The organism is Cetobacterium somerae, from assembly GCF_022430525.1.
Taxonomy (GTDB): domain Bacteria; phylum Fusobacteriota; class Fusobacteriia; order Fusobacteriales; family Fusobacteriaceae; genus Cetobacterium_A.
Genome location: NZ_CP092519.1, coordinates 1,787,814 through 1,845,484 on the forward strand (window position 1 = coordinate 1,787,814; position 57,671 = coordinate 1,845,484).

Below are 57,671 nucleotides of genomic sequence, written 5' to 3' on the forward strand. Positions count from 1 at the left end.
AAATTTTTTTTCGCTATAATAGCATCTACTACAATATTAGGTTTTAATTCTTCTATCCATTTTCCAGATGAATCTATTGCTATAGGTATCTCTTTATTTAGCCAACACTTTTTAATTTCTTCAAGTGTTTCGATTTTTCTAGCTTTTACACCTTCAACAATCTGTTCTCCATTTAAATTATATATACATTCTGAAAAAGATACTGTTCTCCGAATAGAACTAGGCTTATCTATCTCCAAAACCAACATTTTAAATCCACACTTATACAAACGATGAATAACCCCTGTTGCTAAATCTCCCGCACCCCTAATTATAGCTAACATAATCACTCCTTATTTTTCAAGAAATTTATTTTTATACTCCCAATATGAACTTTCCAATCTTTTTGCTATTTCACCAAAAATTTTACAAGTATTTTCAATAAAATATTCATCTACAGTTATTCTTTTTCCTGTTCTTAAATTAAATATTTTAACTATTTCTTTTTCTATTGATTCAGGTATCTCTGTCATATAATCATGCAAATAATCATTTCTAATTTTTCTAACAATTCCAATAAAATTTCTCTCATTTTCATCTAAAGAAAATCTATTTTTCATTGCTTCTTCTAAAAATAAAATATAACTATTTAAATAAGACATATTTTTATTTTGAATCTCCTCTAAATCTAAGTGCTTATCATACGCAATATCCTTAGTTATATTTTTCAATAAAACTTCAAATATCATAAAAATATTTAACAGGTTACTCATATGATGTATCTCTTTAAAAGCGTTATTATTTATAAAGTAACACTTACTATATTTAGAAAATTCTTTTTCATTATCTCTTGTAGAAGTTAAAGATTCTCTAGAAACTTTTTGATATTCTTTTAAAAAAATGCTATTTATACTATACATTCTGTATATTGTAGTCATTCTTATTTCAAACTCTTCAAAAAACTTTGCACTTTCATCATTTACTACAAAATAGGGATTAGGTTCACATGGAATTGTCTCTATTTGTATGCAAATATTCTTTAAATAATCTCCACTTTTCTCTTCTTTATGTTCACAGCTTTTACATCCACAATTTTCGCTATTACACTGTATTTTTTTTTCATTATTTTCTTCTATTTTTACAACTTCTTGATCCTTTTTTTTTGCAAAAATTCTTTTAAAAAATTCCATGATTCACCTCTGTTTTCTAAAGACTTCTATACCAATTCCAAGCTGTTTCAATTATTTTTTCAACATCTGTATACTCAGGCTTCCATCCTAATACATCTCTTGCTTTTTCGCTAGCTGCTACTACTGATGCTGGATCCCCTTCTCTTTTTTCAACTACCTCTGATTTTATATCAACATTTGTAACCTTTTTAGCTGCATTCAGCATCTCTAAAACTGAAAATCCATTCCCATTTCCTAAGTTATAAATTCCACTGATATTTTTATCTAATGCTGGTAAAGCAGCAATATGTGCTCTTACTAAGTCAACTACATGAATATAATCTCTTATACCAGTCCCATCTTTTGTTGGATAATCATCTCCATAAATACTTAATTTTTCTCTTTCTCCTTTTGCTGCCTGTAAAATTATTGGAATTAAAGCTGTTACACCATCACCTTTTTGTCCTATATGATATTTTTCATGAGCTCCTCCAACATTAAAATATCTAAATATAGAATAATTTATTCCATAAGCTTTTGCTGCATCTATTATAACTCTTTCAGCCATTAATTTACTAGCTCCATATGGGTTTATTGGAGCCGTTGGATAATCTTCATATACTAGCCCATCGCATTTAACTTCACCATAAACTGCAGCAGTTGATGAAAAAATTATATTTTTTACATTATATTTTCTCATAACTTCAACTACATTCATAACTCCATAAGTATTATTAAGATAATATTTATTTGGTTCAAAAACACTTTCACCAACTTTTATATAACCTGCAAAATTCATTACCGCATCTATTTTATTTTCTTCAAAAATATTTTCAAAGGAATTTATATCTCTTATATCTCCTTGATAAAACTTTGCTCTCTTATCAACTAATTCTATATATCCATTTTCTAAATTGTCTAAAACAATAACATTATACCCTGAATCTAATAATTCTACCACTGCGTGACTTCCTATATAACCCGCGCCACCAGTAACTAATATATTTTTCATATAACACCTCTCTACAATTTAATTTTATCTATTAAATTATAGCACAATTTTACAAAAAATAAAAAAAGATTGGCAACTTCCTATCCTCCCAGGGGGCTGCCCCCCAAGTACTTTCAGCGTTTATGGGCTTAACTTCCAGGTTCGAAATGTTACTGGGTGTACCTCCATAGCTATCGTTGCCAATCAATATTTATTTGTGTTCTTGAACACTTGAAACTATATAGTAGTATATTAAGGTTAAAACTTCGATATATTAGTATTGGTCAGCTAAAAGTCTCACAACTCTTACACCCCCAACCTATCAACCTCCTAGTCTCGAAGGTATCTTAAAGAGTACTTATCTTGAAGTCAGTTTCCCGCTTAGATGCTTTCAGCGGTTATCTGTTCCAAACGTGACTACCCAGCTGTGCCACTGGCGTGACAACTGGTACATCAGAGGTTTGTCCATCCCGGTCCTCTCGTACTAAGGACAGATCTTCTCAATACTCTAACGCCTACAGTGGATAGGGACCGAACTGTCTCACGACGTTCTGAACCCAGCTCACGTACCGCTTTAATGGGCGAACAGCCCAACCCTTGGGACCTTCTCCAGCCCCAGGATGCGATGAGCCGACATCGAGGTGCCAAACTCTACCGTCGATATGGACTCTCGGGTAGAATCAGCCTGTTATCCCCAGGGTAGCTTTTATCCGTTGAGCGACGACCCTTCCATTCGGAATCGCCGGATCACTATGTCCTGCTTTCGCACCTGCTCGACCCGTCAGTCTCGCAGTTAAGCTCTCTTATGCCATTGCACTCTGCGGTTGATTTCCATCCAACCTGAGAGAACCTTTGAACGCCTCCGTTACTCTTTCGGAGGCGACCGCCCCAGTCAAACTGCCCACCTAGCACTGTCTTCGAGGGTACAAACCTCAAATTAGAATTCCGACATAGTATGGTTGGTATTCCACCAGTGACTCCGCGTAATCTAGCGACCACGCATCATAGTCTCCCAACTATCCTATACATACGATGCCAAAACCCAATACCAAGCTACAGTAAAGCTCCATGGGGTCTTTCCGTCCTACTGCAGGTAACCGGTATCTTCACCGGTAATACAATTTCACCAGGCCTCCCGTCAAGACAGCTCTCAGATCGTTACACCATTCGTGCAGGTCGGAACTTACCCGACAAGGAATTTCGCTACCTTAGGACCGTTATAGTTACGGCCGCCGTTCACCGGGGCTTCAATTCGGAGCTCTCACTCCTCCTCTTAACCTTCCGGCACTGGGCAGGTGTCAGCCCATATACGTCGCCTTACAGCTTAGCATAGACCTGTGTTTTTGTTAAACAGTCGCCTGAGACTCTTCACTGCGGCCTCTCATAGCTTTGCGTCGCGTGTACGCTCACCATAAAAGGCACCCCTTCTCCCGAAGTTACGGGGCTATTTTGCAGAGTTCCTTAACGAGAGTTAGCCTGTCCGCCTTAGATTTCTCATCCTGACCACCTGTGTCGGTTTGGGGTACGGGCACTAATATCTTTAAAACGCTTAGAAGCTTTTCTCGGCAGTGTGGTATTTGCACCTTCCATCTTACGACTCCTCATCACACCTCACGTTTAGTCTAGCGGATTTTCCTACTAGACCACGCTACATGCTTGAACTGGCACTTCCGTTCGCCAGCGTGCATAACCTCCTGCGTCCCTCCATCACTTGATATCAGTGGCACAGAAATATTAATCTGTTTTCCATTCGCCTACGCAATCTAGCCTCGGCTTAGGACCCGGCTTACCCAGGGGAGACAAACTTTACCCTGGAACCCTTGGTCTTCCGGCGTGGGGGATTCTCGCCCCCATTCTCGCTACTTATTCCTGCATTCTCACTTCTGATACCTCCAGAGTTTCTTGTCGATTCTCCTTCAACGGCCTACAGAACGCTCTCCTACCAGTCGCTTACGCAACTCCACAGCTTCGGTTTATAACTTAGCCCCGTTACATTGTCGGCGCAGAGACTCTCGACCAGTGAGCTATTACGCACTCTTTAAAGGTATGGCTGCTTCTAAGCCAACCTCCTGGTTGTTTGTGAATCTCCACCTCCTTTCCCACTTAGTTATAATTAGGGACCTTAGCTGGTGGTCTGGGTTGTTTCCCTTTTGACCATGGAAGTTAATTCCCATAGTCTCACTCCTGAGCTCTAGAATTATGGTATTCGGAGTTTGATTGACTTCGGTAAGCAGTATGCCCCCTAGGTCATTCAGTGCTCTACCCCCATAATTGAACACTCAAGGCTGCACCTAAATGCATTTCGGAGAGAACGAGCTATCTCCTGGTTCGATTGGCTTTTCACCCCTAAACCTACCTCATCTCCCAACTTTTCAACGGCGGTGAGTTCGGGCCTCCACTGTGTCTTACCACAGCTTCACCCTGGACAGGCTTAGATCACCAGGTTTCGCGTCTACGCCCAGCGACTATGTCGCCCTATTCAGACTCGGTTTCCCTTCGGCTCCGTTAAACTTAACCTTGCCACTGAACGTAACTCGCAGGATCATTCTCCAAAAGGCACGCCATCACCCCAAAGGGCTCTGACCGCTTGTAAGCACACGATTTCAGGTTCTATTTCACTCCCCTCCCGGGGTTCTTTTCACCTTTCCCTCACGGTACTATGCGCTATCGGTAAGTAAGAGTATTTAGCCTTACGAGATATGGTCCTCGCAGATTCACACAGAATTCCTCGTGTTCCGTGCTACTTGGGAGAGATCATACATTTGATACGGTTTACCTGTACGAGGCTTTCACTCTCTACGGCAGGCCTTTCCAGACCTTTCCAGTTCGGCGTATCATAATGTCGAATACCTTGCAGTTCTTCAGACGATCTTCCCGCTACCCCGTAGATGCAACGGCTGCATCCTTGGCACATCTACGGTTTGGGCTCACCCCCGTTCGCTCGCCGCTACTTAGGGGATCGTTTTTACTTTCTTTTCCTCGCGTTACTTAGATGTTTCAGTTCACGCGGTTCCCTCTTTCGTGCTAAGACTCCATCTTAGCAGATTTCTCCATTCGGAAATCTTGGCATCACAGTTCGATTGCAACTCCACCAAGCTTATCGCAGCTTACCACGTCCTTCATCGGCTCTTACTTCCTAGGCATCCTTCGTGTGCCCTTAATATTTTAACCTTGTAATATAATTCATATTATTTAGACAGACTAACTACTCAATTTAAGATTGACTTAAAAATGAATTGTTAGTTAATTTAGAATATTTTCTCAATATCTACTATATAGTTTCCAATGTCCAAGTTTGATAATGTTTTGGTGGAGATAAGCGGAGTCGAACCGCTGACCTACGCAGTGCAAGTGCGTCGCTCTCCCAACTGAGCTATATCCCCATACTTACAAAGAACAGTATCAATCGAATAGAGAAAAAGTTAGTCTCCTTAGAAAGGAGGTGATCCATCCGCACGTTCCCGTACGGATACCTTGTTACGACTTCACCCCAATCGCTAATCACACCTTAGGAACATCCCTCCTTACGGTTAGGCCTGCTACTTCAGGTGCAACCAACTCTCGTGGTGTGACGGGCGGTGTGTACAAGACCCGAGAACGTATTCACCGCAACATGCTGATTTGCGATTACTAGCGATTCCAACTTCATGTACTCGAGTTGCAGAGTACAATCCGAACTAAGAACAGCTTTAAGAGATTAGCTCACCCTCGCGGGTTGGCAACTCTCTGTACTGCCCATTGTAGCACGTGTGTAGCCCAGCGTATAAGGGGCATGATGACTTGACGTCATCCCCACCTTCCTCCTGCTCATCGCAGGCAGTATCGCATGAGTGCTCAACTTAATGGTAGCAACATACAATAGGGGTTGCGCTCGTTGCGGGACTTAACCCAACATCTCACGACACGAGCTGACGACAGCCATGCACCACCTGTCACTAAGTTCCGGCAAGCCGGCACGAATCCATCTCTGGAAACTTCTTAGGATGTCAAACGCTGGTAAGGTTTCTCGCGTTGCGTCGAATTAAACCACATGCTCCACCGCTTGTGCGGGTCCCCGTCAATTCCTTTGAGTTTCACACTTGCGTGCGTACTCCCCAGGCGGATCACTTATCGCGTTAGCTTGGGCGCTGAGGTTCGACCCCCAACACCTAGTGATCATCGTTTACGGCGTGGACTACCAGGGTATCTAATCCTGTTTGCTCCCCACGCTTTCGCGCTTTAGCGTCAGTATCTGTCCAGTGAGCTGACTTCTCCATCGGCATTCCTACAAATATCTACGAATTTCACCTCTACACTTGTAGTTCCGCCCACCTCTCCAGTACTCTAGAAAAACAGTTTCCAACGCAATACGGAGTTGAGCCCCGCATTTTAACATCAGACTTATTTTTCCGCCTAGACGCGCTTTACGCCCAATAAATCCGGATAACGCTTGCGACATACGTATTACCGCGGCTGCTGGCACGTATTTAGCCGTCGCTTCTTCTGTTGGTACCGTCACTTTCTTCTTCCCAACTGAAAGCACTTTACAATCCGAAGACCTTCATCGTGCACACAGAATTGCTGGATCAGGCTTGTGGCCCATTGTCCAATATTCCCCACTGCTGCCTCCCGTAGGAGTAAGGGCCGTGTCTCAGTCCCCTTGTGGCCGTTCACCCTCTCAGGCCGGCTATCCATCGTCGCCTTGGTGGGCCGTTACCCCACCAACTAGCTAATGGAACGCAAGGCTCTCTCTTGGCGCATATAGCTTTCATAAGTTTCCCATGCGAGAATCTCATAATATCCGGTATTAGCTGTCGTTTCCAACAGTTGTCCCAGACCAAGAGGCAAGTTCCTTACGCGTTACTCACCCGTCCGCCATCCTCATTACCCGAAGGTAAATTGAATCGACTTGCATGTGTTAAGCATTCTGTCAGCGTTCATCCTGAGCCAGGATCAAACTCTTCATTCAAATATATTTAAAGTCCTAAGACTTACGTTTACACCATTTATTGGTTTGCCATTTCTGGCATTTTGTTATTTTCATAACTTCTGACTATTTTCTCTATTCGGTTGTTAATGTCCTTTTCTACAATTCTTGTCGGCGGTGTTTCCCGCTGACAAAAATTATAGTATCATAAATTTTAAACTTCGTCAATAACTTTTTTTATTTTTTTAAAAAATTTCCATTATTTTATCCATAAGCTTCTTTTTTTCTACGTCTTTTTTTACAATTAATTTATCTTTAAATACTACCTCACCGTTCACCAATACTTTATAACTTCCAACAACTGTTCCAGCCTTTATGGGAGCTACCAGCTTTTTCTCTCTTTCTGTAACTATTGAAACATCAGCATCTTTTTTTACAATTTTAGAAAAAGAGTTAGTCCCGTAAGTTTTCACTTCTGTAATATATCCACCTGAAATAGGTATTGATACGACCGGTATATCTTTTTTTATAATATCTTTATTTTTATAGTTTTCATGAAATTTTTCATTTAACGCTAATATTTTCCCATCTCTTATTTTAGGTGATTTTCCTCCCATTACAACGGTTACTATATTAGCATTATCTTTATCACTTAAAACCGTTATATTAAATCTTGATTTCGTATGATATCCTGTTTTTAAACCATAAATACCTTCTTTTCCTAAAAGATGAATTGTACTTTTTAACTTATAACTTCCATTTTTTATTTCAGCAGTTTTTTGTCTTGCAATTGCTATATATTCAGGATACTTTAAAGCTTCTATAGATAATCTATATATTCCGTTAGCTGTTCCCATATCTAATTTTTTTCTAGTCATATGATCTGGTAATCCTGCAGGAGTATGAAATTCTAATTCATTTTCTAATCCTAAACTTTTAGCCTTTGCATTCATCATATCTATAAATCTTGGAATACTACCTTTTCCAGAATGTTTAGCTAGAGCATAAGCAGCATTATTAGCAGATTTTATAGCTGCCGATTTAAGCAAATCTAGTACTATTATTTTTTCTCCACTCTCCATAGGAATGGAGCTTCCTCCAGCACTTAAAATTTCCCAATCAACTGTTACTTCATCGTATAAACCAATGTTTCCTTTTCTTATTTCATCTAAAGTCACTAATATAGTCATAACTTTAGTTACAGAAGCTAATGGATATTTATGAGTTGAATTCTCTTGGTAAAATACATTACCTTCATCATCTCCCAATACATAAGCTCTATAATCTGGAATATTATCTTTTACTACTTTACTTTGAGTACTTTTTGAAAAAGATAAAGTTGATGCAATTAATACGAAAACCACAACTAATTTCTTCATAGCTTCTTCCTCCAAATAAAAAAATTTAGGAACTATATTTTTATAGTTCCTAAATATTATACATTATTTTTGTTTTTTAGCCAAGTAGTCTTCTATAGCTTCTTTTAGAGCCTCTTCTGCCAGAACAGAACAGTGCATTTTCGTAGCTGGTAATCCACCTAAAGCCTCTGCAACCACTTTATTTGTTATTGCTAATGCTTCATGAATATCTTTACCTAAAACCATTTCAGTTGAAACTGATGATGTTGCTATTGCTGATGCGCATCCAAAAGTTCTAAATTTAACATCTGTTATTACATCATTTTCTATTTTTAAAAATATCTCCATGATATCTCCGCAAGATGGATTTCCAACTTTACCATATCCATCAGGATTTTCCATAGTTCCTACATTTCTAGGGTTCATAAAATGATCCATTACTTTTTCTGTATATTGCATAATTTTCTCCTTAGTTTTTAATTGTTTTTATTTTCTATATTCGTTCCATAAAGGTGATAACATTCTTAATTTTTCTACAACTTTTACAACTTGCTCTATCGTATAATCTATTTCTTCTTTTGTATTATATTTTCCTAAACTAAATCTTATAGTTCCATGAGCAAATTCTGGCTCAATTCCCATTCCTAATAGAACGTGTGATGCTTGCAATTCATCTGATGAACATGCTGATCCTGAGCTTACAGCTATACCTAAATAGCTTAAAGATAAAAGAATTGATTCTCCCTCTAAATATTTAAAAGTTATACTTGAAGTTCCTGGCAATCTCTCTACTGATTTTCCATTTACTACTACTTCCGGAATTCTTTTAACTATTTCATCTTCAAAATAATCTCTTAACTCTTGTTCTCTTTTTATTTCAATATCCATATCTTGACAGGCAATTTCTAAAGCTTTTGCCATACCTACTACTGCAGGGGTATTTGTCGTTCCCGGTCTCAGTTTTTTCTCTTGTCCACCACCAGTTATTGTTCTAGCAACTCTAACACCTTGTCTTATATAAAGAGCAGCAATCCCTTTAGGACCATGAAATTTATGTCCTGAAAAAGTTAACAAATCCGCTCCTAATTCTTTTGGATAAACAGGAATTTTTCCAACACTTTGAACTGCATCCACATGCAATAAAATTCTATTTTTTTTAGCTATTTCACCAATTGCTTTTATTGGTTCTATAGTACCAACTTCATTATTTGCATGCATCATTGATATTAAAATCGTCTCAGGTGTTATCGCTTCCTCTAAAACTTTAACATCTATTACTCCATTACTATCAACTGGTATAAATGTTACTTTATATCCATCTTGCTCCAAATCTTTAAAGGTATTTTTTATAGCTGGGTGCTCTATTGAGCTTGTTATTATATGATTTCCTCTATTTTTATATGCTTTAGCTACGCCTCTAACTGCAATGTTATCTGATTCAGTTCCAGAAGCAGTAAATATAATTTCTTCTGGCTTAACTTTTAATAAAGTCGCAATCTTTTCTCTTGCTTCTGAAACAGCTATTCCCGTTTCCTTTCCAAAAAGGTGCATACTAAAAGCATTTCCATATTCCTCAGTTAAAAAAGGCATCATTGCTTCTAATACTTTAGGGTCCATTTTTGTAGTTGCATTATTATCCAGATAAACTCTCATAGTTATCGTCTCCTTAAGTTATCATTTATATTCTTACACCAAGATAATAACATTCTTTACCATATATGTCAACAATTAAAAACTTTTTTTTGTATACTTTTTTATACTTTTTCACCATGGTTACAATACATTTTTATTTCGCATTCCAAACATTTTGGTCTTCTAGCAATACACTTATCTCTTCCTTGAAGGATTATATAATGAGAAAAGTCTATCCAATACTCTTTTGGTATTATTTTCATTAATTCTTTTTCTATTTTTATCACATCTTGCTCATTAACTAATCCTATTAAATTAGTTAATCTTTTTACATGGGTGTCAACTGTTATTCCATCGGCCAACCTCCATATTTCACCTCGAACTACATTAGCAGTTTTACGCCCTACTCCAGCTAATCCAACTAACTCATCCATTTCTTGCGGTACTTTCCCATCATATTTTTCAATAAGTTGCTGGCTACATAATTTTATATTTTTAGCTTTATTTCTATAAAAACCAGTACTTTTTATTAATGTTTCAATATCTTCTAATGGCATTGCTGCAAATTGTTCTGGAGTATTCACTATTTTATACATATTCTCTGTAACAATATTTACTCTCACATCTGTACATTGAGCTGATAATATAACTGCTACTAAAAGTTCAAAGGGTGTTGTATAATTTAAAGCACACTTTGGATGCCCGAATTTATTTTGTAAAACCTCTATTACTTTTAAAGCTCTTTCTTTTTTTCTCAAAATGCCCTCCACTATTCAAAAACTCTCATATATAAAAAATAATCGATACCTCCATGTTCTATTTGCCCTTTAAATTTAAACTGAGCCTTTTCAAAACATAAAATTGACCTATCATTTTCTTCTAAAATATACGCTACAACATATTTTAAATTTTGATATTTAAATCTTAATTCATCTATACTTGCATTTACTATTGTTGTGGAATAACCTCTCCCTCTTATACATTCAGCTAAATACAGGGAAATTTCTGCACCTTCAAAATCTTCATCTAGTTGAAATTTTACATTTCCTAAGAAAGTTCCTTTTAAGTCTTCGACAGTAAACATTGCATAATTAGGAGAACTTATTAAGAATTTATACCATCTTTCATGATTCTTTTTTTGTTCTTCCTCATCATTTTTACAATATTTTTTTACATAGTTCAAATTTAAATGATTATATATATTCTCTATGTCATCCGTCGTGGTTTCCCTTATTACTATCACTACTTTATAACAATCCTATTATATTTTTTCTTTCCTTGCTTTATCATCATAGCTCCATCTATAAATAAGTCATTTGTTATCTCCATAGCAAAATCCGTTACTTTTTCATCATTTATAGTTAAACCATTTTGCTGAACTAATCTTCTTCCTTCACTTTTTGTTTTTAATAGTCCTAATTCAACCATTAAGTCTACTACACCTTTTCCTAAAACTTCCTCTGTCACTTCTGCTGTTGGTACATTTGTTAAATCAAGACCACCTTGCCCAAACAATGCTTCTGAGGCTTGCTTTGCCTTTTCAGCTTCTTCTTCTCCATGAACAATTTTTGTTACTTCATAAGCTAATACTTTTTTAGCCTCGTTTATTTCTGCTCCCTCTAATGACGAAAGTCTTCTAACTTCATCCATAGGTAAGAATGTTAACAATGCTAATGGTTGAGCTACATCTGCATCTGGAAGATTTCTCCAATATTGATAAAACTCATATGGAGATGTTTTTTCTGGATCTAACCATAAAGCTCCTTTTGCTGTTTTTCCCATTTTATTACCTTCACTATTAGTTAGTAAAGTACATGTCATCGCATAACCTTGTTTTCTGTCTTTTTTTCTAATTAAATCTACTCCTGCAATCATATTAGACCATTGGTCATCTCCACCTAGCTGCATAGTACATCCAAACTTTCTATTTAAAACTAAGAAGTCATATCCTTGCATTAACATATAGTTAAACTCTAAAAACGATAGTCCTCCATTTTCCATTCTAGACTTAAAGCACTCTGCAGATAGCATTCTATTTACAGAAAACTGAGATCCTATATCTCTTATAAAATCAATATAATTTAATCCTCTTAACCAATCAGCATTATTTACTAATAGAGCTTTATCCTCAGAGAAATCAATAAACTTTTCCATTTGTTTTTTTATAGATGCTACATTATGAGCTATGATTTCATCTGTCATCATTTGTCTCATATCTGTTCTTCCACTCGGATCTCCTATTTGTGCAGTTCCGCCACCTATTAAAGCTATTGGTCTATGTCCATGTTGCTGCATATGTGACATAAACATCATAGCTATAAAATGTCCCACATGTAAGCTATCTGCTGTTGGGTCAAACCCTATATAAAAAGTTACTTTTTCCTTTGCAAGTAACTCTTTTATCTCCTCTTCGTGAGTCATTTGTTTTATGTATCCACGATCCTTTAAAACTTCAAAAACATTTGACATTTTTATTTCCTCCATATTTTAATTTTATTTCTATTGTAACATAAAGGGTCCTATTTTTAAAGGGTTAATAAAAAAGAGAGACCCTCAAGTCCCTCTTTATATAAAATCAATTAATTACTTTGTTGTATTATAGAATACTTCGATTCCGTTGTATTGAGCAACTGATCCTAATTCTTCTTCAATTCTTAATAATTGGTTGTATTTAGCCATTCTATCAGTTCTTGAAGTTGATCCAGTTTTAATTTGTCCTGCGTTTGTTGCAACAGCGATATCAGCTATTGTAGCATCCTCAGTTTCTCCAGATCTATGAGAAATTACAGCAGTCATGTTAGCTCTCTTAGCCATTTCAATTGCATCTAAAGTCTCAGTTAAAGTTCCGATTTGGTTTAATTTAATTAAGATTGAGTTAGCAGCTTTCATTTCAATTCCTCTTGCTAATCTCTCAGTGTTAGTTACGAATAAATCGTCTCCAACGATTTGAACTTTCTTTCCAACTTTTGCAGTTAACATTTGGAACCCAGCCCAGTCATTTTCTCCTAATCCATCTTCGATAGATTTAATTGGATACTTCTCACACAATCCAGCGTACCACTCAATCATTTCTTCAGTAGTTCTTACTACTCCACCTTCTCTTTTGAAGTGGTACTCAAATGATCCATCTTCTTTTTCAACACAGAACTCAGTTGCTGCCGCGTCTAAAGCAAATGTAATATCAGTTCCTAACTCATATCCTGCTGCTTTAACTGCTTGACATATAATATCTAAAGCTCCCTCTGTTCCGTTGATTTTAGCTGGTGCATATCCACCTTCGTTTCCAACGTTTGTTGAATCTCCATTAGCTTTTAAAATTTTTCCTAAGTGGTGGAATATTTCACATCCCATTCTCATAGCTTCAGCAAATGTTTTAGCTCCAACTGGTTGAACCATAAACTCTTGAACGTCTACTGCAGAATCAGCATGACTTCCTCCGTTTAATATATTCATCATAGGTAAAGGTAACTCTTTAGCGTTAACTCCTCCTAAGTATTTGTATAAAGGTTGTCCTAAAGCCTCTGCTGCTGCTTTAGCTACTGCTAGAGAAACACCTAATATAGCGTTTGCTCCTAATCTATCTTTGTTTGGAGTTCCATCTAACTCGATCATAGCTTTATCGATAGCTACTTGGTTAGTTGCATCCATTCCGATTACTAACTCTTTAATTTCAGTGTTTACATAGTTTACTGCCTTTAAAACACCTTTTCCTAAGTATCTAGATTTATCTTCGTCTCTTAATTCTACTGCTTCGTAAGCTCCTGTAGATGCTCCAGATGGAACTGCAGCTCTTCCCATAGCTCCACATTCTAATATTACGTCAACCTCAACTGTTGGGTTTCCTCTTGAATCAAGAATTTCTCTTCCTTTAACTTCAACTATTCTAGTCATTTTCTTTAAATCCTCCTTAGAATTTTATAAAAGTTTATACTTTAAAATTAAGTCTCAAAATTTATGTAATGTTTATTTTACTTTAATAACTTTCATTGAGTTACTTGTTCCTGCTTTGAATACTTCTTCTCCACAAGATGCAACTATTATATCTCCTGATTTAACAAGTCCTAATGCTAAAGCTTTTGCTTCTGCTAAAACATAAAACTCCTCTAAATTTTTCGCTGTTGTATCTAAACAAGGGATTACTCCTCTTGTTAATATCATTTGATTATATGTTTTTTCATTATTTGTTATTGCTAATATAAAAGCCTCTGGGAAATATCTTCTTAATGCAGTTGCTGATCTTCCTGATGCAGTTCCTGATACGATTAATTTAGCTCCTAATGCTTCTGCTACATCTACTGTTCCTCTAGCCATAGCTTCAGTTATATTTACTCCATCTTCATTTTCTATTTCAAAAGCTACTAATGGATCTGTTTTTTCAGCTATCTTTCTCATTACTGTTACAGCCTCAACTGGATATTTTCCTTTTGCTGTTTCTCCAGATAACATTATTGCATCTGTACCATCTAATATTGCATTAGTTACGTCTGTAGCTTCTGCTCTAGTTGGTCTTGGGTTTTTTATCATTGAATCTAGCATTTGTGTAGCTGTTATTACAACTTTCCCTGCTAAGTTACATTTTTCTATCATCATTTTTTGTGCAAACGGAACTTCTTCTACAGGAATTTCTACTCCTAAATCTCCTCTAGCTACCATTATACCGTCAGATAATTCTAAAATCTCATCAAAGTTGTCTAACCCCTCTTGATTTTCTATTTTAGAAATTATTTTTATTTTCTCTCCACCGTTAGCGTCTAATACTTCTCTAACAGCTCTTACATCATCAGCTTTTCTAATAAATGATGCAGCTACGAAATCTACGTTTTGCTCACATCCAAATTTTAAATCTCCAATATCTTTTGGTGATAAAGCTGGTAATTGAACTGAAACATTTGGTAAGTTTACACCTTTGTTTTCTCCTAAGTCTCCGTTATTTTTTACAATACATCTTACTTCGTTTCCAACAACTTCTTCAACTTCCATTTCAATTAATCCATCATCAATTAAAACTATGTTTCCTGCTTTTAAGTCATCAGTTAACCCTTTATATGTTACAGCAACTTTTGTAGAATCTCCAATTACTGTCTCATCAGTAGTTATAGTGAACTTTTGTCCAGCTACTAAAGAAACATCGTTTCCTCCTACTAATTTGATTGTTCTTATTTCTGGACCTTTAGTATCTAATAAAACAGCTCCATTAATTCCTGTGTTTGCAATTGCTTGTTTTAAATTAACTATTCTTTGTCCATGCTCTTCGTGACTTCCGTGAGAAAAGTTCATTCTCATAACATTCATTCCAGCTTCTAATAACTGTGATAATACCTCAACCGATTCTGTTTTTGGCCCTATTGTACATACTATTTTTGTTTTTTTCATAGTTCCCTCCTATAATGAGTTTTTAATCTATATTTTAATCTTTTACATCCCTACATTTTGTATTCAAATTCTATCTAATATACTAGTTAAAGTCAAGAAAGTTAAATATCTATTTTTTACCTTTTTTTGACTCTATTATTCCCACTTTTTTATAAGCTCTTTATTTTTAATTAGTTTTATAAAATATTTCTTATAGTTCTTCTTATTTTTTAAGACTTTTCCTTTTTATTTTCAATAAAAAAGTCCTAGTTTAACTAGGACTTTTTTTTAAACAAATAGTGGTACTAAAACTAGAGAAACTATACTCATTAATTTTATCAATATATTTAAAGATGGCCCTGAGGTATCTTTAAATGGATCTCCTACTGTATCACCAACTACTGCTGCCTTATGTCTTTCAGACCCTTTTCCATCGCCTTTATATCCTGCTTCAATCTGCTTTTTAGCGTTATCCCATGCTCCACCAGCATTAGCCATCATAATAGCCATTAAGATTCCTGTTACTAAAGCTCCTGCTAATAATCCACCTAATGCTTCTGGTGACCATAATCCTATTACTACCGGTGCTAAAACTGCTAATATACCCGGTAATAACATCTCTTTTAATGAAGAGTGTGTCGAAATTTCAACACATCTTTTATAATCTGGCTTTGTCTTTTTTTCCATAATTCCTGGAATCTCTCTAAATTGTCTTCTTACTTCTTCAACCATTTCCATAGCTGCTTTTCCTACCGCAGTCATTGTTAGAGCAGAGAATAGGAATGTTAACATTCCACCAATAAATATCCCAACTATTACATCTGGATTTATTATATCAAGAACGAAATCTTTTCCCGATAATTTTTGAATAGATTCTTTATAAGCAGCAAATAATGATAAAGCTGTTAACGCTGCTGATCCAATAGCAAATCCTTTTCCTACTGCTGCTGTTGAATTTCCTACTGCATCTAGTTTATCTGTACACTCTCTAACTTCATGAGGTAACTCAGCCATCTCCGCTATACCACCCGCATTATCTGCAACCGGTCCATAAGCATCAACTGCAACTACCATTCCAGTTGTTGAAAGCATTCCTACTGCCGCTATTGATATTCCGTATAATCCTGCAAACTTATATGCTACAATGATTGCTATTGATATTATTATCATTGGCGCAACTGTTGATTCCATTCCTACCGCTAATCCCTCAATTATTGTTGTTGCTGGACCTGTTTTTGCCGCATCCGAAATTCTATTTACTGCTTTTTTTCCAGTATCTGTATAAAGTCCTGTAAAATAAGCTATTACTAATCCTGCTACTAATCCTGCTACTATTGCCCAAAATATGCCCATTGGTAATTTTAAATATTTAATAACTCCAAAAGAGGCAATTATTGATAAAACTCCCGCTATTCTAGTTCCATTTTCTAGTTTATGATAAACTTCATCAGGATTTTCAGTTTTAACTGTTAAAGTTGCTAATATTGATGCTATAATCCCAAACGCCGATATCATAACTGGAGCTAATAAATACTCTTTTGTTTCCATTGCCGCACCAATAGCTAATGTTGCTATTATTGATCCAACATATGACTCGAATAAATCTGCTCCCATTCCCGCTACGTCTCCTACATTATCTCCTACATTATCAGCTATCGTTGCTGGATTTCTTGGATCATCCTCTGGTATTCCTGCCTCTACCTTTCCTACTAAATCTGCTCCAACGTCAGCAGCTTTAGTATAGATACCTCCTCCTACTCTTGCAAATAAAGCTATAGAAGAAGCTCCCATTCCAAATCCTGTTATTATACTTACATCCCAATCAAATACTAAAATTAATATTGTAAGACCTAACATTCCTAATCCTACAACTGAAAGTCCCATAACTGCTCCACCAGCAAAAGCTACATCTAAAGCTTTAGACAAGCCCCCTTCTTTTGCTGCAATTGATGTTCTTCCATTAGCTTTTGTTGCTATTCTCATACCGATGTTCCCTGCTAAAGCCGATGTTAATGCTCCTATCACAAAAGTTACTGCTACCATTGGAGATAAAAATACTCCTAGTAAGATTGCCACTGCTGCAACAAACCAAATTAAAATTTTATATTCCGCCGAAAGAAAAGCCATTGCACCTTCTCTAATTGCTTCCGTTATTTCAGCTACTCTCGGAATATTAATCTCATAACTTTGAACTTTCTTGGAGTAGAAAGATGCTGCGAATAGTGCTATAATACCACCGAAAATTCCCAAATAGATCATTCGTTCCACTTTTAAAACCTCCCAGTATGTTTAGTATGATTAAAGTATACGAGAAAGTTCAAGATATTTCAAGAAAAAACAAAGTTCTTTTTTTCTTTATTTTAATCTACTTTTTATTGAATTTTAAGTTTTCCGAAAGATAAATTTTGTCATTTTTATCAACTATTAAAACATCTAAATCAGGCGTACTATTAGCTTTTTCTAAAACTTTTTCAATAGGCATTAAAAAAAATGTTGTTGAATATAAGTCAGCTTCTAAAGAATTTTTATTCACAACTACTACCATTTTCTTATCTTCTACTGGATATTTTGTTTCTTTATCTAAAATATGATGATATCTTTTCCCATTTATTTCTACATAAGTTTGATAATCTCCTGAAACTCCCATACTTTGATTATTTAACTCAACAATTCCAAGAATTTCTGAAGGATTATTAGGATTTTGAATTCCTATTTTCCATGGAGTTCCATCTCCTTTAACACCAATAGCTTCTATACTCGATATAGCCGATATAAATCCACTCTCTACTCCAGCTTCTCTCAGTTTTTCACCAGCTTTTTTCACTGCATATCCTTTCAAAAAAGAACCTGTATCTATTTTTACTCCATCTTTATTTATAACAATCTCATTTCCAATTATCTCAATCTGAGAAAAATCAACATTAGCTGCTGCTTCTTCAAGTTCTTTTTTAGTCGGTACACTATCTCTTGGTGGAACTTCTTCTGAAAATCCCCAAACTGTCATCAAAGGTTCCATCGTTATATCATATTTACCACTTGATAACTCATAAGCTTTATTTACTTCATTTAAAAGAAGTATTCCTTCCGCATCAAAAGTTTCTTTTTTTAAAGTATTTAGATTATCTGTTAAACTTCCTTTTACTTTACTATTATATTTTGAATCGATTCTTTCTATCTCGACAAAAGCACTTTCTATAGACTGCTTAGCTTTTTTTTCATCATTTGAAAAAATAGAAATTTTAAAAAAAGTTCCAAATGCAAATCTTTCGTCATCTACTCTTTTAACTTTTTTTTCACAACCTAAAAGTAACAAAAAAAGCAAAAAGAGTAGAAAAATATTTCTACTCTTACTCATTTATTAAGTCCTCCGCTTGTTCACCGAAAGTTATTTTTCCATCGATAATCTCTCTAAAAGTCTTCTTTACAACAGTATCTTTCTTAGAAACTTTTGTAAGTACAGGTGCTCCTTTACCAATATCTCTTGCTCTTTTTCCAGCAGTTATTGTTAATGTATATTTATTAGGTATCTTCTCTAATAATTCATCATAAGTAATTACTTTTTTCATAAAATCCTCCTAGTTTTTAGAATTTATAATTTTTACTAACTCATCACATGATTTTTCAACAGTATAGTTAATAATTGTTATATCATAATCCTTTTCATATTCTAATTCTTTTATTGAATTTTTTAATCTAAGCTGTATAGTTTCTTCACTATCTGTTTTTCTTCCTCTTAGTCTTCTCTCTAAATCTTCCATTGTTGGTGTTTTGAAGAATATTAGGTGTGCATTTGGATAAGCTGCTTTTACCTGAAGCCCTCCTTGAACATCTATCTCAAGAATTACATTTTCACCTGATGCTAATCTTGATTCTACTTCAGATTTCAAAGTTCCATAGTAGTTAGTATGAACAGTTGCGTATTCTAAAAATTCATTATTTTCTATTTTGTTTTTAAACTCTTCCACTGATAGGAAATAATAATCTCTCCCGTGTAACTCTCCCTCTCTTGGAGCACGAGTTGTAGCTGAAGTTGCTAAATTGATACCTAGCTGTTTTCTAACTATTCTACATATTGTTGATTTTCCAGCACCACTTGGTCCTGATACAATAAATAGTTCACCCTTTTTCATTTCTATTCTCCTTTATTCTATATTTAGAGCTTGTTCTCTAATTTTTTCTATCTCATTTTTACATTCTACAATCAATTTTGAAATGTCATATAAATTACATTTCACACCTGAAGTATTTAACTCCCTAAAAATCTCTTGAAGAATAAAATCAATTTTTTTTCCTACACCTGCATTTGGAGAATCTAATTCTATTTTTAATTGAATAAGGTGACTCTCTAATCTAGAAACTTCCTCTGAAATATCAGATTTATCTGTAAATAAAAGAACTTCTCTCAAAAGAATTTCATCATTAAATTCTATATTACTTATTTTAGATAATCTTTCTAAAAGTTTTTCCTTATAGTTCATAACAATATTTTCTTTTAATTTCTTTATTTCATTTACATTATTTTCTATAATATTAATACATTGTAGAAAATAATCTTTCATTCTAGCGCCTTCTGCCTCTTTCATCTCCACAAAAGAATCTAATAGCAAGTGAAGATTTTTCACTATAAAATTTTCGTATTCTTTTTCATCTATCTCTAAATCATTTCTTCTAATGACATTTAAATTCTTAACTAATAAATCAAGTTTATTACTAAACTTTTCTTCATATTCATTTTCTATAGTATTTAAAACTTTCAAATAAGATGCTGTCATATTTTTATCATATTCAAATAAATTATCAACTTCTCTTTTATCTTGAAATTCAATTTTTAAATCTATACTTCCTCTCGTAACTCTAGAAGCAACCTCTGTTCTGATTTTATTTTCCAAAAAATTTAGCATATGAGGTGATTTTATTTTTAAATTTAAGTTTTTATTATTCACACTTTTTATCTCTAAGGATATAGCATACTTCTCATTTTCAAAATATTCTTTTGAATATCCTGTCATACTTCTCATAACATCAACCCCTCATAAATAAAATGCTAAAATAGGCGACAAAGTCGCCTATTTTATTAGTCCTCTATCTCAACTGGAACTATGTTTTTATAAGCTTTATATCCAGTTCCTGCTGGAATTTTCTTACCTATAATTACATTCTCTTTAAGTCCCTCTAAGTAGTCCTCTTTACCTTCTATTGCTGCATTTGAAAGTACTTTTGTAGTTTCTTGGAATGATGCCGCTGATATGAAACTTCCTGTATTAACAGCTGCTTTTGTAATACCTTGAATAACAGGTTCATATTTGATCTCTGCTTTTCCTTCAGCTCTTAATCTATTGTTTTCTAATTCAACAACTCTCTTCTCTACAACTTCATCTTCTAAGAATAATGAAGCTCCAGATTCTACTATTCTTACTTTCTTAAACATCTGTTTAACGATAATTTCTATATGTTTATCGTTTACAGTAACTCCTTGGTCTCTATATACTTGTTGTACAGATTCTAGTATAAACTGCTCTGCTGCAACTAGCCCTTTAATGTTAAGAACGTCAAATGGCGATATAGCTCCATCTGTTATTTTATCTCCAGCTTTAATTAACATTCCATCTGTTACAACTAAATGTTCTCCAACTGGTGCTAAGTATTCTTTAAAGTTTTCAGTATCAGAAGTAGATCTTATGATTATTACTCTCATACCTTTCTTCTTTCTTCCTGTTACTTCAACTTTTCCATCTATTTCTGATAGAATAGCTTTTCCTTTAGGGTTTCTAGCTTCAAATAGCTCTTGAATTCTTGGAAGACCTCCAGTGATGTCCTTCGTTCCTTCTCCCTCTTTTATAATTTTTGCTATAATTTGTCCTGTTCTTACTGACTCACCCTCTCTAACCATTAAGTATGCTCCAAATGGTATTGAGTAACTTTCTTTTGCAGTTCCATCCTCATCGAATATAACTACTCTTGGGTTTGAATCTCCAGATTCTACAGTCTTTATAGCCATATATTCTGTAACGTTATACTTTTCATCAAAGTTTTCTTTTACATATAACTCTCTATATTCAATTCTTCCATCTTGGTTTGCAATAATAGGGATATGGTATGGATCAAATGTTACTAAAACATCTCCTGGTTTTACTTCTTGACCTTCTTCAACTATTAAGATAGATCCTGAAGCAATCTCATAATCATAGTTTCCTATTAAAATTTTAGCTGATTGAGAAACTACAATTTTCTCTTGAGTCTCTTGATTTTCTAGAAGTTTTATATCCTTGAATACAACCTTTCCAGTATTTTCAGCTTTAATACTTGTTGCAGCAGCAGTAGCTGTCGCAACTCCTCCAGTATGGAATGTTCTCATTGTAAGCTGTGTACCAGGTTCTCCAATTGATTGAGCTGCTATAACTCCAACCGCTTCTCCTAGTAATATCTCTTTATGGTTAGCTAAATCCATTCCATAACATTTTTGACAAACTCCTTTTTCAAGGTCACATGTTAATGGAGATCTTATTTTTATTTTCTTGATTTCAAGTTCTGTAATTCTAGCGATTTGCTCTTTTGTAAACATCTCGTTTCTTCTAGCAATTACTTCTCCTTCATATACTACATCTTCAGCAGGTACTCTACCTATTAATCTTTCAGATAATTTTTCAATTACTTGTCCATCTGAAACTAGTTCTGCTACTTCAATTCCTTCGTGAGTTCCACAATCAATTGAATTTACAATAACTTCGTGTGATATATCAACTAATCTTCTTGTTAAATATCCTGAATCGGCAGTTCTTAACGCCGTATCAGCTAGACCTTTTCTAGCTCCGTGTGATGACATGAAAAACTCTAATACTGTTAGTCCTTCTCTAAAGTTCGCTTTAATTGGAACCTCGATGATTCTACCTTGTGTATCGGCCATGTTTCCTCTCATTGCCGCAAGCTGTCTCATCTGTGCAATCGATCCTCTGGCTCCAGAGTTCGCCATCATATAAACTGGGTTAAACTGATCTAGTCCACTCATCATTGCATCAGTTACTTTAGCTGTTGTTTCTGACCAAAGAGCTACAGTTTTTCTATATCTCTCTTCGTTTATGATTTTTCCAGCTTTATAATCTGCTTCAATTTCTGCAACTTTTTGATCCGCTTCTTCTAAGATTGATTTTTTAGTTTCTGGAATCTCTAAGTCCTCAATACCTACTGAAACTCCTGCAAATGTTGCGTAGTGATATCCAAAGTTTTTAATATCGTTTATTAACTCTGCAGTTTTTGTAAATCCGTGCATCTCATATAATTTACCAATAAGTTTTTTTAATTGAGATTTTCCGAATGTTACATCATATTGTTTATTTACTTCTGGTAACATCTCATTAAACATGATTCTACCAGCTGTAGTTTTAACCATTTCACCATTTATTCTAACATTTACGATAGCATGAGTATCTAGGATATCTCTATCATAAGCTGTTAAAACTTGCTCTTTATTAGAGAAAGATTTTCCTTCTCCTTTTGCTCCTGGTCTATCTTTTGTCATGTAGAAACATCCCATAACCATATCCTGAGATGGTACAGCTATTGGTTCTCCATTTGATGGAGATATTATGTTATTTGGAGCTAACATAAGAAGTTTTGCTTCCATTATAGCTTCTGGTGATAACATTAAGTGAACGGCCATTTGGTCTCCATCGAAGTCAGCGTTAAATGCTGAACATACTAACGGATGTAATCTTATTGCCTTTCCTTCTATTAATACTGGCTCGAAAGCTTGTATTGATAATCTATGTAGTGTTGGAGCTCTGTTTAATAAAACAGGGTGGTCTTGAATAACATCCTCAATTACATCCCAAACTTTATCATCAGCATCTTCAACTAATTTTTTTGCTGTTTTTATATTAGAAGCTAACTCTCTTTTTACTAATTCTCTCATTATGAAAGGTTTGTATAACTCAAGAGCCATCTTTTTAGGAATTCCACACTGGTGCATTTTTAAAGAAGGTCCTACAACGATAACCGATCTTGCAGAGTAATCTACTCTTTTTCCAAGTAGGTTTTGTCTAAATCTACCTTGCTTTCCTTTTAACATATCAGAAAGTGATTTTAACTCTCTGTTATTTTGAGCAACAACTGGCTTTCCTCTTCTTCCGTTATCAATTAGAGCGTCAACTGCTTCTTGAAGCATTCTTTTCTCATTTTTTACAACAATTTCTGGAGCTTTTATTTCTAAAAGTCTCTTCAATCTGTTGTTTCTGTTGATAACTCTTCTATATAAATCATTTAAGTCAGAAGTAGCAAATCTTCCACCATCTAATTGAACCATTGGTCTTAAATCAGCTGGAATTACTGGAACATTCTTTAAAATCATCCATTGAGGTAAGTTACCAGATGCTATAAAGTCTCTAGTTATCTTTAATCTTTTAACTAACTTCTTTCTCTTTTGTGCAGAATTTACATCTTCAAGTTCTTTTTCTAACTCTACTCTTAACTCTTCTAAATCTATCATCTCTAATAGTTTTAAAATAGCTTCTGCTCCCATTTTTGCTTCAAATTGCTTTCCGTACATTTGCTTATATAGCTTGTACTCTTTTTCAGTTATGATTTTACCAATTTTTAAAGTTGGCTCTTCACTAGCTGTTACTATGTATCTAGCAAAATATAAAACTGACTCTAACTCTTTTGGAGAAATTCCTAAAATAAGAGACATCTTATTTGGTGTTCCTTTAGAATACCAAATATGAGCTACTGGGGCAGCTAATGCTATATGCCCCATTCTTTCTCTTCTTACTTTAGACTTAGTTACTTCAACTCCACACTTCTCACAAACTAGTCCTTTGTATCTCATTCTTTTATATTTTCCACAAGAACATTCCCAATCTTTCGATGGTCCAAATATTCTTTCACAGAACAATCCATCCATCTCTGGATTTAATGTTCTATAGTTTATTGTTTCTGGTTTCGTAACTTCTCCGTACGACCACTCTTCTATCTTCTCTGGAGAAGCTAGTTTAATTCTAATCTTCTCAAAACTTTTAATTCCCATATTAAATACAAAGCCTCCTTAAATGAGATAAAGCTTTCATCTATCATCATATTCAATTTTACTTAAATTTAGTTTATTTGGTCAGATAAAGAAAACTCAACGATTGTTTCGTCTTTTCCTAACTCTTCGTTAACGTTAATTAACTCATTGTCAGAATCAAAAAGTTCTACATCTAATGCTAGTGCTTGGAACTCTTTTAATAAAACCTTAAATGACTCTGGTAAATCTGCCTCTGGCATTTCTTCACCTTTTACAATTGCTTCATAAGTTTTTGTTCTACCTGTTACATCGTCAGACTTAACTGTTAACATTTCTTGAAGGATATTTGAAGCTCCATAAGCCTCTAAAGCCCAAACCTCCATCTCTCCAAGTCTTTGTCCTCCGAACTGTGCTTTTCCTCCAAGAGGTTGCTGAGTTACTAGTGAGTAAGGACCAATTGCTCTTGCGTGCATCTTATCTTCAACAAGGTGATGAAGCTTTAACATATACATTCTTCCAACTGTTACTGGATTATCAAATTTATCTCCAGTTCTTCCATCAAATAAAGTAACTTTACCTTTTCTTGGATATCCAGCTTTTTCTAAATAATCTTTTACTTGTTCTTCTGTTGCACCATCAAATACTGGAGTTGATAAATAAGTTCCACCATTTAATTTACCCATTGCCATTCCTAAGTGAACCTCTAGAACCTGTCCGATGTTCATACGTGAAGGAACTCCAAGTGGATTGATTACAACGTCTAAGTGTGTACCATCTGCTAAGAATGGCATATCTTCTGCTGGTAATACTCTAGAAACAACACCTTTATTACCGTGTCTTCCTGACATTTTATCTCCAACAGTTATTTTTCTTTTTTCAGCAATAAATACTCTTATAGATCTATTTACTCCAGCTTTTAACTCGTCTCCATTTTCTCTTGATAATTCAAGAACTTCAACAACCGTTCCTTTCGATCCATGAGGCATTTTTAATGATGTATCTCTTACATCTCTTGCTTTTTCTCCGAAGATAGCTCTTAATAACTTCTCTTCTGCTGGTGGCTCTGATTCACCTTTAGGTGCTGTTTTTCCTACTAGGATATCTCCTGGTCCAACCTCTGATCCTACTACAATTATACCTCTTGAATCTAAGTTCTTTAATGCTTCTTCAGAAACATTTGGTATTTCTCTTGTAATCTCTTCGTCACCTAATTTAGTATTTCTAGCTTCTATTTCATATTCTTCTATATGGATAGATGTAAATACGTCATCTTTTCTTAATCTATCAGATATCAGAATCGCATCCTCGTAGTTATATCCTTCCCAAGGCATAAATGCCATTAGAATATTTCTTCCTAGAGCTAAATCTCCACCTTTTGTTGCAGGTCCATCAGCAATTACTTGTCCTAATTCTACTTCTTGTCCTAGGTCAACTAATGGTGTTTGATGTAAACACATTGCTTGGTTTGATCTTTCAAAGTTTAATAATCTATGTCTGTAAGATTTTCCTTCTGCATCTTCTATAATAATCTCTTTTGCATCTACGTATATAACTTTACCTTTTGCTTTAGCTGAGATTACTGCTCCTGAATCAACTGCAACTTTTCTTTCAAGTCCTGTTCCAATGAATGGAGCTTCTGTTCTTAATAATGGTACCGCTTGTCTTTGCATGTTCGATCCCATAAGTGCTCTGTTGGCGTCATCATGCTCAAGGAATGGTATTAATCCTGCTGAAACTGATACAACCTGTTTAGGTGATACATCTAAATAATGAACTTTTTCTCCTGAAATATTTACTATTTCATGTCCATATCTACATACAACATCTCCTAAAAGTTCTCCATTTTCACCAAGTTTAGTATCCGCTTGGGCTATGAATAATCCTTCTTCTTCATCTGCTGCTAAATAATGAATATCATCAAAATTAGCAACTCCATTTTCTACCTTAACATATGGAGTTTCTATAAATCCATATGAATTTACTTTAGCATATATAGCTAAAGATCCGATAAGTCCAATGTTTGGTCCCTCTGGAGTTTCTATAGGACAAATTCTTCCATAGTGAGAGTCGTGAACGTCTCTAACCTCGAATCCTGCTCTTTCTCTTGAAAGTCCTCCAGGTCCTAGTGCTGATATTCTTCTCTTATGAGTTAATTCAGCAAGTGGATTTGACTGGTCCATGAATTGTGATAATTGCCCTGATCCAAAGAAGTCTAATACTAAAGCATTTAACGGTCTAGTGTTTAATAATGATTGTGGAGTTAATGTTTCAACATCTTGAATTGTCATCTTCTCTTTTACCATTTTACCCATCTTAGAAAGTCCTGCTTTAATTTGCATTAATAATAACTCTCCAACACCTCTAACTCTTCTGTTAGATAGGTTATCAATGTCATCTGTATGTCCTTTTCCGTTGTTTAAACTAATTACATACTTTATTGTTGCAATTACATCCTCTTTAGTAAGTAAAATTTCATCTTCTGGAAGATTTAATTTTAATCTTTTATTCATTTTATATCTTCCAACAGGCTCTAAATCATATCTTTGAGGATTAAAGAACATCTGCTTTATTAAAGATCTAGCTGAATCAATAGTTACTAAGTCTCCAGGTCTTAATTTCTTAAATACCTCTGTTACAGCTTCCTCTTTTGTATCTCCAGTATCATTTACTATTGTATTTGCAAATACTTTATCTTCTGGTTTTACTTCCCAAACTAAAATATTTTCTATTTTTAGGTCTACTAAATCAAATATTACAGCTTCTGTAATTAGTTGTTTAGTTTCAAATAAAATCTCTCCAGTTTCTTCATTAAAAATATCCTCTTTAACAAAGCTTCCTTCAATTTTTGTTTTAAGAACACTAATTAGTTCCTCTTTATTTGAATATCTTGAATAGTATTCAGATAAATTAATTTCTTTTTCATCTAAAAACTCATCCATTATCTCTTCGTTTGTATCGAAGAAATCAACTGCTTTTAAAAATACAGTTGCTAAAACTTTTTTCTTTCTATCAATTTTTACACTTAAGAAGTCATTTTTATCAGTTTCAAACTCTAACCATGTTCCTTTATAAGGAATAATTTTTCCAGAGAACAGGTCTTTACCTGTTTGGATATTAACTTCTTTATTAAATGACACTCCAGGAGATCTATGTAACTGTGATACTACAACTCTCTCAGCACCATTTATTATAAATGTTCCTCTTTCAGTCATTAAAGGAACTTCTCCAAAATAAACAAGTGTTTCTTGGATTTCGTTTCCACTTTTCTTATTAGTAAGTCTTAATCTTACTTTTAAAGATGCAGAATAAGTCTTCCCTCTCTTCTTACACTCAAGCTCATCATTCAATGGAGCTTCCGCTTCATGTAACTCATAAGAAACATACTCTAATTTTATATCTCCATTTGAAGATTCAACAGGGAATATTTCTCTAAAAGCAGATTCAAGCCCCTTATCTTTTCTGTTAAGTGGAGCCTCCTTAGCTTGTAGAAAATCTTCATAGGAATCCAGTTGGAATTCTAAAAAATGAGGCATAGTTCCTCTTTCTTCGATTCTTCCAAAATTCAATCTTTCAACGAGTTTCCCCATCAATTCACACTCCTTACTATTTCATATAGTGATCAATACCTAATCTTTGGAAAATAAAAGCCTTTTATTTTCAAAAGATTAAGTATTAACTTACTTTTAATAGATTATTTAATAATTTTCATTATAATGAGTAAAAAGGCACCCATTAGAGTGCCTATTTTTTTTATTTAAGTATAACTAGTTGCTTATGCAACCTTGTAAGGGTTATTACTTAACCTCTACTGTAGCTCCAGCTTCAGTTAATTTAGCTTTTATAGCTTCAGCCTCTTCTTTAGAAGCTCCCTCTTTTAATGTTCCACCGTTATCTACTAATTCTTTAGCTTCTTTTAATCCTAATCCAGTAATTGCTCTTACCTCTTTGATTACAGCTATTTTGTTAGCTCCTGCAGCAGTTAAAACTACATCAAACTCAGTTTTCTCCTCTACAGCTGGTCCCTCAGCAGCAGCTACAGCTACTGGTGCAGCAGCAGTAACACCGAAGTGCTCCTCTAAAGCTGTTACTAATTCTCTTAACTCTAATACTGACATAGCTTCTAAATCAGCTATGAATTGCTCTTTATTGAATGCCATTATAAATCCTCCTTAAATTTTCCTAATTTTTCTTCTTTTTATTAAATCAATAATACTCTAAAATCAACAAGTGATTACTCAGCAGCTGCTTCTTTCTTCTCAGCGATTGCCACAGTTGCGTAAGCAAGTTTTCTAACTGGTCCAAGCATTCCGTTAAGAACCATAGAAAGAAGTTGCTCTCTAGATGGTAATTTAGCTAATGCTACTACCTCTGAAGCTTCTACTCTCTTACCAGTTAATACTCCACCTTTTATAGTGAATATAGTTTTCTTAGCTTTTGCGTTTGCTTTTGCTTGAGCCGCTTCTACATCGTAAACTACCTTTGCTGGAGTTACTGGATCAGCATATCCGAATGCAAATGCAGTAGTCCCCTCTAGTAAATCATCGAATTTATCAGCGATACCAGCCTCAGCTAGTGCTATCTTGAACAGTCTGTTCTTAGCAACTAAGTACTCAGCTCCGTTTTCTCTCATTTGTTTTCTTAATTCAGTCTCTTGATTAACTTTAAGACCTTGATAGTCAACTAAAACGATTGATTGAGCTTTAGAAATTTTTTCAACTAATTCAGCTACAAGTTCCTTTTTTAATTGAGTTGCCATTATTGATTCACCTCCTCTTTTACTCTAAAATTACCTCCGCTCCAAGGTAGGAACGGAGGTTCAAAATCTAACTATTGAGGTTAGTGAATACCTTCTTCCAACCTCGGTAGGATATTTAAGACTTGCGTCACCTACGGTCTTTGGTTTGGATCTATATTTAATTATTTATCCAACTTTTTAAGTTATAATTTTACAACTTTATAATTATAACATATAATTTAAATTTTTGCAAATTTTAATTAAGCATTTTTTGCAACTAAAACTGGATCCATTTTAACTCCTGGTCCCATTGTTAAAGAAACTGCTACAGTTCTTAAGTATTGACCTTTAGAAGCAGATGGCTTTAATCTTACAATCTCATTGATGAACGCTGTGAAGTTCTCTAATAAAGCTTCTTCAGAGAAATCTGCTTTACCGATTGGCGCATGGATTGATCCTAACTTGTCTACTCTAAATGCAAGTTTTCCTTTCTTGAACTCAGATACTGCCGTTGCGATATCTGGTGTAACTGTTCCTGACTTAGGGTTAGGCATTAAACCTTTAGTTCCTAAGATTCTTCCTAATCTTCCTAATTTAGGCATCATGTCTGGAGTTGCGATTACGATATCAAAGTCAAACCAACCTTGTTGAATTTTCTCGATATACTCTTCTGCTCCAGCATAATCTGCTCCAGCTTCTAAAGCTTTCTCTACATTAGCTCCTGAAGTGATTGCTAATATTTTAACTGTTTTTCCTGTTCCATTTGGAAGTACAACAGTACCTCTAACTTGTTGATCAGCATGTCTAGGATCTACTCCTAATCTTAATGCTATTTCAACTGTTTCTACGAAGTTAGCAGTTCTTGTCTTTCTTACAAGTTCTATAGCTTCTTTAACCTCGTATAGTCTTCCTTGCTCAACTAATTTAGCTATTTCTAGGTATTTTTTACCTCTTTTATTTGCCATTGAAAATTTCCTCCTCCTGTGGTTAAACGGATGTTTACATCCTACCACTTAATATCACATAAATAAGAATTGACTTCTAATTAGTCCTCTATTTTGATTCCCATTGATCTTGCTGATCCAGCTATGATATTCATAGCAGCTTCTACTGATCCAGCATTTAAATCTGGCATCTTAGTTTCAGCGATTTCTCTTAATTTAGCTGTGTTTATAGTTCCAGCTACTTCTTTTTTAGAGTTTTGAGCTCCTGATTTAACTCCTGCAGCTTTCTTTAATAAGTCAGATGCTGGTGGAGTTTTTAAGATAAATGTGAAAGATCTGTCGTTATAAACAGAGATCTCAACTGGGATGATCCATCCTGCTTTATCTTGAGTTTTTGCATTGAACGCCTTACAGAATTCCATAATGTTAACTCCGTGTTGTCCTAATGCTGGTCCTACTGGTGGAGCAGGGTTAGCTTTTCCAGCAGGTAATTGTAGTTTTATTAATCCGATTACTTCTTTTGCCATTGTTTAAATTACACCTCCATAAAATTGTGGTATTGATCTTACGATCTCCCACTGGCTTAAATTTATTTAATTAAGCCTTCTCTACACTGTTAAGATCAACTTCAATAGGAGTCATTCTTCCAAACATCTCCATCATTACCTTAACTTTTCTATGTTCCATATCGATTTCTGCAACTTTTCCTTCTTGGTTTTCAAAACCTTCAGATAGAAGTCTTACATAATCTCCTACTTCGTAGTCAACTTTTATAACTTCTTTTATTGCTTTCTCATCCTCATCATTTTTGTATCCTATAACAGAGAAGATATTTTCTACTTCGTCATCTTCCATTGGAATTGGATCAGATCCTACACCAACGAATCCTGTTACACCATTAGTATTTCTAACAACATACCAAGCATCAGAGTCTACTCTAAAGTTGATTCCATCTCCACTTTCCTCTCTAGTAGCTTCCATTTCTAGCATAACATACCCAGGAAATAATTTTCTTGAAATAACTTTTTTCTTTCCTCTTCTCTCTTCGATAGTTTCCTCTTCAGGAACTAAAACTTTAGTTACTATATTAGATAATCCTAAAGTTTCTATCTTTTGTTCTAAGTCTGTTTTAACTTTTTTCTCATACCCCGAATAAGTATGAATCATAAACCATTTTTTCACTAAGCTTTTTTCCATTTTATCCTCCAAAGAGAGATACAAGCATCTTTAAAAGTCTTGAAGCAATTATATCGAAAACTCCTAAGTATATTCCTAAAAATATACTCATAGCAACAACCCAACTAGTTGCTGCAACAATCTCTTTTCTTCTAGGCCATTGAACCTTAGAATACTCTCTTCTTACATCATTAATTAGTCCCATTTTGCACCACCAGTAATTTTAATTTATAAAAAAAATGGCAGGTCAAGAGGGAATCGAACCCCCAACCCTCGGTTTTGGAGACCGATGCTCTGCCAATTGAGCCATTGACCTGCATGTTGTTGCAAATGTTTTACTTTAAATAATTAATCAAGAAGCACGTAGGCTTCTTAGACTAAGAATTATTTTTTAGTTTCTTTATGTAATGTTACTTTTTTGTCCCATTTACAGTATTTATTTAATTCTAATCTTTCAGTAGTGTTCTTCTTATTCTTTGAAGTACTGTAGTTTCTTCTTTTACACTCTGTACACTCTAATTGAATATTTACTCTCACTCTTTACACCTCCACTCATCTAACGGATATCACAAATCCTCCCATACCTCATAGCTTATTGTATGGTAAACAAGAGTTTCCTTATTTATTGCTTTCTTTTTAAGACATAGATGATAATACCACTTTTTTCCGTTTTTGTCAACAGTTTTTTCTTTACTCCAAAATAAAAAAAGATTGGCAACTTCCTATCCTCCCAGGGGGCTGCCCCCCAAGTACTTTCAGCGTTTATGGGCTTAACTTCCAGGTTCGAAATGTTACTGGGTGTACCTCCATAGCTATCGTTGCCAATCAATATTTATTTGTGTTCTTGAACACTTGAAACTATATAGTAGTATATTAAGGTTAAAACTTCGATATATTAGTATTGGTCAGCTAAAAGTCTCACAACTCTTACACCCCCAACCTATCAACCTCCTAGTCTCGAAGGTATCTTAAAGAGTACTTATCTTGAAGTCAGTTTCCCGCTTAGATGCTTTCAGCGGTTATCTGTTCCAAACGTGACTACCCAGCTGTGCCACTGGCGTGACAACTGGTACATCAGAGGTTTGTCCATCCCGGTCCTCTCGTACTAAGGACAGATCTTCTCAATACTCTAACGCCTACAGTGGATAGGGACCGAACTGTCTCACGACGTTCTGAACCCAGCTCACGTACCGCTTTAATGGGCGAACAGCCCAACCCTTGGGACCTTCTCCAGCCCCAGGATGCGATGAGCCGACATCGAGGTGCCAAACTCTACCGTCGATATGGACTCTCGGGTAGAATCAGCCTGTTATCCCCAGGGTAGCTTTTATCCGTTGAGCGACGACCCTTCCATTCGGAATCGCCGGATCACTATGTCCTGCTTTCGCACCTGCTCGACCCGTCAGTCTCGCAGTTAAGCTCTCTTATGCCATTGCACTCTGCGGTTGATTTCCATCCAACCTGAGAGAACCTTTGAACGCCTCCGTTACTCTTTCGGAGGCGACCGCCCCAGTCAAACTGCCCACCTAGCACTGTCTTCGAGGGTACAAACCTCAAATTAGAATTCCGACATAGTATGGTTGGTATTCCACCAGTGACTCCGCGTAATCTAGCGACCACGCATCATAGTCTCCCAACTATCCTATACATACGATGCCAAAACCCAATACCAAGCTACAGTAAAGCTCCATGGGGTCTTTCCGTCCTACTGCAGGTAACCGGTATCTTCACCGGTAATACAATTTCACCAGGCCTCCCGTCAAGACAGCTCTCAGATCGTTACACCATTCGTGCAGGTCGGAACTTACCCGACAAGGAATTTCGCTACCTTAGGACCGTTATAGTTACGGCCGCCGTTCACCGGGGCTTCAATTCGGAGCTCTCACTCCTCCTCTTAACCTTCCGGCACTGGGCAGGTGTCAGCCCATATACGTCGCCTTACAGCTTAGCATAGACCTGTGTTTTTGTTAAACAGTCGCCTGAGACTCTTCACTGCGGCCTCTCATAGCTTTGCGTCGCGTGTACGCTCACCATAAAAGGCACCCCTTCTCCCGAAGTTACGGGGCTATTTTGCAGAGTTCCTTAACGAGAGTTAGCCTGTCCGCCTTAGATTTCTCATCCTGACCACCTGTGTCGGTTTGGGGTACGGGCACTAATATCTTTAAAACGCTTAGAAGCTTTTCTCGGCAGTGTGGTATTTGCACCTTCCATCTTACGACTCCTCATCACACCTCACGTTTAGTCTAGCGGATTTTCCTACTAGACCACGCTACATGCTTGAACTGGCACTTCCGTTCGCCAGCGTGCATAACCTCCTGCGTCCCTCCATCACTTGATATCAGTGGCACAGAAATATTAATCTGTTTTCCATTCGCCTACGCAATCTAGCCTCGGCTTAGGACCCGGCTTACCCAGGGGAGACAAACTTTACCCTGGAACCCTTGGTCTTCCGGCGTGGGGGATTCTCGCCCCCATTCTCGCTACTTATTCCTGCATTCTCACTTCTGATACCTCCAGAGTTTCTTGTCGATTCTCCTTCAACGGCCTACAGAACGCTCTCCTACCAGTCGCTTACGCAACTCCACAGCTTCGGTTTATAACTTAGCCCCGTTACATTGTCGGCGCAGAGACTCTCGACCAGTGAGCTATTACGCACTCTTTAAAGGTATGGCTGCTTCTAAGCCAACCTCCTGGTTGTTTGTGAATCTCCACCTCCTTTCCCACTTAGTTATAATTAGGGACCTTAGCTGGTGGTCTGGGTTGTTTCCCTTTTGACCATGGAAGTTAATTCCCATAGTCTCACTCCTGAGCTCTAGAATTATGGTATTCGGAGTTTGATTGACTTCGGTAAGCAGTATGCCCCCTAGGTCATTCAGTGCTCTACCCCCATAATTGAACACTCAAGGCTGCACCTAAATGCATTTCGGAGAGAACGAGCTATCTCCTGGTTCGATTGGCTTTTCACCCCTAAACCTACCTCATCTCCCAACTTTTCAACGGCGGTGAGTTCGGGCCTCCACTGTGTCTTACCACAGCTTCACCCTGGACAGGCTTAGATCACCAGGTTTCGCGTCTACGCCCAGCGACTATGTCGCCCTATTCAGACTCGGTTTCCCTTCGGCTCCGTTAAACTTAACCTTGCCACTGAACGTAACTCGCAGGATCATTCTCCAAAAGGCACGCCATCACCCCAAAGGGCTCTGACCGCTTGTAAGCACACGATTTCAGGTTCTATTTCACTCCCCTCCCGGGGTTCTTTTCACCTTTCCCTCACGGTACTATGCGCTATCGGTAAGTAAGAGTATTTAGCCTTACGAGATATGGTCCTCGCAGATTCACACAGAATTCCTCGTGTTCCGTGCTACTTGGGAGAGATCATACATTTGATACGGTTTACCTGTACGAGGCTTTCACTCTCTACGGCAGGCCTTTCCAGACCTTTCCAGTTCGGCGTATCATAATGTCGAATACCTTGCAGTTCTTCAGACGATCTTCCCGCTACCCCGTAGATGCAACGGCTGCATCCTTGGCACATCTACGGTTTGGGCTCACCCCCGTTCGCTCGCCGCTACTTAGGGGATCGTTTTTACTTTCTTTTCCTCGCGTTACTTAGATGTTTCAGTTCACGCGGTTCCCTCTTTCGTGCTAAGACTCCATCTTAGCAGATTTCTCCATTCGGAAATCTTGGCATCACAGTTCGATTGCAACTCCACCAAGCTTATCGCAGCTTACCACGTCCTTCATCGGCTCTTACTTCCTAGGCATCCTTCGTGTGCCCTTAATATTTTAACCTTGTAATATAATTCATATTATTTAGACAGACTAACTACTCAATTTAAGATTGACTTAAAAATGAATTGTTAGTTAATTTAGAATATTTTCTCAATATCTACTATATAGTTTCCAATGTCCAAGTTTGATAGTAAAGAACACTATCAATCGAATAGAGAAAAAGTTAGTCTCCTTAGAAAGGAGGTGATCCATCCGCACGTTCCCGTACGGATACCTTGTTACGACTTCACCCCAATCGCTAATCACACCTTAGGAACATCCCTCCTTACGGTTAGGCCTGCTACTTCAGGTGCAACCAACTCTCGTGGTGTGACGGGCGGTGTGTACAAGACCCGAGAACGTATTCACCGCAACATGCTGATTTGCGATTACTAGCGATTCCAACTTCATGTACTCGAGTTGCAGAGTACAATCCGAACTAAGAACAGCTTTAAGAGATTAGCTCACCCTCGCGGGTTGGCAACTCTCTGTACTGCCCATTGTAGCACGTGTGTAGCCCAGCGTATAAGGGGCATGATGACTTGACGTCATCCCCACCTTCCTCCTGCTCATCGCAGGCAGTATCGCATGAGTGCTCAACTTAATGGTAGCAACATACAATAGGGGTTGCGCTCGTTGCGGGACTTAACCCAACATCTCACGACACGAGCTGACGACAGCCATGCACCACCTGTCACTAAGTTCCGGCAAGCCGGCACGAATCCATCTCTGGAAACTTCTTAGGATGTCAAACGCTGGTAAGGTTTCTCGCGTTGCGTCGAATTAAACCACATGCTCCACCGCTTGTGCGGGTCCCCGTCAATTCCTTTGAGTTTCACACTTGCGTGCGTACTCCCCAGGCGGATCACTTATCGCGTTAGCTTGGGCGCTGAGGTTCGACCCCCAACACCTAGTGATCATCGTTTACGGCGTGGACTACCAGGGTATCTAATCCTGTTTGCTCCCCACGCTTTCGCGCTTTAGCGTCAGTATCTGTCCAGTGAGCTGACTTCTCCATCGGCATTCCTACAAATATCTACGAATTTCACCTCTACACTTGTAGTTCCGCCCACCTCTCCAGTACTCTAGAAAAACAGTTTCCAACGCAATACGGAGTTGAGCCCCGCATTTTAACATCAGACTTATTTTTCCGCCTAGACGCGCTTTACGCCCAATAAATCCGGATAACGCTTGCGACATACGTATTACCGCGGCTGCTGGCACGTATTTAGCCGTCGCTTCTTCTGTTGGTACCGTCACTTTCTTCTTCCCAACTGAAAGCACTTTACAATCCGAAGACCTTCATCGTGCACACAGAATTGCTGGATCAGGCTTGTGGCCCATTGTCCAATATTCCCCACTGCTGCCTCCCGTAGGAGTAAGGGCCGTGTCTCAGTCCCCTTGTGGCCGTTCACCCTCTCAGGCCGGCTATCCATCGTCGCCTTGGTGGGCCGTTACCCCACCAACTAGCTAATGGAACGCAAGGCTCTCTCTTGGCGCATATAGCTTTCATAAGTTTCCCATGCGAGAATCTCATAATATCCGGTATTAGCTGTCGTTTCCAACAGTTGTCCCAGACCAAGAGGCAAGTTCCTTACGCGTTACTCACCCGTCCGCCATCCTCAATACCCGAAGGTAAATCGAATCGACTTGCATGTGTTAAGCATTCTGTCAGCGTTCATCCTGAGCCAGGATCAAACTCTTCATTCAAATATATTTAAAGTCCTAAGACTTACGTTTACACCATTTATTGGTTTGCCATTTCTGGCATTTTGTTATTTTCATAACTTCTGACTATTTTCTCTATTCGGTTGTTAATGTCCTTTAGTTTTCGTTCGTCTGTGGTGTTTCCCACTGACATATATAATCATACCACAACGATTAAAGTTTGTCAATAAAGTTTTTTTATTTATTTTTAAATATTATGTTGTTTTTTATCATTAACCATTGTTTTCATTGAGTTTGTTTGTTAAAAAAATATTTTTTCATATAAAAAATTGTTGTTTTTACAAAAAATAAAAAAGATTGGCAACTTCCTATCCTCCCAGGGGGCTGCCCCCCAAGTACTTTCAGCGTTTATGGGCTTAACTTCCAGGTTCGAAATGTTACTGGGTGTACCTCCATAGCTATCGTTGCCAATCAATATTTATTTGTGTTCTTGAACACTTGAAACTATATAGTAGTATATTAAGGTTAAAACTTCGATATATTAGTATTGGTCAGCTAAAAGTCTCACAACTCTTACACCCCCAACCTATCAACCTCCTAGTCTCGAAGGTATCTTAAAGAGTACTTATCTTGAAGTCAGTTTCCCGCTTAGATGCTTTCAGCGGTTATCTGTTCCAAACGTGACTACCCAGCTGTGCCACTGGCGTGACAACTGGTACATCAGAGGTTTGTCCATCCCGGTCCTCTCGTACTAAGGACAGATCTTCTCAATACTCTAACGCCTACAGTGGATAGGGACCGAACTGTCTCACGACGTTCTGAACCCAGCTCACGTACCGCTTTAATGGGCGAACAGCCCAACCCTTGGGACCTTCTCCAGCCCCAGGATGCGATGAGCCGACATCGAGGTGCCAAACTCTACCGTCGATATGGACTCTCGGGTAGAATCAGCCTGTTATCCCCAGGGTAGCTTTTATCCGTTGAGCGACGACCCTTCCATTCGGAATCGCCGGATCACTATGTCCTGCTTTCGCACCTGCTCGACCCGTCAGTCTCGCAGTTAAGCTCTCTTATGCCATTGCACTCTGCGGTTGATTTCCATCCAACCTGAGAGAACCTTTGAACGCCTCCGTTACTCTTTCGGAGGCGACCGCCCCAGTCAAACTGCCCACCTAGCACTGTCTTCGAGGGTACAAACCTCAAATTAGAATTCCGACATAGTATGGTTGGTATTCCACCAGTGACTCCGCGTAATCTAGCGACCACGCATCATAGTCTCCCAACTATCCTATACATACGATGCCAAAACCCAATACCAAGCTACAGTAAAGCTCCATGGGGTCTTTCCGTCCTACTGCAGGTAACCGGTATCTTCACCGGTAATACAATTTCACCAGGCCTCCCGTCAAGACAGCTCTCAGATCGTTACACCATTCGTGCAGGTCGGAACTTACCCGACAAGGAATTTCGCTACCTTAGGACCGTTATAGTTACGGCCGCCGTTCACCGGGGCTTCAATTCGGAGCTCTCACTCCTCCTCTTAACCTTCCGGCACTGGGCAGGTGTCAGCCCATATACGTCGCCTTACAGCTTAGCATAGACCTGTGTTTTTGTTAAACAGTCGCCTGAGACTCTTCACTGCGGCCTCTCATAGCTTTGCGTCGCGTGTACGCTCACCATAAAAGGCACCCCTTCTCCCGAAGTTACGGGGCTATTTTGCAGAGTTCCTTAACGAGAGTTAGCCTGTCCGCCTTAGATTTCTCATCCTGACCACCTGTGTCGGTTTGGGGTACGGGCACTAATATCTTTAAAACGCTTAGAAGCTTTTCTCGGCAGTGTGGTATTTGCACCTTCCATCTTACGACTCCTCATCACACCTCACGTTTAGTCTAGCGGATTTTCCTACTAGACCACGCTACATGCTTGAACTGGCACTTCCGTTCGCCAGCGTGCATAACCTCCTGCGTCCCTCCATCACTTGATATCAGTGGCACAGAAATATTAATCTGTTTTCCATTCGCCTACGCAATCTAGCCTCGGCTTAGGACCCGGCTTACCCAGGGGAGACAAACTTTACCCTGGAACCCTTGGTCTTCCGGCGTGGGGGATTCTCGCCCCCATTCTCGCTACTTATTCCTGCATTCTCACTTCTGATACCTCCAGAGTTTCTTGTCGATTCTCCTTCAACGGCCTACAGAACGCTCTCCTACCAGTCGCTTACGCAACTCCACAGCTTCGGTTTATAACTTAGCCCCGTTACATTGTCGGCGCAGAGACTCTCGACCAGTGAGCTATTACGCACTCTTTAAAGGTATGGCTGCTTCTAAGCCAACCTCCTGGTTGTTTGTGAATCTCCACCTCCTTTCCCACTTAGTTATAATTAGGGACCTTAGCTGGTGGTCTGGGTTGTTTCCCTTTTGACCATGGAAGTTAATTCCCATAGTCTCACTCCTGAGCTCTAGAATTATGGTATTCGGAGTTTGATTGACTTCGGTAAGCAGTATGCCCCCTAGGTCATTCAGTGCTCTACCCCCATAATTGAACACTCAAGGCTGCACCTAAATGCATTTCGGAGAGAACGAGCTATCTCCTGGTTCGATTGGCTTTTCACCCCTAAACCTACCTCATCTCCCAACTTTTCAACGGCGGTGAGTTCGGGCCTCCACTGTGTCTTACCACAGCTTCACCCTGGACAGGCTTAGATCACCAGGTTTCGCGTCTACGCCCAGCGACTATGTCGCCCTATTCAGACTCGGTTTCCCTTCGGCTCCGTTAAACTTAACCTTGCCACTGAACGTAACTCGCAGGATCATTCTCCAAAAGGCACGCCATCACCCCAAAGGGCTCTGACCGCTTGTAAGCACACGATTTCAGGTTCTATTTCACTCCCCTCCCGGGGTTCTTTTCACCTTTCCCTCACGGTACTATGCGCTATCGGTAAGTAAGAGTATTTAGCCTTACGAGATATGGTCCTCGCAGATTCACACAGAATTCCTCGTGTTCCGTGCTACTTGGGAGAGATCATACATTTGATACGGTTTACCTGTACGAGGCTTTCACTCTCTACGGCAGGCCTTTCCAGACCTTTCCAGTTCGGCGTATCATAATGTCGAATACCTTGCAGTTCTTCAGACGATCTTCCCGCTACCCCGTAGATGCAACGGCTGCATCCTTGGCACATCTACGGTTTGGGCTCACCCCCGTTCGCTCGCCGCTACTTAGGGGATCGTTTTTACTTTCTTTTCCTCGCGTTACTTAGATGTTTCAGTTCACGCGGTTCCCTCTTTCGTGCTAAGACTCCATCTTAGCAGATTTCTCCATTCGGAAATCTTGGCATCACAGTTCGATTGCAACTCCACCAAGCTTATCGCAGCTTACCACGTCCTTCATCGGCTCTTACTTCCTAGGCATCCTTCGTGTGCCCTTAATATTTTAACCTTGTAATATAATTCATATTATTTAGACAGACTAACTACTCAATTTAAGATTGACTTAAAAATGAATTGTTAGTTAATTTAGAATATTTTCTCAATATCTACTATATAGTTTCCAATGTCCAAGTTTGATAATGTTTTGGTGGAGATAAGCGGAGTCGAACCGCTGACCTACGCAGTGCAAGTGCGTCGCTCTCCCAACTGAGCTATATCCCCATACTTACAAAGAACAGTATCAATCGAATAGAGAAAAAGTTAGTCTCCTTAGAAAGGAGGTGATCCATCCGCACGTTCCCGTACGGATACCTTGTTACGACTTCACCCCAATCGCTAATCACACCTTAGGAACATCCCTCCTTACGGTTAGGCCTGCTACTTCAGGTGCAACCAACTCTCGTGGTGTGACGGGCGGTGTGTACAAGACCCGAGAACGTATTCACCGCAACATGCTGATTTGCGATTACTAGCGATTCCAACTTCATGTACTCGAGTTGCAGAGTACAATCCGAACTAAGAACAGCTTTAAGAGATTAGCTCACCCTCGCGGGTTGGCAACTCTCTGTACTGCCCATTGTAGCACGTGTGTAGCCCAGCGTATAAGGGGCATGATGACTTGACGTCATCCCCACCTTCCTCCTGCTCATCGCAGGCAGTATCGCATGAGTGCTCAACTTAATGGTAGCAACATACAATAGGGGTTGCGCTCGTTGCGGGACTTAACCCAACATCTCACGACACGAGCTGACGACAGCCATGCACCACCTGTCACTAAGTTCCGGCAAGCCGGCACGAATCCATCTCTGGAAACTTCTTAGGATGTCAAACGCTGGTAAGGTTTCTCGCGTTGCGTCGAATTAAACCACATGCTCCACCGCTTGTGCGGGTCCCCGTCAATTCCTTTGAGTTTCACACTTGCGTGCGTACTCCCCAGGCGGATCACTTATCGCGTTAGCTTGGGCGCTGAGGTTCGACCCCCAACACCTAGTGATCATCGTTTACGGCGTGGACTACCAGGGTATCTAATCCTGTTTGCTCCCCACGCTTTCGCGCTTTAGCGTCAGTATCTGTCCAGTGAGCTGACTTCTCCATCGGCATTCCTACAAATATCTACGAATTTCACCTCTACACTTGTAGTTCCGCCCACCTCTCCAGTACTCTAGAAAAACAGTTTCCAACGCAATACGGAGTTGAGCCCCGCATTTTAACATCAGACTTATTTTTCCGCCTAGACGCGCTTTACGCCCAATAAATCCGGATAACGCTTGCGACATACGTATTACCGCGGCTGCTGGCACGTATTTAGCCGTCGCTTCTTCTGTTGGTACCGTCACTTTCTTCTTCCCAACTGAAAGCACTTTACAATCCGAAGACCTTCATCGTGCACACAGAATTGCTGGATCAGGCTTGTGGCCCATTGTCCAATATTCCCCACTGCTGCCTCCCGTAGGAGTAAGGGCCGTGTCTCAGTCCCCTTGTGGCCGTTCACCCTCTCAGGCCGGCTATCCATCGTCGCCTTGGTGGGCCGTTACCCCACCAACTAGCTAATGGAACGCAAGGCTCTCTCTTGGCGCATATAGCTTTCATAAGTTTCCCATGCGAGAATCTCATAATATCCGGTATTAGCTGTCGTTTCCAACAGTTGTCCCAGACCAAGAGGCAAGTTCCTTACGCGTTACTCACCCGTCCGCCATCCTCAATACCCGAAGGTAAATCGAATCGACTTGCATGTGTTAAGCATTCTGTCAGCGTTCATCCTGAGCCAGGATCAAACTCTTCATTCAAATATATTTAAAGTCCTAAGACTTACGTTTACACCATTTATTGGTTTGCCATTTCTGGCATTTTGTTATTTTCATAACTTCTGACTATTTTCTCTATTCGGTTGTTAATGTCCTTATCTTTTAACTTTCGTCTGCGGTGTTTCCCGCTGACAAAAATAATAGTACCATAATTTTTAAACTTCGTCAACTACTTTTTTTTATTTTTTTAAATTTTTTTTATTTTTTTTATTAGACATAAAAAAAAGATAGAAAGTTTTAGATTTTCTATCTTTAATTTTTTTCATTTTATTTTCTTAAATCATCAACAAGTTTTGTTTTTTCACTTGTCTTCTCATCTTTTAATTTTATTATTTTAGCAGGATTTCCTGCTACTACTGCACCTTCAGGAACGTCTTGTAATACAATAGCTCCTGCTGCTACCACTGCACCTTTTCCAACTCTTACACCCTCTATAACAACTGCATTAGCACCTATCATAACATCATCTTCTATCACAACTGGTTGAGCTGATGGTGGTTCTATTACTCCAGCTAACACTGTTCCAGCACCTATATGACATCTTTTTCCTACAATAGCTCTTCCACCTAACACCACATTCATGTCTATCATAGTTCCTTCTCCAATTTCTGCTCCTATATTTATTACAGCACCCATCATTATAACAGCATTGTCACCTATTTTTACTTTATCTCTTATTATAGCACCTGGTTCAATTCTTGCATTTATATTTTTAGTATCAAGAAGTGGAACACCAGAATTTCTAGCAATATTTTCTACAAAATAGTTTGTTATACTTTTTTTATTTTTTTCTATTACTTCTTCAATATCTTTCCAATCTCCAATTAAAATACTTCCCTCTTCACCTTTAAAAACAAAAATATTTTCATTTTTAAAATCTACAATTCCGTTTATATAAGCTTTAGTTAAAGTTTTTTTTTGCGAATTTTTTATAAAATTTATTAATTCTTCAGCTGTTTCTAATCTCACTTTATATCACTCTCCTAATTAAAGATATCTTTCATTGTATATAATCTAGGTTGCTTACCTATAATAAAATCAGCACATTTTAATGCACCAACTGCAAATATTTTTTTCGATAAAGCTTTATGAGATATCTCTATAATCTCATCTTCTCCTGCAAAAATAATTGTGTGTTCTCCTACAATAGTTCCACCTCTTACCGCATGAACTCCAATCTCTTTCTTTTCTCTTTTAGCCATCCCTTCTCTTCCATAAACAACATCATATTTTTCATGTAAAGAGTTTTGAATCGTTTCTAAAAGAGTAATTGCAGTTCCACTAGGTGAGTCTATTTTTTTATTGTGATGTTTTTCTATTATTTCTATATCAAAATTTTCTTCTAACTTCGGAACTAATTTTTCCAATATACTATTTACGGCATTTATACCTAAAGAAGTATTTGAAGATAATAATATCGGTATTCTCTTCGAAGCTTCTACAATTTTTTCCAAAGTTTCACCACTATAACCTGTTGTTGCTATTACTAAAGGATAATTTCTTTCTACACATCTATCTAATAAATCATTTAATTTACTAAAATGTGAAAAATCTACAACAACATCTATTTTTTCATTTATATTTATTTCTTCAATACTATCTACAAAAGCAACTATTTTATCGCCACCAATATCTCGAATAGTTTTTCCCATCGTTCCCGTTCCATGCATAGCTATTCTCAAACTATTTCACCTACTTCTTCTAATTCTTTTTTTAATATAGCTATATTTTTCTCTTCCATATCACCTAAAGGTAAACGACATTTTCCAACATTTTTCCCTAAAATATTCATCGCTTCTTTTACTGGAATAGGATTAACTTCTAAAAATAAAGATTTAACCAATCCGTTATATTTTAATTGTAATCTTTGAGCTTCTTTTACATCGCCATTAAAAAAATTTTCAACCATATTATGGACTACCTTAGGTTCTATATTAGCTAAAACCGAAACTGTTCCAACAGCACCTATTGACATCAAAGGAATAGTTATATCATCATTTCCTGAATATAGTGCCAACTCTGGAACTAATCTTGCAACTTCACATGCATAAGATATATCTCCACTAGCTTCTTTTAGAGCTACTATATTTTTATGTTTAGCTAATCTTTTCAACAAATTAATTGATAAATTAACTCCTGTTCTTCCAGGAACGTTATACAACATTATCGGAAGATTCACAAACTCAGCTATAGAAACAAAATGTTTATATATTCCATCTTCATTTCCTTTATTATAATAAGGAGTTACTAACAATAATCCATCAACACCTAACTTTTCATACTTTTTAGACATTTCAATTGCTTGGATTGTATTGTTACTACCTGCTCCAACTATTATAGGTAGTCTCTTTTTATTTACTTCTAGTACAGTTTCTACAATTTTAACTTTTTCATCATCCGTAAGTGTACTTGCTTCCCCTGTTGTTCCTAAAATTATAAGAGCATCTGTATTATTTTCACAATGATATTCTACTAATTCTGATACTTTTAAATAATTCACACTCATATCTTCATTAAATGGTGTAATTAGTGCTACTCCTGATCCTTTAAACATTGGCTACCCTCCATTACTAAGTTGTGATTAAATAGCTTCATTCGCTATCTTCCTTTTATCTTATCTTCTATGGATAAAAATTTCAATTCATTTTTTATTTTTTCTATGCTATTCGACTATATAAGTTCCTTTTTCACTTCCTAAACTTTCACCTACAAAAATTGGCACTTTATATTTTTTCCCTATTACCACTGCTTTTGTTTCCATTACTTTAGCTCCATTTTTTGACATTTTTTCCATATCATCATAAGATATTTTTTCAATTTTAGTAGCTAAATTATTTCTTCTTGGATCATCTGTATAAACCCCATCTACATCTGTATAAATTCTACATTCACAACCTAAAACTCCAGCTAAAGCTACCGCTGTTGTATCTGAACCACCTCTTCCTAAAGTTGTTATATCTCCATTGTCATTAAACCCTTGAAATCCAGCTACTATAATCACTTTCTGTTCTTTCAATTGTTTTTCTAAAAAATTTTTATCTATACTTACAATCTCACTATTTCCATATTCTCCAATTGTTCTTAGTCCTATTTGATGTCCTGTATATGATATAGCATTACACCCAATCGAATTTAAAGATAATGATAATAATGCTGCACTTTGTTGTTCTCCTGTACTTATTAACATGTCTATCTCTCTTTTGTTAGGAGTTTCAGTTAAGGAATATGCTTTTTTTAACAATTCATCTGTTGTTTTTCCCATTGCTGAAACCACTACAACTATTTCATCTACCTTTTCTTTTAATTCTTTTATATAATTAGCTATTTTAGATATTTTTTCTAAAGTAGCTACTGAACTTCCGCCATATTTTAATACCACTCTCATATAAATTCACCTCTTACTTTATTTTCTATATTTTACTTCTTTTAAATATGATTTTTAATTTATCAATTTTTTATTTTTTTTGTTCATTATTTTTATAATAAATATTTATTTTTTAATAATTTATAATTTAATAAAAGTTCATATATTATGAATTTTTATTTTTTATATTTGTTTTTATAAAAAAATAATACTATTATTAATTAATTATTTATATGGGAGGGAACTATGAATTTCTTATTAAATGAAGTTACAAAATATAGAAGAGACCTGCATCAAATACCAGAAGTAGGATTTAAAGAGTTTAAAACTCAAAAGTATATAATGAATACACTAAAAAATATGGGATATTCTCCAAATACAATTTGTGAAACTGGTGTTTATGTCTATATTCCAGGGATAAAAAAAGAGTGCATTGCCTTTAGAGCTGATATAGATGCACTTGCAATTCAAGAGGAAAATAATTGTACGTTTTCTTCAAAACATTCTGGTTTTATGCATGCTTGTGGACATGATGGTCATACAGCTGCTCTTTTAGCCTTTGCTAAATATCTAACAACAAAAGCAGAGCAAAATTATAGTATTTTATTAATATTTCAACCTGCGGAAGAAGGTCCAGGTGGAGCTAAATTTATATGTGAGACTGGAATTTTAGAAAAATTCCATGTTAAAGAGATATACTCTTTCCACTTATTTCCAGATTTAGAAGAAGGAACTATTTCAACTAAAGCTGGACCTTTCTTTGCACAAGCTACCGAATTCGATTGTAAGGTTATTGGTAAGGGAGGTCATGGAGGAATGCCTCAAAAAACAAATGATCCCCTTATACCCTTTACTAAAATTATAGATTCTTATCAGAGTATAATTTCTAGAAATCTTTCTCCCTTTAATGCTGGTGTTATAACAGTTGGTAAAATAAGTGGTGGAACAGCTCGAAATATAATATCTAACTCTATAGATTTTTATGGTACAATTAGAGCATATTCTCAAGAGGATACTGAACTAATAATAAAAAGAATGAAAGAAATACATAACGGAATAGAAATAGCTTTTGACATTAAAGTGATAGATGAATTTAGAGTTCTTTATCCACCAGTTATAAATGATAATATTCTTTATAATAATTTTTTAAAAATTTCTCAAGACTTTAATTTTATTCAGGGTGAAACATTAGCTTTAGCTGAAGATTTTGCTTTTTATCAAGAAAAAGTTCCTGGAATATTTTTTCTATTAGGTACTAGAAATAAAGAACAAAATTTTATTTCGCCGTTACATAGTTCTTCTTTTAATTTTGATGAAAAAGTTCTTCTTGAAGGAGTTAAACTTTTCGCAAAACTTTTGGAGGATAGAAATGAAATATAAAATGATTGTTACTGATCTTGATGATACACTTTTAAATTCACAAGGAAAAGTCTCTGATAAAGATAAAGAATCTATAATGAAAGCACAAGAAAATGGAGTTATATTTGTTCTTGCTTCTGGAAGGCCAACGTATGCAATGAGAGACTTAGCCCAAGAATTAAAATTAGATAAATTCGGCAGCTTTATTCTTTCTTATAATGGCTCTATTATAACTAATTGTAAAACTGGCAAGAATATTTTAGAAGAAACTCTCACTAAAGATGAGGTTCATCTTCTCTATGATTTTAGTAAAAATAATAATGTGGAAATAATAACTTATTTAGATGACTCAATTATTTCTGAAGATTATAGCTCATATATTGAAGTTGAGGTTGAATTAACTAAAATGCCTTTTGAAAAAGTTAAAAATTTTAAAGCTATCGTTGATAAAGATTGTGTTAAATGTATTATGTTAGAAGAACCAGAATATTTAAAACAAGTAGAAAAAAAATTAAATAGTGAACTTGGAAATCAATTTTCTATTGCTATATCAAAACCTTTTTTCTTAGAAGTTACTAAATTAGGTGTTGATAAAGGTAGTTCACTTCTAAAATTAGCTAATAAATTAGGAATACAGCAAGATGAAATAATTGTTGTTGGAGATTCTTACAATGATATTCCAATGCTCAAAGTAGCTGGTATGCCTACTTGTGTTGAAAATGCAAAGCCAGAAATAAAAAACATCTGTAAATTTATTTCAACTTCTAATAATAATAACGGAATGACAAAAATTATAGAAAATTTAATATTCAAAAAGTAAAGTGGTTAGCCACTTTACTTTTTTATAAAAATATTTTGATTATAAAAATAATTGACATATAAAGTTTATTGTGTTAATATTTTTTTATCAAATTTTTGGAGGTAGTTTATGCAAGTTTTTATTCATCATATATATGAATTTGAAAAAGGAATAAGAAATCTTATTTTACATACTATTTCTGAAGACTTATTAAGTTTTGTAGAAAATAGATTAAATTCAAAAAATATATCTTATAAAATATATAAAATAAAAAATGGAAGATACAATGTCTTTTTTGGAGATGATTCTTGTATTAACGTTATAAAAAAAATTAACAAATCTAACCTATCTGAATATTCACCTGAAGAAGACTTTATTCTCGGTATTATGTTAGGATATGATCGAAAAAAACAATGTGATAGATATATACAATTTAAAAATAAAGAAAATATTAAGGTTTCATAAAAAGGGGAGGTAAAGAAATGATTGCTATTGTTGGTGGCCTAAAAAGAGGAGAACGAGAATATTTAGAATTATTAAAATCTTATAATTTAAAAGGAAAGGTTTATAATACTCAATGTCCAAATTTTTGTAAAAAAATTAAAAATTGTGAAATGTGCATAATTTTTACTAACTTAGTTAGTCATAATCTTTTGAATAATTGTAATAAAGTTTGTAAAACTCAAAATATACCAATTGTTCACTTAAACAATAACAGTATCTCAAAACTTAAAGAAAACTTAGATAAAATGTATAAATAAAAAAGATTGCACTAAATATGCAATCTTTTTTTTATAAATACAAGCCAACTTAAAATTCTTTTATTTTTTAAAAGAATCAATATTAAAAAATATATAATTCCATATAATATAGGAATTATTAATAAAGTTATTAAATTTCCAAACTCTCTGATATATCCAATTTTTAAATAAATACCATAAGATATTATAACTCCTACAAAAACTGTTAAAACCCTGTCTTTTGTTAAAATTTTATAATCAACATATAATTTTTTCATTTTACCAATTTTAATTAATGCAACTATTACTTCAGTAATTAATGTTGCTAAAGCTGCTCCATTTCTTAAATAAACTGGAATTAAAAAATAATTTAATCCTATATTTAAAAATACTCCAAATATAGAAATTATCAATATATCTTTTTCCAAATCATTTGGTAACATAACCTGTCCACCAATAAAAGTACCCAAAGCTAAAAAACCTAAACAAGGTGACATTATTATCATCGTTTCTATAGCTCCTTTAAAATCTGGTCCAGAAAATAAAAGCGTAAACTCTCTAGCTAAAAGCATCATAAGTAAGGTAGCCGGAACTCCAACTATAAAACAATAATCTATAAAAATATCCATATTTTTATAGATATTTTCTTTCTCTTTTCTTTTTATTGCTCCAATTATCCTTGGAGATAGTACTGTTCCCAAAGTCAAAATTACTGGTAAAACCATTTTATACATCTTAACAGCTGCTGTATATAATCCAACTTCAATATCATTTATCATAATTCCTAGCATTGTTGTATCAATACTTCCATATATACCAATTGTAAAAATATATAGAAAAATTATAAACATGCTATTCGTATGCCTTTTAAAATTTAAATCTTTAAAGTAAAAATATTTCCTTACACTAATAACATCTATAACTCTTGCTAGTACTTCTGGAACAACTAATAGCAAAGCATATAAATAATAATCATTCGGTGTTTTTATAAAATAAAATAAAAATCCTAATGATAAAATTCTAATTGTAAATGATCTTATTAATCTTCTTTTATGATTTTCCATAACAATGAAAAAATGATTTATATGAAAACATTCAAACAAAACTTGAATTGCAAAAATATAAAATATTAATTTTTCTTGATAAAATTTTCCATATAATTGAACTGTAACCAATAAAAGAATTAAAGATCCTATACTGCTTAAAATTGTCATTATAAATAACTCTGTGAATATTTTTTTAAATTCAAGCCAATCGCCTATTCCTTTAGCTTTAGATAACTCTTTTATTCCATAATTTGGAGCACCTAATACTGAAAGTATTAAAAAATAAGCTACAACTCCTTGCACAAAATATACTTTTCCTAAATATTCTGGCATTAACACCCTAGAAATATAAGGAAATGTTATTATTGGAAATATAGTATTACTTATTATTAGTAAAACATTGTAAAGATAATTTTTAGAAACTGACATTTGACATCTTCCTTTTTATGATTCTTTTGGATTATAAAAAATATATCCTATTGTAAATACGGCTAATATCATTTGATACCACAACAATGGTATTATATCAAATGGAGAAACTTTTCCTCCAGCAAAACTTAACATTATAAGCATTTGAGCTCCATAAGGGATTGCTCCTTGGGCAATACATGAAAATATATCTAAAACAGAGGCACTCTTTTTAGGATCTACTCCATATCTATCAGATATTTTCTTAGCTATTGGTCCATTTATAATAATGGCCACAGTATTATTAGCTACAGCCATATCTGTTAATGTTACTAATAAAGCCATTCCCATTTGGGCACTTTTAACCCCTTTTATTCTTTTTTCAATTGTACTCATTATCCAATCTACACCACCAGCCTTAGTTACTAATGATGCTAATCCACCTGTTAAAAGAGATAATAAAAATATCTCTGTCATTCCAGTAAAACCATTATAAATCTCTTTTGCATATCCTAGCCAAGTAAAATCACCATAGAATAATCCTATAGCTCCTGATAATACTATTCCAGCTGTTAAAACAACAAAAACATTTATTCCAATTAAAGAAAGTGTTAAAACAAATATGTACGGTAAAACTTTTACTATATTAAAAGCATATACTCCAGTTTCTGGAGCTATTTCAGGCTTTCCAAAAACTATTAATAGCAGTAGTGTTAAAATTGCTGCCGGTGCTGCTATTTTGATATTTACTCTAAACTTATCTTTCATTTCAACACCTTGAGTTCTTGTTGCAGCAATTGTCGTATCAGAAATTATCGAAAGATTATCCCCAAACATTGCTCCACCCATTAAAGCAGCTAAAACTAATGGCATTGAAACTCCACTTTTTTCTGCTAATCCTACTGCTATCGGTGCTAAAGATACAATTGAACCCACTGATGTTCCTGTCGCTGTCGATATAAACCCTGCAATTACAAATAACCCTGGAGCTATATAATGCGACGGAACATAAGTTAGTCCTAAATTTACTGTTGAATCAACTCCTCCCATAGACTTTGATACAATAGCAAATCCACCAGCTAAAAGATATATTATACACATTGTTATAATATCTTGATGTCCACATCCCTCTAAAAAAGTTTCAAACTTCTCTTTTATACTACCTTTAAATAGTAAAAATGCTACAATTATTCCAGGAAAAATAGCAACTGGAGCTGGTAACTGATAAAAAGCTAACTCTACGCCCATAGAATCTAAAATAATTCCACTTCCTAAATAAAATCCAATGAAAACTAAAAAAGGAATTAATCCCTTAAAGCTTCCTTTTGTTTTTGTATTCATTTTTTACCCCCTTTTATTTTTTTATACATTTTTATGAGTATACATTATTTTTCATATTTTATCAAATTTTTAGTAAAAAAAAGTTCCAGTATAACTGGAACTTTTTTTATATAACTATTACCCTCTTATTTCAGCAACAGTTTTAATTTTATAATTTTTAAATATGATTGACCCTACATATCCTGTTGCAATACCAGCTACAGCACATAATCCAGCTGTAATTAATACCTCTTTAGCAGGATTGAATCCAAACATTACTGCGAAACCAGCGATTGGTGTTGCTGTTCCAGTAGCATTATTAATTAATCCGAAGTAGTTAACGATCATACCAGCTATTCCTCCACCAATAAAGTTAGTAGTAAATACTGGAATTGGGTTTGCAGAAATTATATCTGCTTGAGTTAATGGCTCGATAGCAACAGCTATTGTTGTTGATCTATCTCCAAACTTCATTCTATCAAAGAATACAAAGTTCATGAACGATGAAGCCATTACTGCTAATGCTCCTATTGCCATTGGTAAACCAGTTAATCCTAACATTGCTGTTAAAGCCATTGAACTTATTGGAGCTGTAGCAACTACTGTTATAACTCCTCCTAAGATAAATGCCATTACATACGGACTAGCTGATTGTGCCGCAATAATTATATCTCCAATTGTTTGTAAAGCAAATGTAACTCCAGGAGAAACAAACTGAGCTATTCCTCTTCCTAAAGGTGCTGCTAAACAAATAATTACAATTAAATCTAAACCATCAGGTATTTTTTCCTCTAACTTAGGAATAATAAATGACATTACATATCCGGCGATAAATCCAGGGATGATTCCCATTCCTCCACAAACTACACCTAATAAAACTGCATAAACAGGGCTTACTCCTAAAGCTAATGGTACTAAAATTGCTGCTGCAACTCCTCCCATTGATCCTGCTGAGGCTCCAACCTCTCCTAAAAACTTAATTCCTAAAAGATCTCCACCAACATATAATTGGAAAGCTTCTACTAGGAAACTTGCTGTTGCTGCTCCTGCTAGAGCACCCATAGCTTTCATTCCTCTTGGTGCTTTTAAGCTAAATCCAGTAAAGAATGCTAAAACCAATAATAATAACACTGTACCTTTTAATAATTCCATTTTCCCTCTTTCCTTCGACATGCTTGTTAAAAAAATAACAATACGTCAATTTTAACTTTTTTTCTCACAGAATTAATTATACTCTACACTTTACAAAAAGTAAAGTATTTTTTTAAATTTTATGTTTATTTTTAAGACATTTCAACACACGTTTAACACATTTAATGTATACTTTACATTATTTTACTTTTTAACTTTGTTATCTTTACATTTTTTTATGAAAAAATGTGATTTTATTCACAAATAAGATTTTTATAGCTCCCTTTAATTAGTATTTTCTAGGTTGTTTATATAATAATTTTATGTTAAAATTTAACTATCTAAATTTAATTGGGAGGTATTTATAATGAAGAAAGTTATCAACACTAGTAAAGCTCCTGCAGCTATTGGTCCTTACTCACAAGCAATTGAAGTAAATGGAACTTTATATGTTTCTGGACAAATTCCATTTGTTCCTGAGACTATGACTGTTATATCAGATGATGTTAAAGAGCAAACTAGACAATCATTAGAAAATGTTAAAGCTATTTTAGAAGAAGCTGGATATTCATTAAAAGATGTTGTTAAGGCTGGAGTTTTCATTAAAGATATGAACGATTTTGCTTCTATCAATGAAGTTTATGCTGAATATTTAGGAGATGTTAAACCTGCTAGAGCATGTGTTGAGGTTGCTAGATTACCTAGAGATGTAAAGGTTGAAATCGAAGTTATCGCTGTAAAATAAAAAAAGATGAGGATACCCTCATCTTTTTTTATAAATTTTGAATATTAATTTTTATAGCTGAGAATTTACATTTATCATAACATAATTGACACCCTATACACTTAGACTGATCAATTTTATGTTTTTGCTTAACTTCTCCCTCTATACATTTAACTGGACAAACTCTAGCACATGCTGTACATCCAATACATTTTTCTTCAATTATTTCTGCTTTTTTTATCTCTTTAACTTCACTATTTATAGCTTTAGTTGGACACTTTACAGCACATAATCCACACTCTACACATTTTTCTGGATCTATTCTTGCAACATTATTTTTTATTTCAATTGCATCTACTGGACAAGCTTTCTGGCAAAGTCCACAAGCTATACATGCTACTGTACAAGCTTTTCTAGCAACTACACCTTTATCTCTTGACATACAATTAACTGTTACTCTTTTATTCATTGGTAACATCTCTATTAATCTTTTTGGGCATGTTGAAACACATTTTTTGCATGATACACATTTCTCTTCATCTATATTTACAATTCCTTTTTCAGTAACTGTTATTGCATTTACTGGACAAACCTTAACACAATCTCCATATCCTAAGCATCCGTATTTACAAGATTTATCTCCACCTGCATATAGATTTATTGCAGAGCAAGTTGTTAATTCACCTTCAAACTCGTATGTCTTTGTTGTTTTAGTGCAATCCCCTTGACATAGTAACTTTGCTACCATTTTAGGTCCTGATAAATCAACAGTGGCTCCCATAACCTTTGCTATTTCTGCTGCAACTGCTGGTCCTCCCGGTGAACACGCTGTCATTTCCGCTCCATTTAGAGCAATTGCTTCAGCATAACCAGAACATCCTGGGTATCCACATGCTCCACAATTTATTCCAGGAAGTATTCCTTGAATAGCTTCTACTTTTTCATCAACCTTAACTTCAAACTTCTTAGAAGCATAGGCTAAAAATAGTCCCATTGCTAACCCTGTTCCTCCTAACGATAAAACAGGAAATAATATTGATTCCATTAACCTACCTCCAATCTATATTTGCATTCCGCTGAATCCCATAAAAGCCATTGCTAAAAGTCCCGCTGAAATAAATGCTATAGGAACTCCTTTAAATGGTCCTGGAATAGCTGCATATTCTATTCTTTCTCTTATTCCTGCTAATAATACTAGAGCTAATGTAAATCCAATTGCTACAGCTGCTCCGTTTATAACAGACTCTATAAAATTATACTCTTGTTGAATATTTAAAATAGCAATACCTAATACAGCACAGTTTGTTGTTATCAGTGGTAAGAAAACTCCCAAAGCTTTATATAAGTTTGGTGAAGTCTTTTGAATTGCCATCTCTACAAATTGTACTAACGAAGCTATTATTAATATAAAAGCTATTGTTTGTAAATACTCTAATTGTAATGGTACTAATAAATAGTTATAAATTGTCCATGTTACTCCTGAAGCTAGTGACATAACAAATGTTACTGCCATACCCATTCCAATTGATGATTCAACTTTTTTAGAAACTCCCATAAATGGGCAAATTCCTAAAAATTTAGCAAATATTATATTTTGAATAAAAATTGCTGTTATTATTAAACTGAATATTTTTGCAAAATCCATTTTCTATTTCACCCCACTCTTTCTAGCTTTAATATAGTTCTGAGTAGCGATTATAAATCCTATTGTTATAAACGCACCAGGTGCTAGTATAAATATTAAAGCTGGTGTAAATGAAGCTGGTGTTACAGATATTCCAAAAGCTGTTCCATTTCCTAAGATCTCTCTAATTGTTCCTAAAAGAGTTAGAGCTAATGTAAATCCTAATCCTGCTCCAATTCCATCTAATATTGATTTAAATACAGTATTCTTTGAAGCAAAACTTTCAGCTCTACCAAGTACAATACAGTTAACAACAATTAGAGGAATAAATAATCCTAAAACTTTATATAAGTCTGGTAAGTATGCTTTCATAACCATTTCAACTATAGTAACTAATGATGCTATTACCATTATGAATGCTGGAATTCTAACTTTATCAGGAATAAAGCTTTTTATCATTGATATTAACATATTTGAAAAAACAATTACTGACATTGTTGCAAGTCCCATTGCCATACCATTTATTGATGATGATGTAACTCCTAGTGTTGGACATAATCCAAGTAAAAGTACAAACACTGGATTTTCTTTTATTATTCCATTTAATAATATCTCTTTATTTGATTTTGCCATTATTTTTTATTCACCCCACTATTAAAACTATTTAGAGCTCTTTTAATTCCTGTATAAACAGCATTTGGTGATATTGTAGCTCCAGCAAAGCCATCTGCTGATTTATTAAATTCATAAGAAGCATCTTTTCCAATAGCTTTCTTTTGCCACTCTGGATCTAATATTTTTGATCCTAGCCCAGGTGTTTCCTGACTTCCTATTATGTTTAATCCAGTTACTCTTCCTCTTCTATCAATTCCTAATACAAAATCTATATTAGCAGCATAACCTGGCTGAGAAATTGTTACTACATATCCAACAGGCTTTCCATTTGATCCATTTCCAGGGATAAATTCTAATTCATCTACTTTTACTATTGCATTCTCATCAAATGATTCAGCTTTTGGCAAAACCATTATTCTTGCTGCATTTACTGCCGCTTTTTCGTTTTCTTTTATAACTTTTTGTGTTGCACCGTTAACTACAGATAAAATTCCAGCAGAGATTGACGCTATTAGTGTTAAAACAATACCATAATGTACAAATCTATTTCTTTCCATTATTTTACCTCCCCAAATTTTTTAGGGCTTGTATATCTATTAATTAAAGGTACAAATCCATTCATTATAAGAATTGAGTAAGCAACTCCCTCTGGATAACCACCTTTAAATCTAATTAACGATACTAAAACTCCTATACCAAAAGCAAAAATTGCTCTTCCTTTTGGTGTATGAGGTGATGTTACCATATCTGTTGCCATAAAGAATGCCCCTAAAAATAGACCTCCTGAGAATATATGTAAAAATGGATCTGCTCCAGCTATAAGAGAAGCTGCAAATACTGTTCCAATCATTATTGCTGGTACCTTCCAATCTATTTGCTTTTTATAGATTAAATATGCTCCACCTAGAAGAAGAGCTAAAACAGATGTTTCTCCTAAACATCCACCCATTCTACCTATAAATGTATTTAAATAAAGATTTCCACTTTCTATTAAGGCATTATCTGTTGGTAACCCTCTTTTCATTGCATCTAAAAGAGTAGCTCCTCCAACATCATCATACATAAATGTTGTTATTGCAACTGGCCAAGATGCTTGAACAAATGCTCTTCCAACTAAAGCCGGATTAAATATGTTATGCCCTAATCCACCAAATACCATTTTTCCTAGAGCTATTGATACTACAGCTCCAACTATAACATATACTAAAGACATGTATGGTGGTATTACAAAAGCATATAAAATTCCTGTTATAATAGCACTTCCATCAAAAATTTGTACATCTTGTTTCATTAATTTTTGACATACAAACTCAGTTACCATACAAGATAAAATAGATACCGCTGTTACTACTATTGCTCTAATTCCAAAAAAATAGCACGCTGCTAAAAGTGCTGGAAGTAATGCTATTATTACATCATACATTACATCATCAACAGTTTCCTTAGTTCTGATATGAGGCGATGGCCCCATTTTTAAAATTTTTGCCACTTTTTTCCTCCTACTTTTTCATTGTTCTAAGTTTAGCTTTTCCAATTTTTATTGCTTCTGTTAGTGGTCTATTAGCTGGACATATATAAGCACAAGAACCACACTCTATACAATCCATCAAGTGGTATTTTGCCATTTCTTCCCATTGTGAAAACTCTGCTAGTCTAGCATACATTATTGGTTCTAATGACATTGGACATGCATCAACACATTTTCCACAACCTATACAAGCTTTCGGCTTACAATAGTTTGTTTCTTGTTTCGTTAAAGCTAGTAATCCTGAAGTTCCTTTTATAACAGGTACCTCTAAAGTTAACTGAGCCATACCCATCATAGGTCCACCCATAACTATTTTTTCTACTACTTCTTCTTTATATCCGCAATTTTCTAAAAGCATTGATATAGGTGTTCCTATAACAGCTTTTAAATTTTTAGGTTGTTCTACCCCTTTTCCAGTAACAGTTACAACTTTATCTAGTAAAGGTAATCCATTTACAATAGCATCATATATCGCTGCTGCTGTCGTTGTATTGTTAACAACTACACCAACTGCTGAAGGCAGCTTTCCTGATGGTACCTCTTTATTCAATATAGCTTTTATTAAAGATTTTTCTCCACCTTGTGGATACATTGTCTTCAGTGGCATAACTTCTATATTTGTTCCTTGGCAAGCTTTTCTCATAGCTTCTATTGCTTCTGGCTTATTATCTTCAATTCCAATAACAGCACTATCTACATTTAATATATGTTTCATTATTTTTATACCTTCTATAACTTTTGAAGGCTCTTCAATCATAACTCTATTGTCAGAGTTTAAATATGGCTCACACTCAGCTCCGTTTAGTAATAATACCTCTATTTTTACATCTGCTGGTGGATTTAATTTTACGTGTGTTGGGAAAGCTGCTCCTCCAAGACCTACAATTCCTTTAGATCTTATTGCTTTTAACAACTCTTCTTTTGTCGAATTTTTCCACTCAGGTAGTTTCTCAAGAGTTGTCCACTCTTCTTGCTCATCATTTTCAATTACAATTGTTTGTACATTCCCCATTAATGGAAATGGTAAATTTTCAATTTTTTTTACCGTACCACTTACTGATGCATGTACAGGAACTGATAAAAAAGCTTCTGAGTCAGCTA

The 57,671-nt window shown here is 35.6% G+C and carries 43 protein-coding genes, 3 tRNA genes, 9 rRNA genes and 1 other annotated feature (2 of these 56 cut by a window edge); of the genes, 5 read left to right on the forward strand and 50 right to left on the reverse strand.

From position 1 onward, the window contains the following. The 41 genes from yqeB to MKD34_RS08620 form a co-directional block, all read right to left on the reverse strand. Positions 1-323, reverse strand: partial view of a selenium-dependent molybdenum cofactor biosynthesis protein YqeB gene (gene yqeB, locus MKD34_RS08420; protein ID WP_240219031.1) — the 5' end (the start) only. 514 nt of this gene lie to the left of the window's left edge; only the first 323 of its 837 coding nucleotides appear in the window; the start codon lies at positions 321-323; its stop codon lies off the left edge, out of view. A gap of 9 nt (positions 324-332) precedes the next feature. Continuing rightward, positions 333-1,169: a hypothetical protein gene (locus tag MKD34_RS08425; RefSeq protein WP_240219032.1), complete on the reverse strand. Its 837-nt coding sequence runs from the start codon at positions 1,167-1,169 to the stop codon at positions 333-335. Positions 1,170-1,185: 16 nt separating this feature from the next. Next, positions 1,186-2,160, reverse strand: coding sequence for a UDP-glucose 4-epimerase GalE (gene galE, locus MKD34_RS08430; RefSeq protein WP_240219033.1), 975 nt, complete (start codon positions 2,158-2,160; stop codon positions 1,186-1,188). Between the two features lie 67 nt (positions 2,161-2,227). Next, positions 2,228-2,344 (reverse strand): 5S ribosomal RNA (rrf, locus tag MKD34_RS08435). A gap of 49 nt (positions 2,345-2,393) precedes the next feature. After that, positions 2,394-5,310 (reverse strand): 23S ribosomal RNA (locus MKD34_RS08440). A 136-nt stretch (positions 5,311-5,446) separates the two neighbouring features. Then, a tRNA-Ala gene (locus MKD34_RS08445) sits at positions 5,447-5,522 on the reverse strand. Between the two features lie 52 nt (positions 5,523-5,574). Continuing rightward, a 16S ribosomal RNA gene (locus MKD34_RS08450) occupies positions 5,575-7,087 on the reverse strand. The 16S, 23S and 5S rRNA genes sit together here with 1 tRNA gene alongside, the layout of an rRNA operon. Positions 7,088-7,290: 203 nt before the next feature. Further along, positions 7,291-8,424: a D-alanyl-D-alanine carboxypeptidase family protein gene (locus MKD34_RS08455; RefSeq protein ID WP_240219034.1), complete on the reverse strand. Its 1,134-nt coding sequence runs from the start codon at positions 8,422-8,424 to the stop codon at positions 7,291-7,293. Between the two features lie 63 nt (positions 8,425-8,487). Beyond that, the gene (nifU, locus tag MKD34_RS08460) at positions 8,488-8,862 is read right to left on the reverse strand and encodes a Fe-S cluster assembly scaffold protein NifU (RefSeq protein ID WP_240219035.1); all 375 of its coding nucleotides are present in this window, start codon (positions 8,860-8,862) and stop codon (positions 8,488-8,490) included. A 27-nt stretch (positions 8,863-8,889) separates the two neighbouring features. Beyond that, positions 8,890-10,056 (reverse strand): cysteine desulfurase family protein, encoded by a 1,167-nt coding sequence (locus MKD34_RS08465; RefSeq protein WP_240219036.1) that lies wholly within the window; start codon positions 10,054-10,056, stop codon positions 8,890-8,892. 101 nt (positions 10,057-10,157) lie between these two features. Beyond that, entirely contained in the window at positions 10,158-10,793 is a 636-nt protein-coding gene (gene nth / locus MKD34_RS08470; RefSeq protein ID WP_240219037.1) for an endonuclease III, read from the reverse strand. A gap of 11 nt (positions 10,794-10,804) precedes the next feature. Then, positions 10,805-11,278 carry a GNAT family N-acetyltransferase gene (locus MKD34_RS08475; RefSeq protein ID WP_240219038.1) on the reverse strand — a complete coding sequence of 158 codons (474 nt, stop codon included), beginning with the start codon at positions 11,276-11,278 and terminating at the stop codon, positions 10,805-10,807. Beyond that, positions 11,278-12,504 (reverse strand): tyrosine--tRNA ligase, encoded by a 1,227-nt coding sequence (tyrS, locus tag MKD34_RS08480; protein ID WP_240219039.1) that lies wholly within the window; start codon positions 12,502-12,504, stop codon positions 11,278-11,280. The genes MKD34_RS08475 and tyrS overlap by 1 nt, the downstream gene beginning before the upstream one ends. A gap of 114 nt (positions 12,505-12,618) precedes the next feature. Beyond that, positions 12,619-13,926 (reverse strand): phosphopyruvate hydratase, encoded by a 1,308-nt coding sequence (gene eno / locus MKD34_RS08485; RefSeq protein WP_023051511.1) that lies wholly within the window; start codon positions 13,924-13,926, stop codon positions 12,619-12,621. Between the two features lie 72 nt (positions 13,927-13,998). After that, a complete protein-coding gene (pykF, locus tag MKD34_RS08490; RefSeq protein WP_240219040.1) occupies positions 13,999-15,408 on the reverse strand; it encodes a pyruvate kinase PykF in 1,410 nt (469 codons plus the stop codon). 267 nt (positions 15,409-15,675) lie between these two features. Further along, positions 15,676-17,646, reverse strand: a complete 1,971-nt coding sequence (locus MKD34_RS08495) for a sodium-translocating pyrophosphatase (protein ID WP_240220105.1) — start codon at positions 17,644-17,646, stop codon at positions 15,676-15,678. A 106-nt stretch (positions 17,647-17,752) separates the two neighbouring features. After that, positions 17,753-18,742, reverse strand: a complete 990-nt coding sequence (locus tag MKD34_RS08500) for an FAD:protein FMN transferase (protein WP_240219041.1) — start codon at positions 18,740-18,742, stop codon at positions 17,753-17,755. Then, a complete protein-coding gene (gene rpoZ, locus MKD34_RS08505) occupies positions 18,735-18,953 on the reverse strand; it encodes a DNA-directed RNA polymerase subunit omega (RefSeq protein ID WP_023051515.1) in 219 nt (72 codons plus the stop codon). The genes MKD34_RS08500 and rpoZ overlap by 8 nt, the downstream gene beginning before the upstream one ends. Positions 18,954-18,962: 9 nt before the next feature. Then, complete coding sequence (gene gmk, locus MKD34_RS08510; protein ID WP_023051516.1) at positions 18,963-19,517, reverse strand: guanylate kinase; 555 nt, start codon at positions 19,515-19,517, stop codon at positions 18,963-18,965. A gap of 12 nt (positions 19,518-19,529) precedes the next feature. Beyond that, complete coding sequence (locus MKD34_RS08515) at positions 19,530-20,405, reverse strand: YicC/YloC family endoribonuclease (protein ID WP_240219042.1); 876 nt, start codon at positions 20,403-20,405, stop codon at positions 19,530-19,532. A 56-nt stretch (positions 20,406-20,461) separates the two neighbouring features. After that, positions 20,462-24,406, reverse strand: coding sequence for a DNA-directed RNA polymerase subunit beta' (gene rpoC / locus MKD34_RS08520; RefSeq protein ID WP_240219043.1), 3,945 nt, complete (start codon positions 24,404-24,406; stop codon positions 20,462-20,464). A gap of 68 nt (positions 24,407-24,474) precedes the next feature. Further along, positions 24,475-27,972, reverse strand: coding sequence for a DNA-directed RNA polymerase subunit beta (rpoB, locus tag MKD34_RS08525; protein ID WP_023051519.1), 3,498 nt, complete (start codon positions 27,970-27,972; stop codon positions 24,475-24,477). 207 nt (positions 27,973-28,179) lie between these two features. After that, on the reverse strand, positions 28,180-28,542 hold the full coding sequence (gene rplL / locus MKD34_RS08530; protein ID WP_023051520.1) for a 50S ribosomal protein L7/L12: 363 nt from the start codon (positions 28,540-28,542) through the stop codon (positions 28,180-28,182). Positions 28,543-28,616: 74 nt separating this feature from the next. Further along, positions 28,617-29,141 (reverse strand): 50S ribosomal protein L10, encoded by a 525-nt coding sequence (gene rplJ / locus MKD34_RS08535; protein WP_023051521.1) that lies wholly within the window; start codon positions 29,139-29,141, stop codon positions 28,617-28,619. 18 nt (positions 29,142-29,159) lie between these two features. After that, positions 29,160-29,303: a sequence feature (ribosomal protein L10 leader region), on the reverse strand. Between the two features lie 77 nt (positions 29,304-29,380). Further along, the gene (rplA, locus tag MKD34_RS08540) at positions 29,381-30,085 is read right to left on the reverse strand and encodes a 50S ribosomal protein L1 (protein ID WP_240219044.1); all 705 of its coding nucleotides are present in this window, start codon (positions 30,083-30,085) and stop codon (positions 29,381-29,383) included. 80 nt (positions 30,086-30,165) lie between these two features. Continuing rightward, positions 30,166-30,591: a 50S ribosomal protein L11 gene (gene rplK / locus MKD34_RS08545; RefSeq protein WP_023051523.1), complete on the reverse strand. Its 426-nt coding sequence runs from the start codon at positions 30,589-30,591 to the stop codon at positions 30,166-30,168. 70 nt (positions 30,592-30,661) lie between these two features. Beyond that, positions 30,662-31,261 carry a transcription termination/antitermination protein NusG gene (gene nusG / locus MKD34_RS08550; protein ID WP_240219045.1) on the reverse strand — a complete coding sequence of 200 codons (600 nt, stop codon included), beginning with the start codon at positions 31,259-31,261 and terminating at the stop codon, positions 30,662-30,664. Position 31,262: 1 nt separating this feature from the next. Beyond that, positions 31,263-31,445, reverse strand: a complete 183-nt coding sequence (gene secE, locus MKD34_RS08555) for a preprotein translocase subunit SecE (protein ID WP_023051525.1) — start codon at positions 31,443-31,445, stop codon at positions 31,263-31,265. A gap of 35 nt (positions 31,446-31,480) precedes the next feature. Next, positions 31,481-31,556 (reverse strand) — tRNA-Trp (locus MKD34_RS08560). 68 nt (positions 31,557-31,624) lie between these two features. Then, the gene (rpmG, locus tag MKD34_RS08565; RefSeq protein WP_023051526.1) at positions 31,625-31,777 is read right to left on the reverse strand and encodes a 50S ribosomal protein L33; all 153 of its coding nucleotides are present in this window, start codon (positions 31,775-31,777) and stop codon (positions 31,625-31,627) included. A 172-nt stretch (positions 31,778-31,949) separates the two neighbouring features. Next, positions 31,950-32,066: ribosomal RNA gene (rrf, locus tag MKD34_RS08570) — 5S ribosomal RNA — on the reverse strand. Positions 32,067-32,115: 49 nt separating this feature from the next. Next, a 23S ribosomal RNA gene (locus tag MKD34_RS08575) occupies positions 32,116-35,032 on the reverse strand. Positions 35,033-35,208: 176 nt separating this feature from the next. Then, positions 35,209-36,721: ribosomal RNA gene (locus MKD34_RS08580) — 16S ribosomal RNA — on the reverse strand. 313 nt (positions 36,722-37,034) lie between these two features. Beyond that, positions 37,035-37,151: ribosomal RNA gene (rrf, locus tag MKD34_RS08585) — 5S ribosomal RNA — on the reverse strand. Between the two features lie 49 nt (positions 37,152-37,200). Continuing rightward, a 23S ribosomal RNA gene (locus tag MKD34_RS08590) occupies positions 37,201-40,117 on the reverse strand. Between the two features lie 136 nt (positions 40,118-40,253). Beyond that, positions 40,254-40,329: transfer RNA gene (locus MKD34_RS08595), tRNA-Ala, on the reverse strand. 52 nt (positions 40,330-40,381) lie between these two features. Continuing rightward, positions 40,382-41,894 (reverse strand): 16S ribosomal RNA (locus MKD34_RS08600). Between the two features lie 285 nt (positions 41,895-42,179). Continuing rightward, a complete protein-coding gene (dapD, locus tag MKD34_RS08605) occupies positions 42,180-42,881 on the reverse strand; it encodes a 2,3,4,5-tetrahydropyridine-2,6-dicarboxylate N-acetyltransferase (protein WP_240219046.1) in 702 nt (233 codons plus the stop codon). A 14-nt stretch (positions 42,882-42,895) separates the two neighbouring features. Further along, positions 42,896-43,594: a 4-hydroxy-tetrahydrodipicolinate reductase gene (dapB, locus tag MKD34_RS08610; RefSeq protein ID WP_240219047.1), complete on the reverse strand. Its 699-nt coding sequence runs from the start codon at positions 43,592-43,594 to the stop codon at positions 42,896-42,898. After that, on the reverse strand, positions 43,591-44,466 hold the full coding sequence (gene dapA, locus MKD34_RS08615; RefSeq protein WP_240219048.1) for a 4-hydroxy-tetrahydrodipicolinate synthase: 876 nt from the start codon (positions 44,464-44,466) through the stop codon (positions 43,591-43,593). Before dapA ends, dapB begins: the two co-directional genes overlap by 4 nt. A gap of 108 nt (positions 44,467-44,574) precedes the next feature. Further along, positions 44,575-45,297: an amino acid kinase family protein gene (locus tag MKD34_RS08620; RefSeq protein ID WP_240219049.1), complete on the reverse strand. Its 723-nt coding sequence runs from the start codon at positions 45,295-45,297 to the stop codon at positions 44,575-44,577. Positions 45,298-45,522: 225 nt separating this feature from the next. Here MKD34_RS08620 and MKD34_RS08625 point away from each other — a divergent pair, with 225 nt between their 5' ends. The 4 genes from MKD34_RS08625 to MKD34_RS08640 all read left to right on the forward strand — a co-directional run bounded on the left by MKD34_RS08625 (position 45,523) and on the right by MKD34_RS08640 (position 48,195). Then, positions 45,523-46,656, forward strand: coding sequence for a M20 metallopeptidase family protein (locus MKD34_RS08625; RefSeq protein ID WP_240219050.1), 1,134 nt, complete (start codon positions 45,523-45,525; stop codon positions 46,654-46,656). Next, positions 46,646-47,455 carry a Cof-type HAD-IIB family hydrolase gene (locus MKD34_RS08630; RefSeq protein WP_240219051.1) on the forward strand — a complete coding sequence of 270 codons (810 nt, stop codon included), beginning with the start codon at positions 46,646-46,648 and terminating at the stop codon, positions 47,453-47,455. The genes MKD34_RS08625 and MKD34_RS08630 overlap by 11 nt, the downstream gene beginning before the upstream one ends. Before the next feature lie 108 nt (positions 47,456-47,563). Further along, a complete protein-coding gene (locus MKD34_RS08635; protein ID WP_240219052.1) occupies positions 47,564-47,899 on the forward strand; it encodes a DUF2023 family protein in 336 nt (111 codons plus the stop codon). Between the two features lie 17 nt (positions 47,900-47,916). Then, positions 47,917-48,195, forward strand: a complete 279-nt coding sequence (locus MKD34_RS08640; protein WP_023050799.1) for a DUF2325 domain-containing protein — start codon at positions 47,917-47,919, stop codon at positions 48,193-48,195. An 11-nt stretch (positions 48,196-48,206) separates the two neighbouring features. Here the strand turns inward: MKD34_RS08640 and MKD34_RS08645 are convergent, their stop codons facing one another. From MKD34_RS08645 to MKD34_RS08655, 3 genes are all read right to left on the reverse strand, one after another. Continuing rightward, positions 48,207-49,649 (reverse strand): flippase, encoded by a 1,443-nt coding sequence (locus MKD34_RS08645; RefSeq protein WP_240219053.1) that lies wholly within the window; start codon positions 49,647-49,649, stop codon positions 48,207-48,209. Positions 49,650-49,664: 15 nt separating this feature from the next. Next, entirely contained in the window at positions 49,665-50,969 is a 1,305-nt protein-coding gene (locus tag MKD34_RS08650; protein WP_023050797.1) for a Na+/H+ antiporter NhaC family protein, read from the reverse strand. Between the two features lie 117 nt (positions 50,970-51,086). Then, positions 51,087-52,100, reverse strand: a complete 1,014-nt coding sequence (locus MKD34_RS08655; protein WP_040407270.1) for a PTS sugar transporter subunit IIC — start codon at positions 52,098-52,100, stop codon at positions 51,087-51,089. Between the two features lie 346 nt (positions 52,101-52,446). Here MKD34_RS08655 and MKD34_RS08660 point away from each other — a divergent pair, with 346 nt between their 5' ends. Next, positions 52,447-52,824 (forward strand): RidA family protein, encoded by a 378-nt coding sequence (locus tag MKD34_RS08660; protein WP_240219054.1) that lies wholly within the window; start codon positions 52,447-52,449, stop codon positions 52,822-52,824. A gap of 28 nt (positions 52,825-52,852) precedes the next feature. Here the strand turns inward: MKD34_RS08660 and MKD34_RS08665 are convergent, their stop codons facing one another. The 6 genes in view from MKD34_RS08665 to rsxC are tightly spaced (at most 15 nt apart) and all read right to left on the reverse strand, a layout consistent with a single transcriptional unit that may run on beyond the window. Beyond that, positions 52,853-53,848 carry an RnfABCDGE type electron transport complex subunit B gene (locus MKD34_RS08665; RefSeq protein WP_023050794.1) on the reverse strand — a complete coding sequence of 332 codons (996 nt, stop codon included), beginning with the start codon at positions 53,846-53,848 and terminating at the stop codon, positions 52,853-52,855. Between the two features lie 15 nt (positions 53,849-53,863). Beyond that, positions 53,864-54,448, reverse strand: coding sequence for an electron transport complex subunit RsxA (rsxA, locus tag MKD34_RS08670; protein WP_023050793.1), 585 nt, complete (start codon positions 54,446-54,448; stop codon positions 53,864-53,866). A gap of 3 nt (positions 54,449-54,451) precedes the next feature. Then, positions 54,452-55,060 carry an RnfABCDGE type electron transport complex subunit E gene (locus tag MKD34_RS08675; protein WP_023050792.1) on the reverse strand — a complete coding sequence of 203 codons (609 nt, stop codon included), beginning with the start codon at positions 55,058-55,060 and terminating at the stop codon, positions 54,452-54,454. Further along, positions 55,060-55,599 (reverse strand): RnfABCDGE type electron transport complex subunit G, encoded by a 540-nt coding sequence (locus tag MKD34_RS08680; RefSeq protein ID WP_023050791.1) that lies wholly within the window; start codon positions 55,597-55,599, stop codon positions 55,060-55,062. Before MKD34_RS08680 ends, MKD34_RS08675 begins: the two co-directional genes overlap by 1 nt. After that, the gene (locus MKD34_RS08685; protein WP_023050790.1) at positions 55,599-56,531 is read right to left on the reverse strand and encodes an RnfABCDGE type electron transport complex subunit D; all 933 of its coding nucleotides are present in this window, start codon (positions 56,529-56,531) and stop codon (positions 55,599-55,601) included. The genes MKD34_RS08680 and MKD34_RS08685 overlap by 1 nt, the downstream gene beginning before the upstream one ends. Before the next feature lie 10 nt (positions 56,532-56,541). Beyond that, on the reverse strand, positions 56,542-57,671 hold the 3' portion of the coding sequence (gene rsxC, locus MKD34_RS08690; protein WP_240219055.1) for an electron transport complex subunit RsxC. Its footprint extends 181 nt past the window's final position; 1,130 of the gene's 1,311 nt are visible here — the last part of the coding sequence; its start codon lies beyond the right edge, outside the window — the gene reads right to left on this strand; the stop codon is at positions 56,542-56,544.

What these genes read in the sequence shown, in the direction of transcription:
- MKD34_RS08660 (WP_240219054.1), top strand. Translation starts at nt 52,447, where the DNA reads ATGAAGAAAGTTATCAACACTAGTAAAGCTCCTGCAGCTATTGGTCCT.
- MKD34_RS08515 (WP_240219042.1), bottom strand. Translation starts at nt 20,405, where the DNA reads ATGAGAAGTATGACAGGATATTCAAAAGAATATTTTGAAAATGAGAAG.
- gmk (WP_023051516.1), bottom strand. Translation starts at nt 19,517, where the DNA reads ATGAAAAAGGGTGAACTATTTATTGTATCAGGACCAAGTGGTGCTGGA.
- MKD34_RS08455 (WP_240219034.1), bottom strand. Translation starts at nt 8,424, where the DNA reads ATGAAGAAATTAGTTGTGGTTTTCGTATTAATTGCATCAACTTTATCT.
- rplL (WP_023051520.1), bottom strand. Translation starts at nt 28,542, where the DNA reads ATGGCATTCAATAAAGAGCAATTCATAGCTGATTTAGAAGCTATGTCA.
- MKD34_RS08620 (WP_240219049.1), bottom strand. Translation starts at nt 45,297, where the DNA reads ATGAGAGTGGTATTAAAATATGGCGGAAGTTCAGTAGCTACTTTAGAA.
- MKD34_RS08625 (WP_240219050.1), top strand. Translation starts at nt 45,523, where the DNA reads ATGAATTTCTTATTAAATGAAGTTACAAAATATAGAAGAGACCTGCAT.
- MKD34_RS08665 (WP_023050794.1), bottom strand. Translation starts at nt 53,848, where the DNA reads ATGGAATCAATATTATTTCCTGTTTTATCGTTAGGAGGAACAGGGTTA.
- tyrS (WP_240219039.1), bottom strand. Translation starts at nt 12,504, where the DNA reads ATGTCAAATGTTTTTGAAGTTTTAAAGGATCGTGGATACATAAAACAA.
- dapA (WP_240219048.1), bottom strand. Translation starts at nt 44,466, where the DNA reads ATGTTTAAAGGATCAGGAGTAGCACTAATTACACCATTTAATGAAGAT.
- MKD34_RS08645 (WP_240219053.1), bottom strand. Translation starts at nt 49,649, where the DNA reads ATGTCAGTTTCTAAAAATTATCTTTACAATGTTTTACTAATAATAAGT.
- pykF (WP_240219040.1), bottom strand. Translation starts at nt 15,408, where the DNA reads ATGAAAAAAACAAAAATAGTATGTACAATAGGGCCAAAAACAGAATCG.
- rsxA (WP_023050793.1), bottom strand. Translation starts at nt 54,448, where the DNA reads ATGGATTTTGCAAAAATATTCAGTTTAATAATAACAGCAATTTTTATT.
- MKD34_RS08680 (WP_023050791.1), bottom strand. Translation starts at nt 55,599, where the DNA reads ATGGAAAGAAATAGATTTGTACATTATGGTATTGTTTTAACACTAATA.
- rplA (WP_240219044.1), bottom strand. Translation starts at nt 30,085, where the DNA reads ATGGCAAATAAAAGAGGTAAAAAATACCTAGAAATAGCTAAATTAGTT.
- MKD34_RS08630 (WP_240219051.1), top strand. Translation starts at nt 46,646, where the DNA reads ATGAAATATAAAATGATTGTTACTGATCTTGATGATACACTTTTAAAT.
- MKD34_RS08675 (WP_023050792.1), bottom strand. Translation starts at nt 55,060, where the DNA reads ATGGCAAAATCAAATAAAGAGATATTATTAAATGGAATAATAAAAGAA.
- nifU (WP_240219035.1), bottom strand. Translation starts at nt 8,862, where the DNA reads ATGCAATATACAGAAAAAGTAATGGATCATTTTATGAACCCTAGAAAT.
- rpoZ (WP_023051515.1), bottom strand. Translation starts at nt 18,953, where the DNA reads ATGAAAAAAGTAATTACTTATGATGAATTATTAGAGAAGATACCTAAT.
- MKD34_RS08465 (WP_240219036.1), bottom strand. Translation starts at nt 10,056, where the DNA reads ATGAGAGTTTATCTGGATAATAATGCAACTACAAAAATGGACCCTAAA.
- rpoC (WP_240219043.1), bottom strand. Translation starts at nt 24,406, where the DNA reads ATGGGAATTAAAAGTTTTGAGAAGATTAGAATTAAACTAGCTTCTCCA.
- rpoB (WP_023051519.1), bottom strand. Translation starts at nt 27,972, where the DNA reads ATGGGGAAACTCGTTGAAAGATTGAATTTTGGAAGAATCGAAGAAAGA.
- MKD34_RS08495 (WP_240220105.1), bottom strand. Translation starts at nt 17,646, where the DNA reads ATGATCTATTTGGGAATTTTCGGTGGTATTATAGCACTATTCGCAGCA.
- MKD34_RS08640 (WP_023050799.1), top strand. Translation starts at nt 47,917, where the DNA reads ATGATTGCTATTGTTGGTGGCCTAAAAAGAGGAGAACGAGAATATTTA.
- MKD34_RS08500 (WP_240219041.1), bottom strand. Translation starts at nt 18,742, where the DNA reads ATGAGTAAGAGTAGAAATATTTTTCTACTCTTTTTGCTTTTTTTGTTA.
- MKD34_RS08425 (WP_240219032.1), bottom strand. Translation starts at nt 1,169, where the DNA reads ATGGAATTTTTTAAAAGAATTTTTGCAAAAAAAAAGGATCAAGAAGTT.
- rplJ (WP_023051521.1), bottom strand. Translation starts at nt 29,141, where the DNA reads ATGGCAACTCAATTAAAAAAGGAACTTGTAGCTGAATTAGTTGAAAAA.
- MKD34_RS08635 (WP_240219052.1), top strand. Translation starts at nt 47,564, where the DNA reads ATGCAAGTTTTTATTCATCATATATATGAATTTGAAAAAGGAATAAGA.
- nusG (WP_240219045.1), bottom strand. Translation starts at nt 31,261, where the DNA reads ATGGAAAAAAGCTTAGTGAAAAAATGGTTTATGATTCATACTTATTCG.
- MKD34_RS08650 (WP_023050797.1), bottom strand. Translation starts at nt 50,969, where the DNA reads ATGAATACAAAAACAAAAGGAAGCTTTAAGGGATTAATTCCTTTTTTA.
- rplK (WP_023051523.1), bottom strand. Translation starts at nt 30,591, where the DNA reads ATGGCAAAAGAAGTAATCGGATTAATAAAACTACAATTACCTGCTGGA.
- MKD34_RS08655 (WP_040407270.1), bottom strand. Translation starts at nt 52,100, where the DNA reads ATGGAATTATTAAAAGGTACAGTGTTATTATTATTGGTTTTAGCATTC.
- eno (WP_023051511.1), bottom strand. Translation starts at nt 13,926, where the DNA reads ATGACTAGAATAGTTGAAGTTAAAGGAAGAGAAATTCTTGATTCAAGA.
- secE (WP_023051525.1), bottom strand. Translation starts at nt 31,445, where the DNA reads ATGGGACTAATTAATGATGTAAGAAGAGAGTATTCTAAGGTTCAATGG.
- galE (WP_240219033.1), bottom strand. Translation starts at nt 2,160, where the DNA reads ATGAAAAATATATTAGTTACTGGTGGCGCGGGTTATATAGGAAGTCAC.